This window comes from Bradyrhizobium sp. CB2312 (assembly GCF_029714425.1).
Lineage (GTDB): Bacteria > Pseudomonadota > Alphaproteobacteria > Rhizobiales > Xanthobacteraceae > Bradyrhizobium.
In genome coordinates, this window is sequence record NZ_CP121668.1 from 1,137,501 (window position 1) to 1,192,099 (window position 54,599).

Annotated in this window: 58 protein-coding genes (1 of these 58 only partly in view); 34 read left to right on the forward strand and 24 right to left on the reverse strand. The window is 64.9% G+C overall.

What is annotated here, in order from left to right:
• Positions 1-691: the 3' portion of a phosphotransferase gene (locus QA642_RS05380; protein WP_283083727.1), read on the forward strand. Its footprint begins 206 nt before the window's first position; 691 of the gene's 897 nt are visible here — the last part of the coding sequence; its start codon lies off the left edge, out of view; the stop codon is at positions 689-691.
• Positions 692-1,029: 338 nt separating this feature from the next.
• On the opposite strand, the gene QA642_RS05385 is transcribed toward QA642_RS05380, so the two are convergent.
• The 6 genes from QA642_RS05385 to QA642_RS05410 all read right to left on the reverse strand — a co-directional run bounded on the left by QA642_RS05385 (position 1,030) and on the right by QA642_RS05410 (position 7,782).
• The gene (locus QA642_RS05385) at positions 1,030-2,118 is read right to left on the reverse strand and encodes an ABC transporter substrate-binding protein (RefSeq protein ID WP_283083728.1); all 1,089 of its coding nucleotides are present in this window, start codon (positions 2,116-2,118) and stop codon (positions 1,030-1,032) included.
• A 189-nt stretch (positions 2,119-2,307) separates the two neighbouring features.
• Positions 2,308-3,621: a Gfo/Idh/MocA family oxidoreductase gene (locus QA642_RS05390; RefSeq protein WP_283083729.1), complete on the reverse strand. Its 1,314-nt coding sequence runs from the start codon at positions 3,619-3,621 to the stop codon at positions 2,308-2,310.
• 168 nt (positions 3,622-3,789) lie between these two features.
• Positions 3,790-4,590, reverse strand: a complete 801-nt coding sequence (locus QA642_RS05395) for a phytanoyl-CoA dioxygenase family protein (RefSeq protein WP_283083730.1) — start codon at positions 4,588-4,590, stop codon at positions 3,790-3,792.
• A 138-nt stretch (positions 4,591-4,728) separates the two neighbouring features.
• Complete coding sequence (locus QA642_RS05400; RefSeq protein ID WP_283083731.1) at positions 4,729-5,406, reverse strand: GntR family transcriptional regulator; 678 nt, start codon at positions 5,404-5,406, stop codon at positions 4,729-4,731.
• Between the two features lie 172 nt (positions 5,407-5,578).
• Positions 5,579-6,829: a M20/M25/M40 family metallo-hydrolase gene (locus QA642_RS05405; protein ID WP_283083732.1), complete on the reverse strand. Its 1,251-nt coding sequence runs from the start codon at positions 6,827-6,829 to the stop codon at positions 5,579-5,581.
• Between the two features lie 83 nt (positions 6,830-6,912).
• The gene (locus tag QA642_RS05410) at positions 6,913-7,782 is read right to left on the reverse strand and encodes a sigma-70 family RNA polymerase sigma factor (protein ID WP_283083733.1); all 870 of its coding nucleotides are present in this window, start codon (positions 7,780-7,782) and stop codon (positions 6,913-6,915) included.
• A 100-nt stretch (positions 7,783-7,882) separates the two neighbouring features.
• Here QA642_RS05410 and QA642_RS05415 point away from each other — a divergent pair, with 100 nt between their 5' ends.
• Positions 7,883-8,338 carry a carboxymuconolactone decarboxylase family protein gene (locus QA642_RS05415; RefSeq protein ID WP_283086808.1) on the forward strand — a complete coding sequence of 152 codons (456 nt, stop codon included), beginning with the start codon at positions 7,883-7,885 and terminating at the stop codon, positions 8,336-8,338.
• Positions 8,339-8,374: 36 nt separating this feature from the next.
• Here QA642_RS05415 and QA642_RS05420 read toward each other — a convergent pair whose 3' ends face one another.
• Complete coding sequence (locus QA642_RS05420; protein WP_283083734.1) at positions 8,375-9,187, reverse strand: alpha/beta hydrolase; 813 nt, start codon at positions 9,185-9,187, stop codon at positions 8,375-8,377.
• A 2-nt stretch (positions 9,188-9,189) separates the two neighbouring features.
• Positions 9,190-10,008, reverse strand: a complete 819-nt coding sequence (locus tag QA642_RS05425; protein ID WP_283083735.1) for an alpha/beta hydrolase — start codon at positions 10,006-10,008, stop codon at positions 9,190-9,192.
• Positions 10,009-10,150: 142 nt separating this feature from the next.
• On the opposite strand from QA642_RS05425, the gene QA642_RS05430 reads away from it, so the two are divergent.
• A complete protein-coding gene (locus QA642_RS05430) occupies positions 10,151-10,693 on the forward strand; it encodes a methylated-DNA--[protein]-cysteine S-methyltransferase (RefSeq protein ID WP_283083736.1) in 543 nt (180 codons plus the stop codon).
• A gap of 127 nt (positions 10,694-10,820) precedes the next feature.
• On the opposite strand, the gene QA642_RS05435 is transcribed toward QA642_RS05430, so the two are convergent.
• The gene (locus QA642_RS05435; protein ID WP_283083737.1) at positions 10,821-12,365 is read right to left on the reverse strand and encodes an acyl-CoA synthetase; all 1,545 of its coding nucleotides are present in this window, start codon (positions 12,363-12,365) and stop codon (positions 10,821-10,823) included.
• 117 nt (positions 12,366-12,482) lie between these two features.
• The gene (locus QA642_RS05440) at positions 12,483-13,655 is read right to left on the reverse strand and encodes an acetyl-CoA C-acetyltransferase (RefSeq protein ID WP_283083738.1); all 1,173 of its coding nucleotides are present in this window, start codon (positions 13,653-13,655) and stop codon (positions 12,483-12,485) included.
• A 238-nt stretch (positions 13,656-13,893) separates the two neighbouring features.
• Between QA642_RS05440 and QA642_RS05445 the strand changes: the two genes are divergently transcribed.
• The 8 genes from QA642_RS05445 to QA642_RS05480 all read left to right on the forward strand — a co-directional run bounded on the left by QA642_RS05445 (position 13,894) and on the right by QA642_RS05480 (position 22,984).
• Positions 13,894-14,472, forward strand: coding sequence for a TetR family transcriptional regulator (locus tag QA642_RS05445; protein ID WP_283083739.1), 579 nt, complete (start codon positions 13,894-13,896; stop codon positions 14,470-14,472).
• A gap of 56 nt (positions 14,473-14,528) precedes the next feature.
• Positions 14,529-15,287: an SDR family NAD(P)-dependent oxidoreductase gene (locus QA642_RS05450; RefSeq protein WP_128954145.1), complete on the forward strand. Its 759-nt coding sequence runs from the start codon at positions 14,529-14,531 to the stop codon at positions 15,285-15,287.
• Positions 15,288-15,468: 181 nt separating this feature from the next.
• Entirely contained in the window at positions 15,469-16,275 is an 807-nt protein-coding gene (locus tag QA642_RS05455) for an enoyl-CoA hydratase/isomerase family protein (RefSeq protein WP_283083740.1), read from the forward strand.
• A 43-nt stretch (positions 16,276-16,318) separates the two neighbouring features.
• The gene (locus QA642_RS05460) at positions 16,319-18,190 is read left to right on the forward strand and encodes an AMP-binding protein (protein ID WP_283083741.1); all 1,872 of its coding nucleotides are present in this window, start codon (positions 16,319-16,321) and stop codon (positions 18,188-18,190) included.
• Positions 18,191-18,317: 127 nt separating this feature from the next.
• On the forward strand, positions 18,318-19,445 hold the full coding sequence (locus QA642_RS05465; protein WP_283083742.1) for an acyl-CoA dehydrogenase family protein: 1,128 nt from the start codon (positions 18,318-18,320) through the stop codon (positions 19,443-19,445).
• A gap of 123 nt (positions 19,446-19,568) precedes the next feature.
• Entirely contained in the window at positions 19,569-20,810 is a 1,242-nt protein-coding gene (locus QA642_RS05470) for an acyl-CoA dehydrogenase (RefSeq protein ID WP_211414575.1), read from the forward strand.
• A 93-nt stretch (positions 20,811-20,903) separates the two neighbouring features.
• On the forward strand, positions 20,904-22,148 hold the full coding sequence (locus QA642_RS05475; RefSeq protein ID WP_283083743.1) for an acyl-CoA dehydrogenase: 1,245 nt from the start codon (positions 20,904-20,906) through the stop codon (positions 22,146-22,148).
• Between the two features lie 137 nt (positions 22,149-22,285).
• A complete protein-coding gene (locus tag QA642_RS05480) occupies positions 22,286-22,984 on the forward strand; it encodes a nitroreductase (RefSeq protein ID WP_283083744.1) in 699 nt (232 codons plus the stop codon).
• Positions 22,985-23,086: 102 nt separating this feature from the next.
• Here QA642_RS05480 and QA642_RS05485 read toward each other — a convergent pair whose 3' ends face one another.
• Together QA642_RS05485 and QA642_RS05490 are read right to left on the reverse strand one after the other, a co-directional pair.
• A complete protein-coding gene (locus QA642_RS05485) occupies positions 23,087-23,635 on the reverse strand; it encodes a sigma-70 family RNA polymerase sigma factor (protein ID WP_018316216.1) in 549 nt (182 codons plus the stop codon).
• Complete coding sequence (locus tag QA642_RS05490) at positions 23,635-23,871, reverse strand: NepR family anti-sigma factor (RefSeq protein WP_283083745.1); 237 nt, start codon at positions 23,869-23,871, stop codon at positions 23,635-23,637. Before QA642_RS05490 ends, QA642_RS05485 begins: the two co-directional genes overlap by 1 nt.
• Positions 23,872-24,102: 231 nt before the next feature.
• Between QA642_RS05490 and QA642_RS05495 the strand changes: the two genes are divergently transcribed.
• Positions 24,103-24,909, forward strand: coding sequence for a response regulator (locus QA642_RS05495; RefSeq protein ID WP_027562863.1), 807 nt, complete (start codon positions 24,103-24,105; stop codon positions 24,907-24,909).
• Between the two features lie 68 nt (positions 24,910-24,977).
• Here QA642_RS05495 and QA642_RS05500 read toward each other — a convergent pair whose 3' ends face one another.
• A complete protein-coding gene (locus QA642_RS05500; protein WP_283083746.1) occupies positions 24,978-25,766 on the reverse strand; it encodes an energy transducer TonB in 789 nt (262 codons plus the stop codon).
• Between the two features lie 193 nt (positions 25,767-25,959).
• Between QA642_RS05500 and QA642_RS05505 the strand changes: the two genes are divergently transcribed.
• The 5 genes from QA642_RS05505 to QA642_RS05525 all read left to right on the forward strand — a co-directional run bounded on the left by QA642_RS05505 (position 25,960) and on the right by QA642_RS05525 (position 30,042).
• A complete protein-coding gene (locus QA642_RS05505; RefSeq protein WP_283083747.1) occupies positions 25,960-26,559 on the forward strand; it encodes a nuclear transport factor 2 family protein in 600 nt (199 codons plus the stop codon).
• 251 nt (positions 26,560-26,810) lie between these two features.
• The gene (locus QA642_RS05510) at positions 26,811-27,233 is read left to right on the forward strand and encodes a hypothetical protein (RefSeq protein ID WP_283083748.1); all 423 of its coding nucleotides are present in this window, start codon (positions 26,811-26,813) and stop codon (positions 27,231-27,233) included.
• Positions 27,234-27,340: 107 nt separating this feature from the next.
• Complete coding sequence (htpG, locus tag QA642_RS05515) at positions 27,341-29,215, forward strand: molecular chaperone HtpG (protein ID WP_283083749.1); 1,875 nt, start codon at positions 27,341-27,343, stop codon at positions 29,213-29,215.
• Positions 29,216-29,457: 242 nt separating this feature from the next.
• Positions 29,458-29,739, forward strand: coding sequence for a DUF3551 domain-containing protein (locus QA642_RS05520; RefSeq protein ID WP_283083750.1), 282 nt, complete (start codon positions 29,458-29,460; stop codon positions 29,737-29,739).
• Positions 29,740-29,772: 33 nt separating this feature from the next.
• Positions 29,773-30,042, forward strand: coding sequence for a DUF3551 domain-containing protein (locus tag QA642_RS05525; RefSeq protein WP_283083751.1), 270 nt, complete (start codon positions 29,773-29,775; stop codon positions 30,040-30,042).
• A gap of 10 nt (positions 30,043-30,052) precedes the next feature.
• Here QA642_RS05525 and QA642_RS05530 read toward each other — a convergent pair whose 3' ends face one another.
• Complete coding sequence (locus QA642_RS05530) at positions 30,053-30,466, reverse strand: hypothetical protein (RefSeq protein WP_283083752.1); 414 nt, start codon at positions 30,464-30,466, stop codon at positions 30,053-30,055.
• 92 nt (positions 30,467-30,558) lie between these two features.
• On the reverse strand, positions 30,559-31,539 hold the full coding sequence (locus QA642_RS05535; RefSeq protein ID WP_283083753.1) for a tripartite tricarboxylate transporter substrate binding protein: 981 nt from the start codon (positions 31,537-31,539) through the stop codon (positions 30,559-30,561).
• A gap of 365 nt (positions 31,540-31,904) precedes the next feature.
• On the opposite strand from QA642_RS05535, the gene QA642_RS05540 reads away from it, so the two are divergent.
• The 5 genes from QA642_RS05540 (at position 31,905) to QA642_RS05560 (ending at position 36,751) form a co-directional block, all read left to right on the forward strand.
• Positions 31,905-33,719, forward strand: coding sequence for a long-chain-acyl-CoA synthetase (locus QA642_RS05540; protein WP_283083754.1), 1,815 nt, complete (start codon positions 31,905-31,907; stop codon positions 33,717-33,719).
• A gap of 366 nt (positions 33,720-34,085) precedes the next feature.
• Positions 34,086-34,331, forward strand: a complete 246-nt coding sequence (locus tag QA642_RS05545; RefSeq protein WP_015688794.1) for an acyl carrier protein — start codon at positions 34,086-34,088, stop codon at positions 34,329-34,331.
• Entirely contained in the window at positions 34,318-35,700 is a 1,383-nt protein-coding gene (locus QA642_RS05550; protein ID WP_283083755.1) for a fatty acid--CoA ligase family protein, read from the forward strand. Before QA642_RS05545 ends, QA642_RS05550 begins: the two co-directional genes overlap by 14 nt.
• Complete coding sequence (locus QA642_RS05555; RefSeq protein WP_283083756.1) at positions 35,693-36,415, forward strand: SDR family NAD(P)-dependent oxidoreductase; 723 nt, start codon at positions 35,693-35,695, stop codon at positions 36,413-36,415. The genes QA642_RS05550 and QA642_RS05555 overlap by 8 nt, the downstream gene beginning before the upstream one ends.
• A 126-nt stretch (positions 36,416-36,541) precedes the next feature.
• Positions 36,542-36,751: a hypothetical protein gene (locus QA642_RS05560; protein ID WP_283083757.1), complete on the forward strand. Its 210-nt coding sequence runs from the start codon at positions 36,542-36,544 to the stop codon at positions 36,749-36,751.
• A 13-nt stretch (positions 36,752-36,764) separates the two neighbouring features.
• Here QA642_RS05560 and QA642_RS05565 read toward each other — a convergent pair whose 3' ends face one another.
• Positions 36,765-37,151, reverse strand: coding sequence for a hypothetical protein (locus QA642_RS05565; protein WP_283083758.1), 387 nt, complete (start codon positions 37,149-37,151; stop codon positions 36,765-36,767).
• Between the two features lie 210 nt (positions 37,152-37,361).
• On the opposite strand from QA642_RS05565, the gene QA642_RS05570 reads away from it, so the two are divergent.
• The gene (locus QA642_RS05570; protein ID WP_283083759.1) at positions 37,362-38,513 is read left to right on the forward strand and encodes a DUF3095 domain-containing protein; all 1,152 of its coding nucleotides are present in this window, start codon (positions 37,362-37,364) and stop codon (positions 38,511-38,513) included.
• 96 nt (positions 38,514-38,609) lie between these two features.
• Here QA642_RS05570 and QA642_RS05575 read toward each other — a convergent pair whose 3' ends face one another.
• The 3 genes from QA642_RS05575 to QA642_RS05585 form a co-directional block, all read right to left on the reverse strand.
• Positions 38,610-39,038, reverse strand: a complete 429-nt coding sequence (locus tag QA642_RS05575) for a DUF2147 domain-containing protein (protein ID WP_283083762.1) — start codon at positions 39,036-39,038, stop codon at positions 38,610-38,612.
• Positions 39,039-39,148: 110 nt separating this feature from the next.
• Positions 39,149-40,534, reverse strand: coding sequence for an MATE family efflux transporter (locus tag QA642_RS05580; RefSeq protein ID WP_283083763.1), 1,386 nt, complete (start codon positions 40,532-40,534; stop codon positions 39,149-39,151).
• Between the two features lie 82 nt (positions 40,535-40,616).
• A complete protein-coding gene (locus tag QA642_RS05585; RefSeq protein ID WP_283083764.1) occupies positions 40,617-41,144 on the reverse strand; it encodes a GNAT family N-acetyltransferase in 528 nt (175 codons plus the stop codon).
• A gap of 242 nt (positions 41,145-41,386) precedes the next feature.
• On the opposite strand from QA642_RS05585, the gene QA642_RS05590 reads away from it, so the two are divergent.
• From QA642_RS05590 to QA642_RS05640, 11 genes are all read left to right on the forward strand, one after another.
• Positions 41,387-41,983, forward strand: a complete 597-nt coding sequence (locus QA642_RS05590; protein ID WP_026312923.1) for a superoxide dismutase — start codon at positions 41,387-41,389, stop codon at positions 41,981-41,983.
• A 274-nt stretch (positions 41,984-42,257) separates the two neighbouring features.
• Complete coding sequence (locus tag QA642_RS05595; protein WP_283083765.1) at positions 42,258-42,869, forward strand: permease; 612 nt, start codon at positions 42,258-42,260, stop codon at positions 42,867-42,869.
• The gene (locus QA642_RS05600) at positions 42,866-43,366 is read left to right on the forward strand and encodes a hypothetical protein (RefSeq protein WP_008138982.1); all 501 of its coding nucleotides are present in this window, start codon (positions 42,866-42,868) and stop codon (positions 43,364-43,366) included. The genes QA642_RS05595 and QA642_RS05600 overlap by 4 nt, the downstream gene beginning before the upstream one ends.
• 43 nt (positions 43,367-43,409) lie before the next feature.
• Positions 43,410-43,652 carry a hypothetical protein gene (locus QA642_RS05605; protein ID WP_283083766.1) on the forward strand — a complete coding sequence of 81 codons (243 nt, stop codon included), beginning with the start codon at positions 43,410-43,412 and terminating at the stop codon, positions 43,650-43,652.
• A gap of 2 nt (positions 43,653-43,654) precedes the next feature.
• Entirely contained in the window at positions 43,655-44,407 is a 753-nt protein-coding gene (locus tag QA642_RS05610; RefSeq protein ID WP_283083767.1) for an ABC transporter ATP-binding protein, read from the forward strand.
• A gap of 6 nt (positions 44,408-44,413) precedes the next feature.
• Positions 44,414-45,283, forward strand: a complete 870-nt coding sequence (locus tag QA642_RS05615; RefSeq protein ID WP_283083768.1) for a metal ABC transporter permease — start codon at positions 44,414-44,416, stop codon at positions 45,281-45,283.
• 2 nt (positions 45,284-45,285) lie between these two features.
• On the forward strand, positions 45,286-46,149 hold the full coding sequence (locus QA642_RS05620; protein WP_283083769.1) for a zinc ABC transporter substrate-binding protein: 864 nt from the start codon (positions 45,286-45,288) through the stop codon (positions 46,147-46,149).
• Between the two features lie 54 nt (positions 46,150-46,203).
• Positions 46,204-47,253, forward strand: coding sequence for a GTP-binding protein (locus QA642_RS05625; RefSeq protein WP_283083770.1), 1,050 nt, complete (start codon positions 46,204-46,206; stop codon positions 47,251-47,253).
• Positions 47,253-48,272: a WD40 repeat domain-containing protein gene (locus QA642_RS05630; protein ID WP_283083771.1), complete on the forward strand. Its 1,020-nt coding sequence runs from the start codon at positions 47,253-47,255 to the stop codon at positions 48,270-48,272. Before QA642_RS05625 ends, QA642_RS05630 begins: the two co-directional genes overlap by 1 nt.
• Positions 48,273-48,399: 127 nt before the next feature.
• The gene (locus tag QA642_RS05635) at positions 48,400-49,116 is read left to right on the forward strand and encodes an MgtC/SapB family protein (RefSeq protein ID WP_283083772.1); all 717 of its coding nucleotides are present in this window, start codon (positions 48,400-48,402) and stop codon (positions 49,114-49,116) included.
• Positions 49,117-49,217: 101 nt separating this feature from the next.
• The gene (locus tag QA642_RS05640; protein WP_283083773.1) at positions 49,218-49,550 is read left to right on the forward strand and encodes a hypothetical protein; all 333 of its coding nucleotides are present in this window, start codon (positions 49,218-49,220) and stop codon (positions 49,548-49,550) included.
• 131 nt (positions 49,551-49,681) lie between these two features.
• Here the strand turns inward: QA642_RS05640 and QA642_RS05645 are convergent, their stop codons facing one another.
• From QA642_RS05645 to QA642_RS05665, 5 genes are all read right to left on the reverse strand, one after another.
• The gene (locus QA642_RS05645) at positions 49,682-51,124 is read right to left on the reverse strand and encodes a homospermidine synthase (RefSeq protein WP_283083774.1); all 1,443 of its coding nucleotides are present in this window, start codon (positions 51,122-51,124) and stop codon (positions 49,682-49,684) included.
• 68 nt (positions 51,125-51,192) lie between these two features.
• A complete protein-coding gene (locus tag QA642_RS05650; protein WP_283083775.1) occupies positions 51,193-51,582 on the reverse strand; it encodes a RidA family protein in 390 nt (129 codons plus the stop codon).
• A gap of 150 nt (positions 51,583-51,732) precedes the next feature.
• Positions 51,733-52,320, reverse strand: coding sequence for an N-acetyltransferase (locus QA642_RS05655; protein ID WP_283083776.1), 588 nt, complete (start codon positions 52,318-52,320; stop codon positions 51,733-51,735).
• Positions 52,321-52,451: 131 nt separating this feature from the next.
• Entirely contained in the window at positions 52,452-53,594 is a 1,143-nt protein-coding gene (locus QA642_RS05660) for a type III PLP-dependent enzyme (protein WP_283083777.1), read from the reverse strand.
• Positions 53,595-54,265: 671 nt separating this feature from the next.
• Positions 54,266-54,520 carry a hypothetical protein gene (locus tag QA642_RS05665; protein WP_283083778.1) on the reverse strand — a complete coding sequence of 85 codons (255 nt, stop codon included), beginning with the start codon at positions 54,518-54,520 and terminating at the stop codon, positions 54,266-54,268.
• Positions 54,521-54,599: the final 79 nt, after the last annotated feature.

Genomic DNA, 54,599 nt, shown 5'->3' on the forward strand with positions numbered 1-54,599 from the left:
GAAGATCGATGTCGCCCGTCCCGTCCCGGTTCAAGGCGGGGCCGCTTTGGTCGAACTCTGTTTCGAAAACCGGCCGCGCCTAGCCTGCCTCTTTCGAGAAATTGAAGGAGTGGACATCGAGATGACAGGTCCCCGAATGAGAGAGTTCGGGGAAGCTCTCGCGTGGCTACACGTATTGATGCCGATGACCGTCGATGGATCGGTTCGACAAATTGACCCTATGGCGATCGGCAGGGTCGCTCAGCAAGCAATCAGGCCGATACCTGGCAGCACCGCTCTTTCGCAAGCGATAGAGCAACGATATTTCAGCGCATTCGAGGCTTCCTCGTACAGGGTTTGTCCACAAGGCTTGTGTCATGGTGACGCGTGGACTGGAAATGCGCGTGTCTCTGACGGCAGGATCGGCTTCTTCGACTTCGATGATTTCGGGCATGGTGCTTTCATGCTCGATCTCGGTACCGCCGCCTGGCATCTTCGAGAGCAGGGGGATCAATCCGACCCGCTCATTGACGCAATGCTTTCCGGCTACGAGGTCGTCAGGACGCTGTCGAGGGAGGAGCGAGCGACGCTCCCGCTGTTCGTGCAACTGGCAGAACTTCGCTCTCTGACATTCCTCGCTGAACATTGCGTTCTCAGCGCTGACATGTGGCTCGACGTTTTCCGCCGAGCGGAGAAGACACTTCGCTTCTAACAAGTCCGAGTCGGGCCGACAGAAGCCTTTGCGCACGCATGATCTGCCGGGTCGTTCCTCAGCACCGCTGCGAAACTCCACCAGGTCCTTGGGTGCGGGCAGAACCAGCTTGCCCTGCCAGTTGTGGTGATAGCGAGCTCTCGAACGTGGATGGACGAAAGCCGTAGCAAAACCGTAGGGTGGGCAAAGGCGCAACGCGCCGTGCCCACCGTCTTTCGACTCGGGCACGTGGTGGGCACGCTTCGCTTTGCCCACCCTACGATAGCTGCTTCAAACGCAAAAAGCCCCGGAGACAACCCCGGGGCTTTCGTCGTTTCGCCGCTTGCAGCGGGGCGCAACTACGTCCTCGTCCGCATCCGCATCATGAAGCTGTCGAAGCTGAGCTCCGCGACCTGCATCCAGGCCAGCGACTCGTTGCGGTAGGCGGCGAGGCTCGCATGCATCTTGCCGAAATGCGGGTTGCTCTTGGAGAGATCGGCGTAGATCTCGTTCGCAGCGCTGTAGCAGCCCTCCAGCACTTCCTGCGGGAAGGGTTTGAGGATCGCGCCGGCGACCAGCAGCCGCTTCAGCGCCGGCGGGTTGACCGCATCATACTTGCCCGTCACCCAGGTGAAGGTGTCGCGCGAGGCGCAGTCGATCGCGGCCTGGTAGTGCTTCGGCAACGCGTTCCACTTGTCCAGGTTCATGATGTTGTGGCCCTGGCCGGTGCCTTCCCACCAGCCCGGATAATAGTAGAACTTCGCCACCTTCACGAAGCCGAGCTTCTCGTCGTCATAGGGGCCGACCCATTCGGCGGCATCGATGGTGCCCTTCTCCAGCGCCGGATAGATGTCGCCGCCCGCGATCTGCTGCGGCACGCCGCCGACCTTGGCGATGATCGTGCCGGCGAAGCCGCCGACGCGGAATTTCAGGCCTTGCAGATCGGCCATCGACTTGATCTCCTTGCGGAACCAGCCGCCCATCTGAGCGCCGGTCGAGCCGGTCGGAATGCCGATCGCGTTGTGCTCCTTCAAGAGGGCGTTGAGCAGATCCTGTCCGCCGCCCCATTGCAGCCAGGAGATGTGCTGGCGCGTGTTGAGACCGAACGGCAGCGCCGTGCCGAAGGTGAAGGCGGGATTCTTGCCCCAGTAGTAATACAGCGCGGTGTTGCCCATCTCGACGGTGCCGTTGGACACCGCATCCAGCACCTGCAGGCCTGGGACGATCTCTCCGGACGCGAACGGCTGGATCTGGAATCTGTTGTCCGTGATCTCGGCGACGCGCTTGCAGAAATATTCGCAGCCGCCGTAGAGCGTATCGAGCGCCTTCGGCCAGCTCGCGGCGAGTCGCCATCTGACCTCCGGCATCGATTGTGCAACGGCTGGTGCGGCAACGGCACTCGCGGCAAGGCCCAATCCGCCCGCCGTCAGGAATTTACGACGTTCCATGCGCTTCCCCTCTCTCTCTCTGATGTCGAGTCCTCGACGAGGGATCGCGATCTTGGTGCCGCTTTGGTCTTCGCCGGGCAACCGACGTTTCGTTGTGTCCGAAATCTTGGTTTTTCCGGATCGCGATCAGGATGACCAAAGGGGGTGCGCAAAGCAAGCGCTCTTTGGTCGTGTCCCCGGCACGGCCGTTCAATGTTGCGCTGCGAACGCCGCTTCCATCGCCTTTCGAACCTTCACCGTCTCGTTGTTCGCGTCGAACTCCACGTCGCTCCAGCGCACCACCGCGCCATGCGCGACGTCACGCTTCAGCTTCACGCGATGCGCCAGGCCGATCGGCAGCGCGCCGGCCTTCAGGCTCGCCGCCGCAGGCACCAGCTTGCCCCACACTGTGTAGCCGCCTTCGCCGTCCAGCATCTCGCCGGCGCGCAAGGCACGCTTGGCGACCGCCGCGACGTCGCCGCGGAAGCCGTAGGGCTGCCCGGTCGGCTCATTGCGCAGCGCGGCCGACAGGATCGAGATGTTCAGCTCGAGCCCGATCAGGTGATAGGGCTTGTACATTGCAGCGTACCGCCCACTGGCATCGGTCTTCAGGCCGTATTGCCTGAAACAATCCGCTGCGTAGTCGTTCGGCGCCTCCAGCACGACATAGACGCCCCAGCGCAAATCGCGAAACACCGGCCGGCCATCGCGCTCGAGCGACGACACCACCTCCACCACGCCGGAGCGCTCCAGCACGCCGCCCTTGTCGCTGGGCCGCATGACATGCGGCAAATCGTCGACGCCGCAGGGCGGAAACAGCAGGCCGCCCGCGGGCACATCGAGCCCGCAGGCGTTGGCGATCGCGGCCATTTCGATCGCCGATTTGGTGCCGTCGAGGAAGGAGTTGAACATCTGCGGATTCATGCCCGCCGACTGCGCTTCGCCGGCGGTGAGGCCGTAATGCTGCCAGACGCCGTCAGGCGTCACGTCGTGATAGGCCGGCAGATATTTTGTCCCTTTGCCCGCGGCAACGACGCGAAAGCCGGTGGCGCGGGCCCAGTCGACCATCTCCGCTGTCAGCGCCGGCTGGTCGCCATAGGCGAGCGAATAGACGACGCCGGCTTTCCGCGCTTCCTCGGCGAGCAGGGGGCCTGCCAGCACGTCGGCCTCGACATTGACCATCACGATATGCTTGCCCGCCGCGATCGCGGCGCGCGCATGTTGGATGCCGACGGCGGGATTGCCGGTCGCCTCCACCACCACATCCATCGCGCCGCCGGCAATGGCGCGGGCACCGTCATCGGTGAAGACGGTCCTGGCGATGCGCTCGGCATCCCAGCCCACGGTGCGGCATGACTCGCGCGCGCGCTCGCGATCGATGTCGACGATGATGGGCACCTCCAGCCCTGGCGTGTGCGGCACCTGGGCCAGAAACATCGAGCCGAACTTGCCGGCGCCGATCAGTGCGACACGAACGGGCTTGCCGGCGGACGTGCGGGCCTGGAGGAGACGGAAGAGGTTCATGGGGGAATATTTCCAGTGCTACAGAATTTCGTGAGACGCGTGTTTCTATCAGCTCGTCATGGCCGGGCTTGACCCGGCCATCCACGTCTTACTGCAAGTGATCGTGTCGAGACGTGGATGCCCGGGTCAAGCCCGGGCATGACGACTGAGGATGTTGCGCGCGCGAACCTACTCCGCCGCCTGGCGCGGCGCCCGGGCGAGCCGCAGCAGCGCATCGTCCTCCACCGTCTTGATCGGCGCAAAATCGCGATGCGCGATGTACTCCGGCCGTGTTGGTGTGCGGATGTAGTTCGAGACCGCGTTCAGCGTCAGGTACACGATCTTGCGCGGATAGGGCGTGATGTTGCCGCTCGAACCATGCACGAGATTGCCGTGGAACATCAGCATGCCGCCGGGCTTGCCGGTGGGCGCAACGATGCCGCCCTGCTTGACGAGACGCGTCACGGTGTCCTCGTCCAGCGTCCATAGCGGGTAGGACGTGGTGGCGAGGTCGTGCGCGGCTTCGAGATCGCCGGCATTCTGGCTGCGGGGCACCAGCATCAGCGGGCCGTTGATCGGCATCACCTCGTCGAGGAAGATCGCAATGTTCATGGCACGCGGCTCCGGCATGCCGTCGTCGCGCTTCCAGGTGCCGTAATCCTGGTGCCACTGCCAGACATCGCCGGTGAAGGCCGATTTCGCGTTGATCTTGAACTGGTGCATGTAAACAGGCTCGCCGAACACCTGCTCGACCGGATCAATCATGCGCGGATGCGCGCCGAGGAGTCGGAATGCCTCGTTGTAGAGATGCGCGGCGAAGGCCGTGCGCGGCGCGCCGCTCTTCTCGCGCCAGACCTCCGGCCTGTTGGCGTCATAGATGCCGACCGCCTCGCGCGCGAGCAGGTCGACCTCCTCCTGGCTGAACAGCTCGGGGAGGAACAGCCAGCCCTCGCGGTGGAAGAACTCCAATTGCTCCTGAGACAGTTTCATGGATCGTCCTCCTGTTTGATTATTTGTTTTTTCTCTCGTCATGGCCGGGCTTGACCCGGCCATCCGCGACTTTGCTCCACGTACCGAAGAACGTGGATGCCGGGACAAGCCCGGGCATGACGGCGCGTGCTTTTGTCGCTACGCCGCCGCCTCGTCCGTCACCCTCAATCTCTCCTCAGTCATCCGTCCCGCCGTCTGCGCATGCGCCAGCGCCGCGCGCTCGGCGGCCTTCGCATCGCCTGCGAGAATGTGCTTGGCGATGTCGGCATGCTCGGCCCAGGCGCTGCCGCGATAGTCGAGCTCCGACAGCACCGCCGCCATCGAGCGGCGCATATGCGGCCATTGCGGCGCGATGGTCTCCTCGATCACGGGATTGCCGGCGAGCTGATAGATGGCGCGGTGAAAATCGACATCGAGCGTGATGAGCTCGGCGAGCGAGGTGTTGCGATCGATGCTCCGTCCGGCGGCTAGCGCTGCGTCCAGCCGTGCGCGTCCCGCCGCGTCGGCGCCCGCGCGCATCGCCGCGAGCCGCGCGGCCAGCGCATCGATGGCGCCGCGCACCTCGTAGAGCTGGCGGATGCGGGAGGGATCGAGCTGGGTGACTTCAAAGCCGCGCTTGCCGCTCTCGGCGACGAGCCCCTGCCGGTGTAGCAGATGCAGCGCATGCGACACCGGCTGGCGCGAGACGCCGAGCTTGTCGGCAAGCTCGTTCTGCCGGATGCGCTGCCCGGGTTGAAGCGTGCGGTCGGAGATCGCCTCCAGGATTCGGGCATAGACCTGGTCGATCAGGTTCGGAAGCGGGTCGAGAGGGATCACGCCGGCAACTCCGAAATTTAGCACGGAATACGGAATTCCGTATTCGAAAGTATAGCGGGAGGGGGAGGGCGTCAAGTCGGCGTCTAGGGCTTCTCTAACCCATTGATATTGCTAGCCCCGTCTACTGTGCATGGGGTTGTTTTCGCCGTTATGGCCTGGCGAGGTCGGGGTCCTATTTCTTCTTGCCCTGCTCGATCAGCAGCCGGCTCATCAGGTACAGCCGCGGCACGATCGAGTTGGTGTCGATGAACTCGTCGCGGGCGTGATAGCCGAAGCCGGCGAGGCCAAAGCTCTCGACCACGACCGCCTTGCCGCTGCGGCTGGCATAGCCGGCATCGGTGCCGCCGCCGGTCATCTCGGCGATGTCGAGCTTGCGGTCGATCTCGGCATAGATCGCCTGTCCCTCCTGCGCCAGCGCGCGGCCGCGCTCGCTGGCGACGAAGGGCGGGCGCCCCGGCGTGATGGTCACCGTCGTCTCGGTGTCGGGCACGAGCTTGTTCTTCAGCTTCTCGTCGAGCGCCGCCTGCAACTTGGCGACGCCGTCGGGACTGGTGAGGCGGACGTCGGCGCCGGCCTCGGCCTTCTCCGGGATCTGGTTGCGCACGGTACCCGCCTGCGCCGTGGTCCAGTTCAGCTGCGTGCCCGGGATCGACTTCGCGACGTCCTTCGCCTGCAGCAATTGATGCGCCAGCTCGATCAGTGCGTTGCGGCCGAGATCGGGCGCGGCACCGGCATGCGAGGCGCGGCCCTTCACCTCCATCTTCGCGGTCGCCGTGCCGCTGGCGCCTAGCAGCAGGCTCTCATTCTTCGCAACTGGCGCGGCCACCGTCGGCTCGCAGGACAGCACGACATCATGCTGGTCGGCAAGCTCCGCGATGATCTCGCCCGACCCGATCGAGCCGACTTCCTCGTCCGGATTGAACGACACTGTGAGCGTCGCGTAGTCCTGCCAGCCGGTGTCCTTCAGCATCTTGAGCGCATGCAGCACCACGGCGATGCCGCCCTTGTCGTCGGCGATGCCGGGACCGTAGATGCGGTTGCCGTCGACATGGTACGGCTCGCTTGCGAGGATGCCGCGCTGATAGACCGTGTCCATATGCGCGATCAGCATCAGCTTCCGCGTGCCTGATCCCTTGAACGTCGCGATCACCATGTCGGCGCGCGTGCCCGCAGTGGTCTTGCGCCGCTCGGTGCTGGCGCCCAGCGCCTTCAGGCGGGCTTCGGTGAAGTCGGCCATCGTCTTCAGGCCTTCGGCGTCGCCGCTGCCGCTCTCGATCATCACCATGTCGCGCAGGGTCTCGATCAGCAGCGCCTTCTCCTGCTCGGCGGCGGCCTTCAGTTTCTCGTCGGCAGCGGCGAGCGCGGTGCCGCTGCCGGCGAGGAGGCCGAGCACGGCGAACATGGAGACGTGGCGGGGTTTCATGAAAGCATCCTTTCGCGTATCGAGCGCCTGCAATCGCGCGATTGGACGGAAACGTAGCATCCGCACCGTCCGGATGCCACGCTCTAGGGCTCCAGCACCTCCACATCGAGCGCCGCAATCCGCTCCGCATCGGCCAGCGCCTCGATCCCGGCAATACGGTCGCCGCCGAACGTGACGCGCAGCGCGATGCGCAGCTGGCCACTGAGGATGACCGCAACGCCCATCTCGCCATCGACCAGCGCGGTCCGTGCCGCCTGGGCACGGCCCTTGTAGATCTGAGCGACGGCATCGGCGCCGCGGACCTCCGGCAGCGCGCCGAGCCGCACCGCGGCGTCGTCGGCACGGAAGACGACGCCGGGATCGAGCACGGCCAATAGCCCCTCGAAATTGCCCTCGCGCGACGCCTTGAGGAAAGCATCGACGATCTTGCGCTGATGCGACAGGTCCGCCTCGGGCACTGGCGCGCCCTGCACGCGCCGCCGCGCGCGGCTCGCCAACTGCCGCGAGGCGTCAACCGAGCGGCCGACGATCGGCGCGATCTCCTCGAACGGGACTGCGAACATGTCGTGCAGCACGAAGGCGAGCCGCTCCGCCGGCTGCAAAGTCTCGAGCACGACCAGCAGCGCCGCGCCGACGGAATCGGCCATCTCCGCCTCGCGCTCCCTGGTCTCGTCGACCGGCTCCGGCACATGCGGGCCCATCGGATCTTCCTTGCGCGACTTCCGCGCGCGCAGCATGTCGAGGCAGATGCGCGCGACCACGGTGGTCAGCCAGCCCCGGAGGTTCGCGATGTCGGATGTGTCGTAGCGGCTGACACGCAGCCAGGCCTCCTGCACGACGTCGTCGACCTCGCCGCGCGACCCCAACATGCGGTAGGCGACGGCACGCAGATGGTCCCTGTTGGCCTCGAACTGCCGCACCAGAAAATTTTCCTCGAAGCTTTCTTGGCTCATCGGTCACATCCCCTCATCGCGATCCGTCATGCCCATGACGAAGCCAATCCGGCCGATGTGACCGGAACCTTCGAAATTCGTGAAACGGAGACTCGATATGATGCACGCCCGCATGAATCACCCCGTCATGGTCCTGCCCGAAGCCATGAATGTCTTGCAGTCCCTCGGCAATTTGACCAAGCAGGGCCTGTCGGAAAAGCTCCTGGAACTGGTGCACCTGCGCGCCAGCCAGATCAATGGCTGCAGCGTCTGTGTCGACATGCATCCCAAGATGGCCCGCAAGCTGGGGGAGACCGACGAACGCCTGTTCGCCGTGTCCGCCTGGCGCGATGCGCCTTATTTCAGCGAGGCCGAGCGCGCCGCGCTGGCGCTGACCGAAGCCGTCACGCGGCTTGCCGATCGCGAGGACCCGGTGCCGGATGCAACCTGGAACGAGGCCGCCAAGCATTTCGACGAGCGCGAGCTGGCCACGCTGATCCTCTCGATCGCGGTCATCAACGTCTGGAACCGGCTGAATGCGACGATCAAGATGCCGGTGGGTGTGTGGAAGGTGTGAGCTTCTTCGCCTCTCCCCGCTTGCGGGGAGCGGCGCCTACTCAGCCAAGAACCTGCTCACCACCTCGCCGAATTCCATCGGCGCCTGCTCGAACATCCAGTGGCCGGCATTGGCGATCACCGCCGTCCGCGCGCCTGCAATATGCTCTGCCAGTACGCGCCACATCACCGACAGGCTTCCCGTGGTCGCGCCGCCGCCGATCAGCAGGGTCGGCGTCTTGATCGCCTGCGCATCGCTGAGCGTGTAGGGCCGGCGCTGCTCGTTGATCTGGCCGAGGAAGGTGAGCGTGTTGTCGCGCAATTGCTGTTTTGCGGCCCCCGGCACGCGCCGCCAGGAGCCGTCGCCCTCGATACCCTCGTAGAAATTCCGCAGCGCGCCCTCGATGTCGCCGGCGCGGATCATCTCGACCGAGCGCACCGTCTTTGCGGCGAGCGGCGGATGCGCAGGCGTGCCCTCTGGCAGCGGCAGGCTGGCGTCGAGATCGCCGCCGGGCTCGGCGAGCACCAGCTTGCGCAGCAGATCAGGCCGCGTCTGCGCGACACGAAACGCGATGTGGCCGCCGCGCGAATGGCCCATCAGATCGACGGGTCCGGGCTTCACCTGCTCGATGAAGGCGATCGTGTCTGCAACATGCTGCGCCATCTTGTAATCGTCGCCGACGGCGTCCCAATGCTCGGGAAAGAAATGTCGCAGGCTGACCGCGATCACCCGATGATTCCTAGACAGCGGGCCGAGTACCGAATACCAGGTGCGGAAATCGCCGAGCGTGCCGTGCACGCAGACCAGCGGACGGCCTTCGCCGACTTCGAGATAGGCCATGTCGTAACCGTTGACGCGGAATGTCTGCATGATCAGCTCGCCAGAAAATCCAGGACCACTTCGGAGTATTTTTGCGGCGCCTGCTCGAACATCGGATGCGTCGCGTTCGGGATGATCGCCGTCCTGGAGTAGGGCACATGCGCGGCGAGCGCATGCAGCACTTTTGGCAGCAGGCCCTTGGTCCGCGCGCCCAGGATGAACAGCGTCGGCATTTTGATGGATTCCGCATCCGCCTTCGAGAAGGGCGGGCGATCGTCGCGGACCTGACCGATCAAGGTGTAAGCGTTGTCGCGCAGGTTTTGCTTCACTATGGCTGGCAGCCGCGGCCAGGTGTTGGCACCCTCCAGCGTATCCACGAAGACGGCGAGCCCGCCATCGACATCGCCCGCCGCGATCTTGTCGGCCGAGGCCGTGAAGCGCGCAAGCAGCGGCGAGGGCCCGCCGACATAGTCAGGGTCGAGGCTCGCATCGAGTTCGCCGCCGGGCTCGGCGAGGATCAGCCGCCGTAGCAGATCCGGCCGCTGCTGCGCCACGCGGAAGCAGATGTGTCCGCCGCGGGAATGACCCATCAGATCGACCGGGCCGAGATCAAGGTTCTCGATGAAGGCGATGACGTCTTGGACATGCTGGGCAATCGAATAGGTGTCGCCGACGCCGTCCCAGCGTTCCGGGAAGAAGTGCCGCAGGCTGACAGCGATCACCCGGTGTCGCTGCGTCAGTGGCCCGAGCACGCAGCCCCAGACGCGGAAGTCGTTGAGCGATCCATGCACGCAGACCAGCGGCGCGCGGCCCTTGTCTTCGCCCACGTCGAGATAGGGCATGTCGTAACCGTTGACGTGGAGGCTTTGCATTCTGGGGGGCTCGTGAGAAGAGTGCGGAACTCCTGTGCAAGATTCCCGGAAACCGGGTGGATCGCAACTATTTCCAAGCCTAGATTTGAGCACAGATCACAGTGGGGGCATGCGAGAAGGACGCAAGCTCAGGAACCAAGCCATGACCGACCAGCATTTTGCCCTGTTCGACACGAAGATAGGCCTCTGCGCCATCGCCTGGGGCCCGCGCGGCATCAACGGCACGCAGCTCCCGATGGGCGGCGAGCAGAAGATCCGGACCCGCATCAGCCAGCGCCATCCTGACGCCAGCGAAGCCGAGCCGACGGCCGAGGTGCAGCAGGCGATCGACCGCATCGTCAACTTGCTCGCCGGTGAGCCCGACGATCTCACCGACATCCCGCTCGATCTCGATGGCGTGCCCGAGTTCAACCGCGGCGTCTACGAGATCGCCCGCGCCATTCCGCCCGGCAAGACCATCACCTATGGCGACATCGCAAAACAGCTCGGCGGCGTCCAGCTGTCGCGCGACGTCGGCCAGGCGCTCGGCCGCAACCCGTGCCCGATCGTCGTGCCCTGCCATCGCGTGTTGGCGGCGGGCAACAAGCCCGGCGGCTTCTCGGCGAATGGCGGCGTGGTGACCAAGCTGAAGATGCTGGAGATCGAAGGCGCGCTCGTGAACCACACGCCGAGCCTGTTTGATTGAGGGTGCGAAAGCTCGCTCGGCGTCATGGCCGGGCTTGACCCGGCCATCCACGTCTTCCTCCTCGGTAGAAGAACGTGGATGCCCGGGACAAGCCCGGGCATGACGGTGTTCGGTGCGGCCGCCTGCCCTAAATCTTCGTCGCCGTCTTCGGCCAATATCTGTCGCGCAGATGCCGCTTCACCAGCTTGCCCGTGGGCGTGCGCGGCAGCTCGGCTTCGAAGTCGATCGAGCGCGGGCATTTGATCGCGGAGAGGCGGCTCTTGCAGTAGGCGATCAGGTCGGCCTCGAGCGCCTTGCCGACGCGCTTCATGTCGTGCGGCTGCATCACTGCCTTGACCTCCTCGCCCATCTCCTCGTTCGGCACGCCGAACACGGCGACGTCGGCCACTTCGGGGTGAGTGATGAGCACGTCTTCCGTCTCCTGCGGGTAGATGTTCACCCCGCCCGAGATGATCATGTAGGATTTGCGGTCGGTCAGGAACAGAAAACCGTCCTTGTCGAGATAGCCGACGTCGCCGAGCGTCGACCATCCCTTGGCGTTGTAGGCCTTCTTCGTCTTCTCGGGGTCGTTGTGATAGGTGAAGGCGGGTGCGTCGGCGAAATAGACCGTGCCGATCTCGCCGACCGGCCGCTCCTCGTCGTTCTCGTCCAGAATCTTGATCTTGCCGACCACGGCGCGGCCGACGCTGCCGCGATGCTCCAGCCATTGCTGCGAGTTGCAGACGGTGACGCCGTTGCCCTCCGAGCCCGCGTAGTACTCGATCAGGATCGGGCCCCACCATTCGATCATCTTCGCCTTGACGTCGACCGGGCAGGGCGCGGCGGCGTGGATCGCGCCCTTCAGCGTCGAGACATTGTACTTGGCGCGGACATCGTCCGGCAGCTTCAGCATGCGCACGAACATGGTCGGCACCAGCTGGGATTGTGTGACCTTGTATATCTCGACCAGCTTCAAAAACTCCTCGGCATCGAAATGCTCCATGATGATGGAGGTGCCGCCGAGCACGGTCGCCATCATGTTGAAGCGCAGGGGAGCGGCGTGATAGAGCGGCGCCGGCGACAGATAAGTGCTCTCGGCGTTCATGCCGCACATGTCGGCGCAGAGCACGCGCAGGAACGCGTTCGGCTCGTCGATCTTGTTGCCCTCGAACGCCTTCTTGATGCCTTTCGGGCGGCCGGTGGTGCCCGATGAATACAGCATGTCGTAACCGGCGACTTCGTCCGCGATCGGCGTGGTCGGCTGCGCCGCGGCTTCCTTGTCGTAGGAGCGGAAGCCGGGTAGCGGCTCGTCCATCATGTAGAAGATCGGCTCGCCGGCAGCACCCTTGACCAGGTCCTTGATCTGCTCGGCGCATTTCGGTGTGGTGATGACGACCTTGGCGCCGCAATCGCCGATGATATAGTCGATCTCGTCCTGTTTCAGATAGCGGCTGATCGCGGTGTAATAGAGCCCGCTCCGCTGCGCCGCCCAGCAGATCTCCATGAAGGCGAGGCGGTTTTCCATCAGCAGCGCGATGTGGTCGCCGGCCTTCAGACCCAGAGAGCGGAAAAGTTGCGCGCCCTGGTTCGAAAGCTCGTCGAGCTCGCGATAGGTGATCGCCTTGCCGGTGCCGGCCATCTGGTAGGCGATCTTGTCGGGCGTCGTGCGGGCGTAGATGGAGGGGTGAGTCATGGCGTTTCCTCAAAACGCGAATGGCGAGTAGCGAGTGGCGAATAGGGAAGAAGGGTAAACCGTTCTTCGCCTACTCACCATTCGCTACGCGCCACTCACTACTCGCTTTTGCTTTTTTTACAGCCGTTCCACGATCGTCACGTTGGCCATGCCGCCGCCTTCGCACATGGTCTGGAGGCCATAGCGCTTGCCGCGCTGATGCAGGGCGTGGACCAGCGTCGTCATCAGCTTGGTGCCGGAGCCGCCGAGCGGGTGGCCGAGCGCGATGGCGCCGCCGTTGACGTTGAGCCTGCTAGGATCGGCGCCAGTGGTCTTGAGCCAGCCGGTCGGTACCGAGGCGAAGGCTTCGTTGACCTCGAACAGGTCGATGTCGTCGACCTTCATGCCGGCCTTCTCCAGCGCCTTCTTGGTGGCGTGCAGGGGAGCGTCGAGCATGATGACGGGATCGCCGCCGGTCATGGTCATGTGATGGATGCGCGCGAGCGGCTTGACGCCGAGCTGCTTGAGGCCGCGCTCGTTGACCACCATGACGCCGGAGGCGCCGTCGCAGATCTGGCTGGCGCTGGCCGCGGTGAGCTTGCCGTTCTCGGCGATCAGCTTGACGCCCTTGATGCTGTCGAGCGTGGCATCGAAGCGGATGCCCTCGTCGATGTGATGGGTGTCCTTGGAGCCGTCGGCGCGGGTGATCTCGAGCGGCACGATCTCCTTCTTGAAATGGCCGGCTTGCGTGGCCGCGATCGCGCGCTGGTGGCTCTGGAAGGAATATTCGTCGAGATCATCCTTCGACAGCCCGTACTTCTCGGCCATCATCTCGGCGCCGGTGAACTGGCTGAACACGATGTTCGGATATCTCGCCTCGATGCCCGGGCTCTTGTAGTGGCCAAAGCCGTTCTTGGCGGCGAGCTGCGAGGACAGGCCCATCGGCACGCGCGTCATCGATTCCACGCCAGCCGCGATCACCACGTCCATCGTGCCGGACATCACGGCCTGGGCCGCAAAATGCAGCGCCTGCTGCGAGGAGCCGCACTGGCGGTCGATCGAAGTGCCCGGCACGCTCTCCGGCAGTTTCGAGGCCATGATCGCGTTGCGCGCGACGTTGTTGGACTGCTCGCCGACCTGCATCACGCAGCCCATGATCACGTCCTCGACCAGCGCGGGATCGACCTTGGTGCGGTCGACCAGCTCGTCCAGCACCTTGGCGGCGAGATCGGCCGGATGCCAGCCGGCGAGGCGGCCCCCCTTGCGCCCGCCCGCGGTCCGCGCAGCGGCGACGATGTAAGCCTCGGCCATGTCGGTCTCTCCCTGGATTCTTCTGGATTGGTTTGGTTGTCGGGGGCGGATTTAAGGGGCGGGATATGGTTTAGTCAATCGATCAATTAACACTTGTGATGAGGCGCTGCATCGGCTTATCTGCGGCCCGCCTCAAGCGCCGAGAACAGGGATTTCCGTGACTACCAGCGTACCGAACAGGCTCCCCAGCGGAAAAAATTCCACGGCAGAGAAATTGCTCGTGGCCGCGAGCGAGCTGATGATCGAACGCTCCTCGATCGAGATCTCGCTCTCCGACATCGCCCAGAAGTCAGGCGCCAACGCCGCGCTGGTGAAATATCATTTCGGCAACAAGGACGGCCTCTTGCTGGCGCTGCTCGCGCGGGATGCCGCGACCGAGATGTCCAATCTCGAATATCTGCTGGCGCAGCCGATCACGGCGACGGCGAAGCTGAAGCTGCACATCGCCGGCATCATTCGCGCCTATTACCGGTTCCCATACATGAACCGGCTGATCCATTATCTTCTGCACGAAAGCGAGGCGGGCTCTGCCGACGAAGTCTCGAAATTCTTCGTCGCACCGCTATTGGATTTTCATCGTCGTCTGCTCGCCGAAGGCGTCAGCCGCGGCGAGTTCCGCCAAACCGATCCGGTGCTGTTCTACACCAGCCTGATCGGCGCCTGCGATCACCTGTTCTTCGGCCGGCACGCGATGTCTCGCGCGACCGGCGTCGGCCCGGTCACCGACGAAGTCTGCCGGCAATACATCAAGCACATGGAAACGCTGATCTGCGGCGGCATCCTCACGCAAGCCGGGGAAGCTGCTGCGGCCGGATAATCCGGCCAGAACTCTTCAAGTCTAGAGAAGAAACGCCCAAGGAAAGGTAGCCTGTCATGGAATTAAAAGACGTAGCCGTTCTCATCACCGGCGGTGGTTCGGGTCTCGGCGAGGCGACCGCCCGCGCCATGGCGGCCAAGGGCGCCAAGATCGGCGTGATCGACCAGAACAAGGAGAACGCCGAGAAGGTCGCAGCCGAGGTGAAGGGCGTCGCGCTCCACGCCGACGTCACCAGCGAGGAGCAGATCAAGGCCGCGATCGCGAAGGCGGAAGCCGCGCACGGCGTCGCCCGCGTGCTGATGAACTGCGCCGGCATCGGCGGCTCGCAGCGTATCGTCGGCCGCGACGGCGTCTATCCGCTCGAAAAGTTCGCGCGCATCATCAACGTCAACCTGATCGGCACCTTCAACTGCCTGCGCCTGTTCGCCGAGCGTCTCGTCACCATCGAGCCTGTTGGTGAGGAGCGCGGCGTCATTATCAACACCGCGTCGGTTGCCGCTTACGAAGGCCAGATCGGCCAGATCGCCTATTCGGCGTCGAAGGGCGGCGTCGTCGGCCTGACGCTTCCGGCCGCGCGCGACCTCGCCAGCCAGAAGATCCGCGTCAACACCATCGCGCCCGGCCTGTTCTTCACGCCGCTGCTGATGGGATTGAACGAGGAGGCCCGCAAGAGCCTGGGCGCCCAGGTGCCGCATCCCTCGCGCCTTGGCGATGCCAAGGAATATGGCGCGCTCGCCGTGCACATCGTCGAGAACGCGATGCTGAACGGCGAGACCATCCGTCTCGACGGCGCCATCCGCATGGCGCCGCGGTAGCTCTCTTCCCTTCTCCCCTTGTGGGAGAAGGTGGCGCGCGTAGCGCGCCGGATGAGGGGTTCTCTCCGCGGAGACAGACCCCTCACCCAAGGGAGTATGTGGTCAGCGACGTACATGCCCTCTCCCACAAGGGGAGAGGGCGCAATAACCGCCACTCAAAGAGCGGATGCAGGAGCGCCCCATGTCCCAACCGCTGCTGATCGAGCATGACGATGGCGTTGACCGGGTGACGCTCAATCGTCCCGAGAGTCTCAACGCACTCGATCCCGCGCTGATCGATGCACTCAACGTCTATTTCCAGGGTCTGCAGCGCAACCGGGAAACGCGCGTTGTCGTGCTGCGCGGCGCCGGCAAGAACTTTTGCGCGGGCCTCGATCTCAAGGCCGCGATGGCGCGCCGCGCCGGGCAGCAGAAGCCGCCGGGCGTTACGGAGTCGCTGGATTCGCAGCGGCGCATCGCCGACATCGTCATGCTGATGCGGCGCTGTCCGCAGCCGATCATCTCGCTGGTGCAGGGCGCGGCCGCCGGCGGCGGATTTGCGCTGGCGCTGGCCTCCGACATCCGCATCGCGACGAAGTCGGCACGGATGAACTGCGCCTTCATCAAGCTCGGCCTTGGCGGCTGCGACATCGGCACTAGCTATTTTTTGCCGCGGCTCGTCGGCGTCTCTGTGGCTTCGGAACTTATCCTCACCGGACGCTTCATCGGCGCCGAGCGTGCGCTTGCGGTCGGACTCGTCTCTGAGGTCGTCGACGAAGACAAGCTTGATGCCGCGGCTGAGCCCTACATCGATGCGATGATGACGGCCTCGCCCGTCGGGCTGCGGCTGTCAAAGGAATGTCTCGACATGAGCGTCGATGCAGGATCGCTGGAAGCCGTGATCGCGATGGAGGATCGCAACCAGGTCCTGTGCAGCCGCTCCGAGGAATTTTCGGAAGGCATCAGGGCCTTCCTTGAGAAGCGAAAGCCTGTCTATATCAAGCGCTGAACGACAAAGATCCGCAAAGGACAATAATTCCGGGAGACGCAAAATGAGTGGAAGCGCGGCGGCGGTCATGTCAAAGCCCGCCTTTCGCAAGGTCGAGTGGCTCGCGCGCGACATCGATGTCGAGCGCCGCGCCGACGGCACGGTGGTGCTCAAGTCGCGCATTCCGTTGCAACCTCACGAGACGCACATTCCGGCTTCGCTGGCGAAATGGGCCAGGGAAGCGCCCGAGCGCATCTGGCTCGCGCAGCGCGGCGGTCCGAACCGCGAATGGCGCAAGGTTTCCTACGGCGAGGCCAAGCGCACCGTCGATGCGCTGACGCAGGCGCTGCTCGATCTCAGGCTCGACGGACGCCCGGTCGCAATCCTCTCGGGCAATTCGATCGAGCACGCGCTGATGACGCAGGCCGCGATGCAGGCGCGCGTCCCCGCGGCTCCGGTGTCGCCGGCCTACTCCTTGATGAGCCACGATCACGTCAAGCTGAAGTATCTGTTCGACCTGATCAAACCGGCCGTGGTGATGGTGCAGGACGGCCCGACCTTCGAGAAGGCACTGAAGGCACTCGATCTCACCGGCGTCGCCGTCGTTCACGTCGCGCGGCCCTGCGATGGCGTCAAGAGCGTCAGCTTCGCTGAGCTCGCCGCAACGTCGGTGACCGCTGATGTCGAGGGCTCGATCGCAGAGATCACGCCCGACACAGTCGGCAAGCTGCTGTTCACCTCGGGTTCGACCGGCATGCCCAAGGCGGTCATCAACACGCAACGCATGATGTGCGCCAATGCGGCGATGATGATGCAGGTGCGGCCGCGTATCCCGGGCGGCCCGCTGCCGGTCGTGCTCGACTGGATGCCGTGGAATCACACCATGGGCGGCAACGCGGCATTCCATCCCGTTCTGGTCGACGGCGGCACGCTCTACATCGATGACGGCCGGCCGCTGCCCGGCCAGCTTGAAGAGACCATCAGGAATCTCCGCGAGATCTCTCCGACCTATTACGCCAACGTGCCGGCGGGCTACGCCGCGCTCGCGGCGGCGATGGAAAAGGACGATGCGCTGTGCCGCTCGTTCTTCAAGAACCTGTCGATCATGGCCTATGGCGGCGCGCGGCTGCCCGACGATCTCTACGATCGCATGCAGGCCCTCGCCGTGAAGGCCACCGGCGAGCGCATCGTGTTCTACACCGGCTGGGGTTCGACCGAGACCGCGCCGACCTCGACCGGCACCTATTGGGACACCGAGCGCGTCGGCCTGATCGGCCTGCCATTCCCGGGCGTGGAACTGAAAATGGTGCCGTGTGGCTCGAAATACGAGCTGCGCCTGCGCGGTGTTAACGTCACGCCCGGCTACTTCGGTCAGCCGGACCTGACGAGGAAGATGTTCGACGAGGAAGGCTTCTACTGCATCGGCGATGCCGGCATCTTCGTTGACGATGCCGATCCGGTAAAGGGCATCATCTTCGCGGGGCGGGTGGTCGAGGACTTCAAGCTCACCACCGGCACGTTCGTGCATGTCGGCTCGCTTCGCACCGATGCGATTGCTGCGGCGACGCCCGTCGTGCATGACGCGCTGGTGGCTGGGCAGGATCAATGCTCCATTGGCTTGCTCGCCTGGCCCAATCTGCATGCGTGCCGTCAGCTTGTCGGCAATCCCGAGCTGACATTCGAACAAGCGGTGAAGCATCCGGAGGTGATCGCCTGCTTCAAGCGAGGTCTCGAAGCGCACAACACCGAATGCGGGGGCGCCAGCAGCCGCGTCATCGCGCGCGCGATGCTGATGGTCGAGCCGCCGTCGATCGACGGCAATGAGCTGACCGACAAGGGCTACATCAACCAGAGCGCCGGCCTCGAACGCCGCGCCGCACTGGTCGAGCGGCTCTATGCGGAGCAGCCGGATCAGGATGTGATCGTGCTGCGATGAGAACGAGTGAATTCGTCATTCCGGGGCGCGCGTAGCGCGAACCCGGAATCCAGAGATGACCAGATCGAGATTCCGGGTTCGGCGCTCCGCGCCGCCCCGGAATGACAGCAAGTGAAAGGTAGCCGCCATGAACTTCGACTTCTCCGACGACCAAAAGCAGCTCCGCGATCAGGCGCGCAAATTCCTCGCCGAAAAATGCTCGCCCAAGGCGGTGCGTGTCGTGCTCGACGGCAAGGCGCCTTACGACAAGGAGCTGTGGAAGGGCCTCGCCGAGATGGGTTTTCTCGGCGTCGCGATCCCGGAAGAGTTTGGTGGCGCGGGCGCCGGTCATCTCGAACTCTGCGTGATCGCGGAAGAGATGGGCCGGGCCAATGCGCCGGTGCCGTTCTCCTCGACCGTCTATCTTGCCGCCGAAGCGCTGCTCATCGCCGGCAGCGACGCGCAGAAGAAGAAATGGCTGCCCGCGATCGCATCGGGCGATGCGATCGGCACGCTGGCGCTGTTCGAGGGCAAGGGCAATCCGGCGCCGAAGAACGTCGAGCTCACGGCGGCGAATGGCGTGCTCAACGGCGTCAAGAAGCCGGTGGCCGATGGCGCGATCGCCGACTTCGCGGTCGTTGCGGCGCGCACGGGATCGAGTGGGCGCGAAGGCGACATCTCGCTGTTCCTGGTCGACCTCAGGGACGGCGGCGTCGAGGTGAAGAGTCTCACCAATCTCGATCCAACCCGCGGGCAGGCTGAGCTCACTTTCAGGGATTGCAAGGCCGAGCCGCTGGGTGCAGCCGGCGAAGGCTGGAGCATCTTGACCCAAGTGCTCGACCGCGCGGCGGTGCTGTGTGCCTTCGAGCAGGTCGGTGGCTCCGACCGCGCGCTGGAGATGGGCCGTGACTACGCGCTCGACCGCATCGCGTTCGGCCGTCAGATCGGATCGTTCCAGGCGGTCAAGCACATGCTCGCCGACATGTATGTCTCGGCGACGCTGGCGCGTTCCAACAGCTATTACGGCGCCTGGGCGCTCTCGACCAACGCAGCCGAGTTGCCGGAAGCGGCAGCCGCCGCGCGCATCAGCGCGACGCAGGCGTTCCAGCATTGCGCCAAGAACAACATCCAGGTTCACGGCGGCATGGGTTTCACCTGGGAGTTCGACTGCCACATGTACTACCGCCGCGCCAACGCCATGGCGCTGGGCTTGGGCAGCCTCTCCTATTGGGAAGACCAGCTGATCGACCGCATGCGGAAGAAGAACGCGGCGTAACGACAGTGCGTAGGATGGGTAGAGCGAAGCGAAACCCATCGCCACGCAAGGATTGGAAGAGATGGGTTTCGCTGCGCTCTACCCATCCTACGAGATGAACGGCGCGGCCGAGGACTGAGAACCATGAACTTCGACGACACCCCGCAGGAAGCCGAGTTCCGCGCAACTGCTCGCGCCTGGATCGGCGCCAATGCGCCCAAGCAATACGAGGAAGAGCTGCGCAAATCCTCGCTCGGCCGCACCGTGCTCAAGAACGCCAACATTCTGGAGGTCGCAAAAGCCTGGCAGAAGAAAAAGGCTGATGCCGGCTGGGCCTGCCTGCACTGGCCGAAGGAATATGGCGGCCGCGGCTCATCGCCGATCGAGCGCGTGATCTGGCAGCAGGAAGAAGGGCCGTTCGGCCAGCTGTCCCGCATGTTCATCATCGGCCACGGCATGTGCGGACCGACCATGATGGCGTTCGCGCGCGAGGAGCATAAGCGCACCTACCTGCCGCCGCTCGCTTCGGGCGAGAAGGTGTGGTGCCAGCTGTTCTCCGAGCCCGCTGGCGGCTCCGACGTGGCCGGCCTGCGCACGCGTGCGGAAAAGGACGGCGACGACTGGATCATCAACGGCCAGAAGATCTGGACCTCGGGCGCGCATTATTCCGACTATGGCATCTTGCTCACCCGCACGGATCCGACCGTGCCCAAGCACAAGGGCCTCACCATGTTCTTCCTGGACATGAAGAGCCCTGGTGTCGAGGTGCGGCCGATCAAGCAGGCGAGCGGCGCTTCCGACTTCAACGAGGTCTATTTCACCAATGTCCGCATCCCCGATCATCAGCGCCTCGGCGAGGTCGGTGATGGCTGGAACGTTTCGCTGACCACGCTGATGAACGAGCGCAGCGCGATCGGCGCGGCCGTCTCGACCGGTTTCCCTGAATTGTTCGAATATTGCTCCAGCCTGATGCTCGACGACGGTCCGGCGATCGAGGACCGCGCGGTGCGCTCGAAGCTCGCGAACTGGGCGGTGAAGGCGAGCGGGCTGAAATACACCAGCATGCGCGCGATCTCGGCGCTGTCGAAAGGCGAGCGTCCGGGTCCGGAAAATTCCATCGGCAAGCTGGTTGCGGGCTCGATGATCCAGGACGTCGCGACCTACGCGCTGGATCTGCAGGGCGCGGCGGGCGTGGTTAGCGGCGAGGATGCCGAGCTCGCCGGCCGTTTCCAGGCGATGCTGCTGCGCGCGCCGGGCACGCGTGTCGAAGGCGGCACCGACGAGATCATGCGCAACATCATCGCCGAGCGGGTCTTGGGCCTGCCCGGCGATATCCGTGTCGACAAGGACGTGCCGTTCAACAAGATCCCGACGAAGGGCAGATGAAATCGTAGGGTGGGCAAAGCGAAGCGTGCCCACCTCTAGAAGGCGGTGGGCACGCTTCGCTTTGCCCACCCTACGAAGAAAAGGGAAGCGCCAATGAATTTCGACGACACCCCGCAGGAAGCCGCGTTCCGCGAGACCGCACGCAAATGGGTCGAGGCCAATGCGCCGAAGGAGCTGCATGCCGAGCTGTCGAAGTCCTCGCTCGGCCGCATCCGGCTTGCCAAGCATGACATCGTCGATGTCGGCAAGGCCTGGCAGAAGAAGAAGTTCGAAGGCAATTGGGCCTGCCTGCATTGGCCGAAGGAATATGGCGGCCGCGGCGCGACGCCGATCGAGCGCGTGATCTGGCAGCAGGAGGAGGGCGTCTACGGCAAGCTGACGCAGCCGTTCCAGATCGGCGAGGGCATGTGCGGTCCGACCGTGATGGCCTTCGGCAGCGAAGATGCAAAACGCCGGTACCTGCCAAAGCTCGCCTCGGGCGAGGAGATCTGGTGCCAGTTGTTCTCCGAGCCCTCAGCCGGCTCGGACGTCGCGGGGCTTCGCACCCGCGCGGAGAAGAAGGGCGACAATTGGGTCGTCAACGGCCAGAAGATCTGGACTTCCGGCGCGCATTATTCCGACTATGGCCTCCTGATCGCGCGCACCGATCCGAATGTGCCCAAGCACAAGGGACTCACCATGTTCTTCCTGGACATGAAGAGCCCGGGCGTCGAGGTGCGACCGATCAAGCAGGCCAACGGCATGCAGGAGTTCAACGAGGTCTATTTCACCGACGTCATCATCCCCGACAGCCAGCGTCTCGGCGCGGTCGGCGAGGGCTGGAGCGTGTCGCTGACGACGCTGATGAACGAGCGCATGTCGATCGGCGCGCGGCTCGCGACCGGCGTGCCTGAGATGTTCGAGTTCTGCGCGAACCTGATGCTGGAGGACGGGCTCGCCATCGACGATCCCGCCGTGCGCTCGAAGCTAGCAAGCTGGGCGGCGAAGTCGAGCGGGCTGAAATATACCAGCTATCGTACGATCTCGGCGCTGTCGAAGGGCGACCGGCCGGGGCCGGAGAATTCGATCGGCAAGCTGGTCTCGGGCATGATGCTGCAGGACATCGCGACCTATGCGATGGACCTGCAGGGCGCGGCCGGTGTTCTCACCGGCAGCGACGAGGAGACGGTGCAGGGCCAGTTCCAGCAGATGCTGCTGTCCTCGCCCTCGATGCGCATCGCCGGCGGCACCGACGAGATCCTGCGCAACATCATCGCCGAGCGCGTGCTGGGCCTGCCCGGCGACATCCGTGTCGACAAGGACGTGCCGTATAACAAGATCCCGACCAAGGGGCGGTGATCTCCCCTCTCGCTGCATCTCGTAGGGTGGGCAAAGCGAAGCGTGCCCACCATATGCAGATGCGCCGGGGAAAGTCTGTCCGTGGGTACGGCGCGATGCGCCTTTGCCCACCCTACGAGAAGAGCGCGAGCTGATCCATGGACGCACACGTGAAACAAAACGACCGCATCGGCGTGCTCGAAGAGCTCCTCAACGAGCGCTACTCCGTCCGCGCCTTCCTGCCCAAGCAGGTCGACCGCGCCACCATCGAGCATGTCTTGACTACCGCGCAGCGCACCGCGTCCTGGTGCAACAGCCAGCCCTGGCAGGTCATCATCGCCAGCGGCGAAGCCAAGGAGCGTTTTCGTCAGCTGATCTACAAGGAAGCGTCAGGCGGCCTCGGCGACGACTATGATTTCATCCCGCCGCGCGAATATGTCGGGGTCTATCTGGAACGCCGCCGCGAGAGCGGCTTCCAGCTCTACAACACGCTCGGCATCGCCCGCGGCGACAAGACGGCTTACGCGAAACAGGCGCTGGAGAACTACAATTTCTTCGGCGCGCCGCATGTCGCCATCATCCACACCAACGAGCCACTCGGCATCTACGGTGCGATCGATTGCGGAGCCTATGTCTCGAACTTCATGCTGGCCGCGCAGGCGCTCGGGCTCGGCACCATTCCGCAGGCGGCGCTGGCGCGTCACTCCGGCCTGATCCGCCGCCATTTCAATCTGCCCGACGACCGCCGCGTCGTCTGCGGCATCTCGTTCGGCTATGCCGACAACGCCCACAAGGTCAACAGCTACCGCACCTCGCGCGCCAGCGTGGCCGACACCGTGACCTTCGTCGAGGAGTGATCGAACGCCAGGCTTCGCCGCGCTGAGTGCCGAGATCCACGCAAGCAAAGGCGGCCGCAGAAACGGCCGCCTTCACGTCTCGTCTCGATCCGATGACTGCCGCTAGCCGCCGCTGCCGCCGATCACGGCCCGCACGGTCTCGTCGGGCCCGAAATCTTCGGCACCGTCGACATAGAGCAGCGCGGCGAGCTTGGAGCGCGCGCGATTGACGCGGCTCTTGATGGTGCCGACCGCGCAGCCGCAGATCGAAGCCGCGTCCTCGTAGGAGAAGCCCGAGGCACCGACCAGGATCAAGGCTTCGCGCTGGTCCTGCGGAAGCTTGTCGAGCGCGGTGCGGAATTCCTCGAACTCGAGATGCGCGTTCTGCGACGGCTGCGTCTTCAGCGTCTTGGCGTAATTGCCCTCGGCATCCTCGACCTCCCGCCGCCGCTTGCGATAGTCGGAGCGGAAAAGGTTGCGCAGGATCGTGAACAGCCACGCCGGCAGATTGGAGCCGGGCTGAAACGAGTCGATGTTGGCGAGCGCGCGCAGCAGCGTCTCCTGCACCAAATCATCGGCGCGGTCCGCATTGCCGCTGAGCGAGATGGCGAACGCGCGCAGACTCGGCACGGCCGCCAGGATGTCGTTACGCAGGGAGTCCGTGAGAGGCATTAATCCCTCCCATTGTTGTTGTCGTTGGAGCCCCCAGCAACATTCTCTTCGTGAGATCCGCCTCCCGGCGCGTCAAGCTTCTTGATGAGCTCCGCGAACCGGTCGGGAACCCCCTGCCGCACGACGTCGTCGTACATGGCGCGGAGCTGATGCCCGATCCGGGACTGGATCTCCGGAGTGAGCCCTCCCTTGCCGGGGGTCGTGCTTTTGCTGGCTTGAGATTTGAGATCTTTCATGACCTGTTCCACGTTTCCCCGAGTTAAGTGACTGTAAAATAGAGAAGTTTTCTCAACCGGGAGCCGTTCCCTGGATAGGCACAATGCGACGTGAGATAAAAAGTTCCGCGCCTTGCGGAACTTTTATTGGCCTGATGCGTAAACAGCCCAGCAGGGGAACCCGGGCCCCCCGCGTATCGCCTGACCTCAGGGTTGGATCTCAAGGCTGGCCCGAAGATGAATGGAGTGGGGATGTCCCGTTCACAGCTTGTTGCTGAACACTTGCCGCTGTTGCGCCGCTACGCCCGCGCCCTGACGGGCAGCCAGGCCTCCGGTGACGCCTATGTCGCAGCCATGTTGGAAGCCATGCTGGGAGATCCGTCGGTGCTCGACGAGAGCCATGGGCCGCGTGCCGGCCTGTTCCGGCTGTTCACCCAGATCTGGAATTCCGTCTCCGTCAACGATGATGCCGAGGTGACGACGCTGCCGATGCCGCCGGAGCGGCGGCTGTCGAACATCACGCCGCTGCCGCGGCAGGCCTTCCTGCTGCTCTCGCTCGAGGGATTTTCGGAAGAGGAAGTCGCCTACATCCTCGGCACCGACGTCGGCGAGACGCGCCGGCTAGCCGATGCCGCCGGACGCGAGATGGCGGCCGAGATCGCCACCGACGTGCTGATCATCGAGGACGAGACTTTCATCGCCATGGACCTCGAGAGCCTGGTGAAGAATCTCGGCCACAACGTCGTCGGCGTCGCGCGCACCCATGCCGATGCGGTGGCGCTGGCCAAGAACAAGCGGCCCGGCCTGATCCTCGCCGACATCCAGCTCGCCGACGGCTCGTCGGGCCTCGACGCCGTCAACGAGCTGCTGCGCACCTTCGAGGTGCCGGTGGTGTTCATCACCGCCTACCCCGAGCGCTTCCTCACCGGCGAGCGCCCCGAGCCGGCGTTCCTGATCTCGAAGCCGTTCCAGCCCGCGATGGTCTCCGCGGTGGCGAGCCAGGCGCTGTTCTTCCAGCGCAACTCGCGCAACCGCACGCCCAAGGCGCCTGCGGCGTAAGAAGACTCGATCTAACAAGAAAACGGCGCGCCGCAAGACGCGCCGTTTTTGTTTTGCCGGCACTTCTTTCAGCAGCCTCGGCAGACGCTGTTGACCTTGGCCTTTACCTTGGCCTCGTCCGCCCATGGTCCGCCCATCGGCTGCGTCCCGTCGAAAGTGATGAGGATGGTCACCCTCTGCAAATCGTCCTTCGTCTCGGCGGGCGGTTTCGGGAACGGCACGGATCGCTCGACCATAGCGAGCGTCTCTGCATCGAGAGGTGGGATTCCGGCACTTTCGACCAGCGTGTTCGAGATCAGTTTGCCTGACCGATCAACGACGAACGTGACGCCGGTATCGCCCCTCTGACCGATCGCCTCCGGCGGAAACCTCCTGTGGTGCCCTACATGTTCGGTAACCGCCTTGCGCCACGCGTCCATGGCGTCGGACGCCGCGAAGGCAGGCGTCGGCACGCTCGCCGCCAACCCGTAGGGTACCAGGTCGAAATGACGGCCGCTGAAGACCAGCGGCGCTATGAACGAGAATGTCTCCTCCTTCAGCTCTGATGGCGGTTCGGGAAACGGTTGGGCACGATCGAAGATTGTCAGCAAAGCAACATCGACCTGCCGAGAGCCGGAGCTCGCATCCAATGCCCGCGATATCAGCCTGCCGGACCGGTCGATGACGAACGTGATCTTGGCGCGGCCAGCTTGCCCCCGCCCATCGATCGTTTGTCCTCGCCCTTCAATTGGAAGCAGCTTGTTGCCGGCAATGTGTTTCGCCAGCGTTGCCTTCCAGGCGGTCGCGCGTTCGACCTGCAAATCCGACTGTGCATGTGCGGGGAACGCCGCCAACAATCCGAGAAACGCGGTCAGCAAGGGGAATTTCATCTGCATCGGGGCGGATAGTAGTCGCCATCAGGTTGATTGCAAGGCTCGCCACTCGTATCGCGTTCGCGATGTGGGTAGCTCGATGGGCTGGGAGCCCGCTTGACGGCGAGCAAATTGCCTCGTTGATACGTCGGACCGATGACACCCATAGCGACCTCAAGCCGCCAGGAGATTTCGCATCATGGACCAGCAACTGCTCGATCGCCTCGCCATCCGCGACCTCGTCGAAAACTGGGCGGTGTGGCGCGATGCCGGGGACTGGGAGCGTTTTGCAACGGTCTGGCACGAAGAGGGCTGGATGTCCGCGACCTGGTTTCAGGGACCGGCGCGGGATTTCATGCGCGTCAGCCAGGAGGGATTTGCCAAGGGCGTGCGCATCCTGCATTTCCTCGGCGGCACCAGTATCGATCTCGCGGGTGAGCGGGCCATTGCCCAAACCAAGATGACGATCTCGCAGCGGGCCCTGGTGCACGACGTGCTCTGCGACGTCGTCTGCACCGGCCGCTTCTACGATTTCCTGGAGAAGCGGCAGGGAAAATGGGGCATCGTCCGCCGCCAGCCGATCTATGAGAAGGACCGTATCGACCCGGTCGATCCCGCAGCATCCCTCCGCCTCAACCAGCAGGCGCTGGCCGCGTTGCCCGAAGGCTACCGCCATCTCGCCTACATGCAGGAGCTGATCGGCTACAAGGTCAAGCGCGACATGCCCGGCCTGATCGGGCCCGAGGTCGAGAAGCTCTATGCCGAAGGGCGGGAGTGGCTGGCGGGGAAGGCAAAGTGAGCCCCAGAAAAAAGTAAGGCGCGACTGGCATCACCACAGTCGCGCCCTACGTCGCCGGCTTATGGGGCAGGGGGGAATAGCCGGCTGTTGAGACGACTCTCGGGCGCGAAAGTCGTTCCAGGCGGTTGCAAAATTTTTTGTGCCGCCTGCGGTGATCTGCGCACACGGTTAAGTGATCTCAACGGCTGAGAACTCCCGGTCCTCTCGTCGCGTTGTTCCCGCGATCGCCATGGGGCGAGGGATATTTAGCCATGTCACAGATTCAAAAGATATTTTTGGGCGCCGTCGCAATTGCCGCGACGCTCGCTGCGGTGCAGGTCGGCGCGGTTCAGCTGGCCTCCGGCCACGATCTGGCCGACCGCTGGCAGGCGGTTGCCGACAAGCCGGACCACAACGTCAATCGCGCCAGCAAGGCCGACCGCCTCGCCGGGATCAAGCCGGCCCCGGTTCCCACCCGCACCGTGTCGATGCGGCTGAACGACCTTGCCGACACCTCGGTGCTGCTGCGGGTCCCCGCGGTGATTGAGACCGGCAACGCCAAGCCGCCGCCGATGCTGCTCAGGGACAAGGACCAGAAGCAGGGCCGCCACAAGCCGACGGTCGCCTGCGAGCCGATGGTCAGCTCGCTGACCGAGGTCGCAAGGCTGCTCCAGCCCGGTCGCTGCGTGACCTGATCGCCTCCGGCGGACGGACCGGCGTCATAGGGGCGCTCACATCCTCTTGATCCGTTGTCCAGTCGCGTTATATCCCGGCTTTCCCTTTTGATTGACCGGGTAAACGCATGACGACGTCAGATACGGCTGTGCATACGCAGCCCTTCCAGGCCGAGGTTTCCGAGCTGCTGCACCTCATGGTGCACTCCGTCTATTCGGAGACCGACATTTTCCTGCGCGAGCTCGTCTCCAACGCGTCGGACGCCTGCGACAAGCTGCGCTATGAGGCGATCGCAAGTCCCGCGTTGCTGGGCGAAGGCGACGCGCTCAAGATCCGCATCATCCCGCACAAGGCGGATGGAACGCTCACCATTGCCGACAACGGCATCGGTATGGAGCGGCAGGAGCTGATCGACCATCTCGGCACCATCGCCCGCTCCGGCACCAAGGCCTTCGTGTCGAAGCTGAAGGAGGCCAAGGACGGCCTCGGGCTGATCGGCCAGTTCGGCGTCGGCTTCTATTCGGCCTTCATGGTCGCCGACAGGATCGTCGTCATCAGCCGTCGCGCCGGCGAGAGCGACGTCTGGACCTGGACGTCCTCCGGCGGCTCCGGCTTCGAGATCGCGCGGGCGAGCGAGGCGGACGCGGCGCGTGTGGCGCGGGGCACCGAGATCGTCCTGCACCTCAAGGACGACGCCAAGAAATATCTCGAGACCTACGAGATCGAGCGCATCGTCAGCGCCTATTCCGACAACATCCTGTTCCCCATCGAGCTCGTGCCCGAAGAGGGTGAGCCGCGCCAGATCAACTCGGCGAGCGCGCTGTGGCAGCGCTCCAAATCCGAGCTGACGGCGGAAGACTACAAGAAGGCCTATCAGCAGATCGCCTCCGCCTTCGACGATCCCGCGATGACGCTGCACTACCGCGCCGAGGGCCGCTACTCCTACGCCGTGCTGCTGTTCGCGCCTTCGACCAAGCCGTTCGACCTGTTCGAGCCGAACCGCAAGGGCCGCGTCAAGCTCTATGTTCGCCGGGTCTTCATCACCGACGACGCCGACCTGCTGCCGGGCTATCTGCGCTTCATTCGCGGCGTGGTCGACAGCGAGGATCTGCCGCTCAACATCTCGCGCGAGATGCTCCAGAACAATCCTCAGCTGGCGCAGATCCGCAAGGCGGTCGCGACCCGTGTCGTGTCCGAGCTGGAAGGCCTTGCCGACAAGGACCCGGACAACTTTGCAAAGATCTGGGACGCCTTCGGCGCGGTGCTGAAGGAAGGCATCTACGAGGATTTCGAGCGGCGCGAAAAGCTGCTGGCGCTGTCCCGCTTCACCACGACCTCGGGCGAAAAGCGCTCGCTGAAGCAGATCATCGCCGATTTCAAGCCGAACCAGACCGAGATCTACTATCTCGTCGGCGACAGCATCGAGCGGCTGAAGTCCAATCCACGGCTGGAGGCGGCCACCGCGCGCGGCATCGAGGTGCTGCTGCTGTCCGATCCGGTTGACGCGTTCTGGACCTCGATGCCGTCGGAGTTCGACGGCAAGCCGCTGAAGTCGCTGAGCCAGGGCGATCTCAATCTCGACCTGATCCCGCGCGTCGACGCGGCGGACGAGGCGAAGAAGGACGAGCCTGAAGCGGACGAGGCCGCCACCATCGCGGTGATCAAGGCAGCGCTCGGCGAGCGCGTCAGCGACGTCAAGGCCTCGACGCGTCTCACCAGCTCCGCCTCCTGCCTCGTCGCCGACAGCCAGGGCCCGAGCCGCGAGCTCGAGCGCATCCTGTCGCAGCAGAACCGCGGCATGCGCACCAAGCCGATCCTCGAGATCAACCTGCGTCATCCCATGGTGAGCGCGATCACCAAGGCGCAGGCGGGCTCCAACACGGTCGATGATCTCAGCCTGCTCCTGCTCGAGCAGGCGCAGATCCTGGACGGTGAGCTGCCGGAGGATCCGGCCGCGTTTGCAGCGAGGCTGAACCGGCTGGTGCTGCAGGGGCTGGGCTGACGCCACGCACACAGACCGCGTAGGGTGGGCAAGGCGACTTGTCCGCCTAGCTCGAAGAGCGAAGGCGGAAGCGTGCCCACCGCATGCGCACCGTGATGCTGTCGCGGCGCCATGTCTCATCCGTTTCGCCGCGCGTCACAAGCGGGAGAGGTATGAACGAGAGCAATCGCTTCTTGCACGCCGTTGTGCCATATCGAAATGACATACCGCGTGCTGTTGTTACCGATTCGAGGAAATGTCCGATGCGCCTGCCGATTTTGACCCTGACCGCGATTGCCTCGCTGTTTGTCGCGGCGGACGCCAGCGCACAGACCTACGATCCACGCTACCCGGTATGCATGCACGTCTACTCGCCGGGCGGCTTCGGTGGCGGTGGCGGCGACTATTACGACTGCTCCTTCACCTCGCTGCCGCAGTGCCGCGCTACGGCCTCGGGCCGATCGGCCAGCTGCGACCTCAATCCCTATTACGCCTTCGACGAACCGCCGCCGCCTCCGCGCAAGCGTCACAGGAAGCAGCACTAGCGATCGGCGATGCGGCTCTGCGGGAGGCTTGTCATGCGCAGCTCATTCGCTCTGATGGTGATCGCCGGTGCGCTGATTGCGGCTGCGCCGGCGCAGGCGCAGACGTTCGATCCGCGCTATCCCGTCTGCATGCACGTCTATTCCGGCGCGAATGGCGGCGGTGGAGAATGGTACGACTGTTCCTTCATCTCGGTGCCGCAGTGCCGCGCCACGGCGTCAGGCCGCCCCGCGACCTGCGATCTCAACCCGTATTATCCGGTCAACGCGCCGTTGCCCCGCGCGCGCTACAGGCGCGGCGGCTAGCTCTGCGCGATCACCGCTCGCCGGGCCACCAGTTCGAGCGCGGATCTTTTGCGGAGATCTTTGTCGTGCGTAGCGCCACCAGATGGCTGCGCTTGTAGGGACGGCCCCCAAGCTCCGAGCACTGGCGGCAGCGCATGGCCCGCTCGAGCTCGTGGATCGGCGTCGACTTCCTCCGCCTGACGATGTCGAGTGCTACCGTCTGATGCGTCTCGCAGCCCAGGCACTTGACCTCAAGATAACAGTAGCTCGCGTTGAGTGCGTCGCCGAGCGTCGGTGAGGGCTGTGCGGGGCCCTGAAACCCCAGCATGCGCTGGTTCCAGGCCTCGCAGGCGAGACGATCGGCCTCCTTGCGGACCTCGGCAGCGCGTTCTGCCGCCGCCCGGACGGACGCACCATAAATTCGCTCGCGGGATTTGGTCGTCATGACGCGGCAAGATGCCCGCGCTCGGGATATTTCGGCAAGCCGCTAGGAATGGTGGGTGTGGATGGCCTGGACGCAATCCGCGTTCCGCGCCGCTACTCCTTCTTGATCCCCGACAATTCCACAACCTTGCGCCAGCGGTCGGTCTCCGCGCTCAGCATGCTGCCGAACTCGCCGGCGTTGCCGTGCAGCGGGATTGCGCCGAGCTCGGCGATGCGGGCCTTGATCTCGGCATCTGACAGCGCGGTGTCGATCTCGCGATTGAGCAGATCGACGATCTCGCGCGGCGTGTCGTGCGGCGCGCCGACGCCGTAGAAAGAGCTCGTCTCGTAGCCGGGCAGGGTGTCCGCGATCGGCGGCACGTCGGGCAGGATCTCCGAGCGCTCGCGCATGGTGACGCCGAGCGCGCGCAGCTTGCCGGCGCGCACCAGCTCGAACGACGAGGTGACGTTGTCGAACATGCCCTGGATCTGGCCGCTCATCACGTCGGTCAGGCCCGGCGCCGAGCCGCGATAGGGCACATGGGTGAACTGCACGCTGGCGAGGGACTTGAACAGCTCGCCGGACAGATGCAGCGAGGTGCCGATGCCGGACGAGGCGATCGACATCTTGCCCGGGTTGGCTTTGGCATAGGCGATGAAGTCGGCAATATTCTTCACCGGCAGGTCGTTGTTGACGACCAGCACCAGCGGAATGCGTGCGAGCCCGGCGACCGGCGCGATCGCCTTGGCGAAATCATACGGCAGCGAGCGATCGAACGAGGCGTTGATCGCATTCGCGGTCGAGGTCAGCAGCAGCGTGTAGCCGTCGGGCGCCGAGGTGATCACGGCCTGCGTCCCGATATTGCTGCCGGCGCCCGGCTTGTTCTCGACGACAAAGGTCTGGCCGAGCCGGTCGGACAGCCGCTGGCACAGCAGCCGCGACAGCACATCGGTCGCGCCGCCCGGCGCATAAGGCACGACCCATTTCACGCTGCGCGAGGGATAGGAGGGGTTGCCGATCGCAAAGGCGCGCGGCGTTGCGAGCGTGGCGACGGTGCAGGCAGCGGCCTGAAGGAAATGTCGTCTGGTGATCATGGAAGCCTCCACGAAGAAACAGAAGTTGCCGCACGCTCCTCTTCCTTCTCCCCGTGTGGGAGAAGGTGGCCGAAGCGCCGGATGAGGGGTTCTCTCCACTCGCAAGATTGTCTGTGTGGAGAGAGACCCCTCACCCGTCGCCTTGCGCGCGCCACCCTCTCCCACAAGGGGAGAGGGTAAGGATGCTCGCGCGGCTTCGTTACTTGGCTATCGCAAGAATTGCGCCAAGCCGCACGCCGATCCCGTCGGCTTGGTAAAGGATGACTGGAGTTAATCGCGCACTAACCGGCTTTTACCTTGTCTCTTAACACCTGGGCAGGGCGCGCGGGCTAAGCTGCCGCTACCTGCAGACACGTTCCGAAAGAATGAACGGCATGACCACCGGCGTCATTGAGCAACCAAAGGCCGCGCGTGCGCCTTCGGCTTCAAAGATCTGGCTGAAAGCCATCGAGCTCACGGCACGGATCGAGACGCTGCCGGGCCGCCTGTTCGCCGATGTCATCGACGATTGGGCGCAGCGCCAGCCGGACCGCATCGCACTGGTCGCGGAAGATACAACGCTCGACTACGACGGCCTGTCGAAGCGGATCAACCGCTATGCGCGCTGGGCACGCTCGGTCGGCGTCGCCAAGGGCGATACGGTTGCCCTGATCATGCCGAACGGCATCGACTATGTCGCGGCCTGGCTCGGCATCAGCCGGGTCGGCGGCGTGGCAGCGCTGATCAACACCAAGCTGGTCGGACAGTCGCTCGCGCATTGCATCGACGTCGCAAAACCCTCGCATATCATCGTTGCACATCAGCTCGCCGAGATGCTGGCGAGCGCAACGCCGCATCTGACGACGCAAGCCATGATCTGGACCCACGGCGATGCCCGCAGCGAGCGCGCCATCGACGTTGCGCTTGCCGCGCTCGACGGTGCGCCGCTGTCGCCGGACGAGCATGGCGACGTCATCATCGACGACCGCGCGCTGCTGATCTACACCTCCGGCACGACAGGCCTGCCGAAGGCCGCCAGCATCAGCCATCGTCGCATCCTCAACTGGGGTTTCTGGTTCGCAGGCCTCACCGGCGCCACGCCGCAGGACCGGCTCTATGACTGCCTGCCGCTGTTCCACTCGGTCGGCGGCATCGTCGCGCCGTGCAGCATGCTCGCCGCTGGCGGCTCGGTGGTGATCGCGGACAAATTCTCCGCCTCGAATTTCTGGCCCGACATCGTCCGTCACGACTGCACGCTGTTCCAGTATATCGGCGAGCTCTGCCGTTATCTGCTGAAAGCTCCGCCGTCGGAATACGAGAACCGGCATCGCCTGCGGCTCGCTTGCGGCAACGGCCTGCGCGGCGACATCTGGGAAGATTTCCAGGCGCGCTTCGCCATTCCGCGTATCCTCGAATTCTATGCGGCCACGGAAGGCAATTTCTCGCTGTTCAACGTCGAGGGCCAGCCGGGCGCGATCGGCCGTATCCCGCCGCTGCTCGCGCATCGGTTTCCGGCGAGCCTGGTCAAGCTCGATCCTGATAGCGCAGCGCCGCTGCGCAATGAAGATGGCTTTTGCATCGCCTGCGCCCGCGGCGAGGCCGGCGAAGCGATCGGCCGCATCGGCACGGCCGATGAAGGCGGTGGCCGCTTCGAAGGCTATACCGACGCCGGCGAGACCGAGAAGAAGATTCTCCGCGACGTGTTCGCCAAGGGCGATGCCTGGTTCCGGACCGGCGATCTGATGCGGCTCGACGACAAGGGCTTTTTCCATTTCGTCGATCGCATCGGCGATACCTTCCGCTGGAAGGGCGAGAATGTCGCGACCTCGGAGGTCAACGACGCCGTGCGCGATTTCACCGGCGTCATCGACGCCACCACCTACGGCGTTAGCATCCCCGATACCGATGGCCGCGCCGGCATGAGCGCCATCGTGGTGAACGAGGGTTTTGACATCGAAGCGCTGCCGGCGCATCTGACGCAGCGCCTGCCGGCCTATGCCCGGCCGGTCTTCATCCGCATCTCGCGCGAGCTCGATGCGACCGAGACCTTCAAGCAGAAGAAGGGCGAGCTGGCGCGGGAGGGATTTGATCCGGCTGCGATTTCCGATCCGCTGTTCATGCTCGACCCGCAATCCGGCGCCTATGCCGCGCTCGATTCAGAGGTGTACGCCAAGATCATCGAGGGCATGATCAGGCGGTAGAGGACTATGAGGCAACGCACCCACCACAAGACAGGTGCGCTCCCTCCCCCCTTGCGGGGGAGGGCGGGGAGAGGGGTAGCCCAGGAAAAGGTCTGTCGATCATCTCAGCAAAGTTCGTTCACCACGGAGAGAGTGCGTCGTGTGGCACCCCTCTCCCTGCCCCTCCCCCGCAAGGGGGGAGGGAATGCGGGCAACGTGCTCACCTCACGTATTCATCGCAAACCCGCGGAAATCGCCAGATAGGTCCAATTTTATCTGAATTGTCCAAGAAGCCATTTACTTCTGTCGGGTAAACAGAAGGCCATGGGGAGGCGGTCATCAAGAGCCGCCACAACACGAAATATCGATAACAAGAGCGAGCCAGCCATGTCGGTACGTTCCAAGGTCATTGAAGCGATCCAGCAGATCGCCAAAGAGCAGCACGTCACGCTTCCCGCCCTCTCCGACGATCTGTCCCTGCACGAGACGGGCTTCGACTCGCTCGCCTTCGCCATCCTGGTGGCGCGCCTCGAGGACGAGACCGGCGTCGACCCCTTCACCATTTCCGAGGACGCAGCGTTCCCCGCCACCGTGGGTGATTTCGTGCGGGCCTACGAAAATGTCCCCGCGTGAGATCTTTGCGCTCCGCGACCATCTCGGCGCGGAGCTGACCGGCCGCACGCTGTCGGACGCGCACCATGTCGTGTCGCTGACGGATATCCTGTCGCAGACGGTCCTCGGCGGCCGCCTGCGCGAATTGTCCGGCCGTGCCGTCTTGCTGAAATTGTCCGACCAGCTCCGGTCGGGCCTCGCCATGATCGAGCTCGACGGCATCGCCCGTCGCATGCTGCTGTGTCCGCCCGATCTCAACCCGGCGCATCTCGACGCGTTGATCGCCGATGCCGGGATCGACGCCGTCGTCACCGACGAGCCCGATCGCTGGACTGATGCCGGCGTGCCGCTGGTCGTCACCGCGCAATCGCCGCTTCAAGCCACCACGCCTGCCAGGACCGAGCGCGCCACCGAATGGCTGATGCTGACGTCGGGCACCTCGGGCGTGCCGAAAATCGCCGGCCATACGCTGGAAGCACTGACCGGCGCCATCGTCGCCGAAGGTCCCGCGAAGGGGCTCGCTCCGGTATGGGCGACGTTCTACGACATCCGCCGCTATGGCGGACTGCAGATATTCCTCCGCGCCATCCTCTCCGGCGGCTCCATGGTGCTGTCCGATCCGCATGAGGCGCTCGGTGATCACGTCGCGCGGCTGAATGCGTGCGGCGTCTCGCATATCTCCGGCACGCCCTCGCACTGGCGCAAGCTCTTGATGAGCGGCGCGGCCGCTCAGTTCGCCCCGCGCTATGTCCGCCTCTCCGGCGAGATCGCCGACCAGGCGGTGCTCGACGGCCTCAAGGCCGCGTTCCCGAATTCCTCCGTCGGCCATGCCTATGCCTCGACCGAGGCCGGCGTCGGCTTCGCGGTCAATGACGGGCTCGAAGGCTTTCCGGCCGACTATCTCGGCAACCGCAATGGCGTCGAGATGAAGGTCGTGGATGGCTCCTTGCGCATCCGCTCGACGCGCACGGCGCATGCCTATGTCGGGCGCAACGCCGCCGCGCTCACCGATGCCGACGGCTTCGTCGACAGCGGCGACATCGTTGAATTGCGCGGCGACCGCTATTATTTCGTCGGCCGCCGCGGCGGCATCATCAATATCGGTGGCCTGAAGGTCCATCCCGAGGAGATCGAGGCGGTGATCAATCGCCACCCTGATGTCAGGATGTCGCGGGCCAAATCGCGCAAGAGTCCGATTACCGGCGGCATCGTCGTCGCCGACGTGATCCTCACCGAAGGCACCGACCAGGCGCGCGTGAAGGAGATCCGCGACCAGATCCTGGAGCAGTGCCGCGCCCAGCTCGCGTCCCACAAGGTGCCGGCGGTGATCCGCTTCGTCGAGGCGCTCGACGTCACGCCGGCCGGCAAACTGGCGCGCACCGATGCATAATGTCCTCGTCACAGGCGGCAGCCGCGGCATTGGCCTTGCGATCGGCAAGCGCCTCGCCCGTGCCGGCTTCAACGTGATTGCGGCGGCGCGGCGCGAGAGCGACGAGCTCAAGGCGGCGATCGCCGAGTCCGAGGGACGCCTGCATTTCCGGGCCTGCGATCTCGCCGTGATCGACGCGATTCCCGCTTTCGCAAAGCTCGTGCGCGACGAGTTCGGCCCGATCTTTGGCCTCGTGAACAATGCCGGTCTCGGCACCGAGGGCCTGCTCGCGACCATGCACAATTCGGAGATCGAGGCGCTGGTGCAGCTCAACGTGCTGTCGCCGATCATCCTCACCAAATATGTCGCGCGCCAGATGATGGCCGATGGCACCGGCCGCATCATCAACATCTCCTCGATCATCGCGACGACAGGATATAACGGCCTCTCCGTCTACGGCGCGACCAAGGCGGCCGCGACCGGCTTCACCCGCTCGCTCGCGCGCGAGGTCGGCAAGCTCGGCATCACCGTGAATGCGATCGCGCCGGGCTTCATCGACACCGAGCTCACCCACAATCTTTCCGACGAAGGCCGCAAGCGTATCGCCGGCCGCAGCGCATTGCGCCGGTTGCCGGAGACGGACGACGTCGCGCGCATGGTGGAATATCTGCTCGGCGAGGGCGGCCGCAACGTGACCGGCACCGTGTTCACGATCGACGCGGGCAACACAGCGTAAACGGAACCCGTCTGCCGCAATTGCGTTGATCCGGCGCAATGACATTCAGCCGGATTTGGTCGTAAGATGCCCCGCAATCGATTGGGTTACGTCAATCGATCTGCCCTAATCGACAGGGAGCAGTCCATGACCGTGCGAGACATGACCGCTTCAACCCAGGACCGGACCGAGCAATCCGGCGCGAAGCCGGGCGACATTCATTGCCCGCCGATGACGAATCAGAATTCCGGCAGTCACGGCCATGAAATGTATCCGCAGCAATTCGTGCGGCTCGTCGGCTGCCATGACGCCTCGCTCGAGGCCCTGCGCAAGCGCGAGGACGAGAAGCTGCACTAGCGCCTACGGGCGCTCAAGCCCGATGCTTCGGCAGGTCAATCCGTTCGTGTGAGAATTCCGGCGGCCCCTCGATGAGGCGACGGATGCGGCGCTCGCGTTCGTCGGCCGCCAAGGCGGGATCGAGCAGCGCTTTGATCTCGTGCACCGCGATCTCCTCGATCCGCGTGGCGTCGGATGCGACCGAGTGCGCCGATGCCGGCGCAGCAGGCGCGATCTTCAGTCCGAGCTCCACCAGCTTGCAGATCGCAGCCGAGCGCGACAAATGATGGGCTTCGGCCCAGGCATCGACAGTTGCCGTCAGCCCTTCCGGCATTTTCACCGCGCTGATCGGGTCAAGCCCCGTGCGTCGCCGCACCGGCGCGTTGGGGTGGCTGTTGCTGAAGTCGGACACCTCGATCATCCCGCGTAGCCCCTGGAGATCCCGCCATCGTAAAGGTTGCCCGGGCCGGCTGTTTGACGTCGATCAATGATCGGCTGCGGCATTGCGGCGCGCTGCGATCTTGTTGTCCGGGCCGGTTTCGGCCAATGATCGAAAGCGGCGCCCGGCGAACCCGGATCGCTTCTGCCTCGTATCTCTCTCGGACGCTTCCCAACCATCCGGCATCACCCGATGACATCAGGCGACTCCTTCTACGGCGGCATTCCTGTCTTCCGCGGCTTCACCAGCCTGATGGACCCCGCGCTCTATGCGCCGCTGCCGGATGATTGGAGCATCGGCGTGGCTGACATCGTGGATTCGACCAAAGCGATCGCGGCGCAGCGCTACAAGGCGGTCAACATGGCCGGTGCCGCCGTGATCGCGGCGGTGACCAATGCGCTTGAGGGACGCGAATTTCCCTTCGTGTTCGGCGGCGACGGCGCGAGCTTTGCGGTCGCGCCTTCGGATCTCGGTGCTGCGCGCGAGGCACTGGCCGCTACCGCGACCTGGGTGCGCGAGGATCTCGACCTCAAGATGCGCGTCGCGCTGGTGCCGGTGAGCGCCATCCGCGCGCAGGGCCTCGACGTGCGCGTCGCGCGTTTCGGTCCGTCGGCGAATTTGTCCTATGCGATGTTCTCCGGCGGCGGGCTCGCCTTCGCCGATGCCGCGATGAAGCGCGGCGAGTTCGCGGTCGCGGAGGCACCGACGGGCACGCAGCCCGATCTCTCCGGCCTGTCCTGCCGCTTCGAGGTGATGCCGGCCGCGCGCGGCCTGATCCTGTCGGTGCTGGTGATGCCGGTGCGCGGCGCCGAGCCGGCGGCTTTCCGCAAGGTGATCGAGGATATCATCCACCTCGTCGAGCGCAGCCCGGATGGCGGCCGTCCCGTGCCGCCGCAGGGACCGCCGCTGAAATGGCCGCCGCAGGGGCTGGAATTCGAGGCCCGCACCAAGCGCGGCGGTCCGCTGCTGGCGCGCAGGGTCAGCGTGCTGGCCTATACGCTGTTCGTCTATCTGATCATGCGTTTCGACCTCGAGGTCGGCGGCTTCGTGCCCAAGGTCTACAAGCGCCAGGTGGTCGAGAACTCGGACTTCCGCAAATACGACGATGGCCTGCGCATGATCCTCGACTGCACGCCGCAGCTCGAGCGCGCCTTGAGCGAGCGTCTCGCAACCGCCGCCCGCGACGGCATCGTGCGCTACGGCCTCTACCAGCAGGACGCGGCGATGATGACCTGCTTCACGCCGTCGGCGCTACGCAGCGACCATGTCCACTTCATCGACGGCGCGCGAGGCGGCTACGCCTCGGCGGCGACGGCGCTGAAGGCGATGGTGGCGGCGGGTTAAGGCATGATCCTGAAAAGTGCGAAGCGGTTTTCCGAAAAGATCATGCTCAAACAACAACCTAAAGCGCGATGCGATTCATCCCAATCTCATCGCGCTTTAGCGGCGGGTCCAGGTCTCGCCGCCGCAGAGCGCGCCGACGCAGCCCTCGACCCGCAGCGAATCCGCGCCAGTGACCGTGACGCTGCTCGCATAGGTGCTGCCGTCGTCGGCATTGTAGATCTGGCCCGACCATTTGTTCGGTCCTGACGGCTGCATGCCGTTGAACAGCGGCAGGCCGATCATCGGGCGCCTCGCGAGCGCGGGATTGGGGTTCTTGCTGTCGGTGGCGGGCTGGCCGGTCGCGGTGTCCATGGGCTCGCGCAGCCAGACGATGCGGCCGCAGATGCCGCCGCCGCACTTGCTGATCTTCACGCGCGCATCACCCGCCTGGGTGAGCCAGGTCCCGTCGGCGCTCTGCGCGTGGGCGGAAGGCGTGCCGAACAGTGCAGCCAAAATGATGGAAGGAATCGCGAATCTGGTGAGCATGGAGAGAGCCCCGAAAAATGGAGGCGCTTCCATAGCAGCCCGGCAGGATAGCGCAACGCTGGATGGAATCACATTCCCGCGTTTCCCTGCCTGCGCTTAGTCGCCTGCGCTCATTTGCCCCAGCGCGCGAAGGCGACCGAGGCCGCGGTCGAAATCCCGAACACGACCATGGCGCCGCCGACCAGCGCGAACAGGGTCCAGGCCGGTGCCTGCGCCGTCATCAGGCCGACGCCCCCGATCGCGACGATCAAAAGGCGCGCGGTGGAAGCCAGCACGGGGCCGCCGACGCGCGCCGCGCCCTGCGAGGAGAAATACAGCGACACGCCCATGCCGAAGAACACGAACGCCGGTCCGGCCCAGTGGAAATAGCTGTGGGCGGCGGCGGTGACGCCGGGATCACGCGTGAAAAGTGATACCCACAAGGCGGGATCGAGCGCGACGACGAGGCCGATCAGCCCGACCGTGAGTCCGGAAGCAGCAGCCGCGGTCCAGGCCACCCGCCGCGCGCGCTTGATATGTCCGGCGCCCATCGCCATGCCGACCATCGGCACCGAGGCGATGCCGAAGGCGAAGGTGATCGGGATCAGCAAGAATTCCAGCCGCGAGCCGATGCCGTAACCGGCCAGCATCTCGGTGCCGAAGGTCGCCAGGATTTTTGTGAAGATCAAAATGGTGAGCACGGTCTGGAGCGGCGACAGGCAGGCCACCGCGCCGACTTTGAGAATGTCCAGGAACATCGCGCGCTCGAACTGGAAGGCGCGAAAATTCAGCGGCAGCCGGCTGCGACCAGACAGGAGATACCAGAGAAAGAAGACCGCGGCGCAGCTGAACGCGAGCAGCTGGCCGCTCGCAACGCCGGGCATGCCGAATTGCGGCACGCCGAACAGGCCGAGGCCCAGCGTGCCGCCGACCGCAATCTGGAGCACGCTCGCGCCGATCAGCGTCATCGAGGGCAGGCGCATGTCGCCGGTGCCGCGGATCACCGAGGCCAGCGTGTTGACGAGCCAGATCGCGATCGCGCCCGAGAACAGCACCTGCGAATAGCCGCAGGCTTCCTCGAGCACGCGCTCGCGCCCGCCGAGCAGGGTGAAGAACGAGCGGCCGAAGGCGAGCATCATCGCCGTGAAGAACAGTCCGCCGCAGAGGCCGATGATGGCGGCATGCAGCGCCAGCGTCGCGGCGCGGTCGCGATTCCCGGCGCCGAGCGCGCGGCTGATCGCGGAGGAGACCCCGCCGCCCATCGCGCCCGCGCTCATCATCTGCGTCAGCATCGCGAACGGAAAAACGAGGGCGATGGCGGCGAGCGGGATGATGCCGAGCCGGCCGATATAGGAGGTCTCGGCGATCGCAACCAGCGTGCTGCCGACCATCGCGATCATGTTGGGGATCGCAAGCCGGAGCAGCGTCGGCAGGATCGGCGCCGTCAGCAGGCTCGCGATGGGGGAGGCGACCGGAGCATGCGGCGGCGCGGCGTCTATCGGGGCGTCGATCGTCATGTCTCACCGGACGGAATATTGGATGACGAGCGACATATTATAGGGCGCCCGCGCCGGTGCCAGCCCTCCGTTCACGCAGGGCTCACCACGGCAGGCCGCATAGGTCGATGGTGCCGAGCGTCGGCGCGCGGACGATGTCGAAGACGTAGGGCGCCATGTACTCGAAGCGGATCCGCCCCTCCGGCTGCTCGCAATAGACCTCGCCCTTGAAGGGCTGCCATCTGCGGGCCTCGTAGAACGCGAAATTGTGCGGCTCGCAGAACAGGAGCCCGAAGCGGACCGCCTCGTTGGCGCGCATGGTATGGACGGCTGCGTCGATGGCCATGGTGGCATAGCCGCGGCCGCGCCGGTCCTCGCGTGTGCAGACGCCGCCGATGCCGCCGACATGGAGCTTCTGTCCGTTCCAGGTGACGGTGCGGAAGTAGACACCGACGTGGCAGACGAGACCGTCCTCGGGCGTCTCGAGCAGCACGCGAAGATGGGCATTGTCCCATTTGACGTGAGCCCAGGGCTTGCCCGCGATCATCTGCGGTCCCCAGACCGCCTGATGCAGCGGCGCGGCGATCGGCCATGAGGCGTCGCCGTTCAAAATGTCGATCTCGATGCTCATGGCGTCCCTTCAAAGCTCCGCTTCGTGGCGCGCTTGTTCTGTCTTAAGCGCCTCAAAGGCAATGATATTTTATGGCGAACCGCAGGCTTGATCGACCGCGGCCCGTTGCGACGAATTGGTGCATTCGGGCGAAGTCACCCCATCACGCGTTTTCGCAAATTCTGAGGTATTTAATGCTGGCGGAACCTTCTATAAGGGGTGACCGTTAGAACTCGTTCCCCACCAGTTGCGGACAAGAAGCCATGACCTTTACGCTGCCCCCACTCCCCTACGCCTATGACGCCCTCGGCCAGTACATGTCGAAGGAGACGCTGGAATATCATCACGACAAGCATCATCAGGCCTACGTCACCAACGGCAATAACGCGCTCAAGGGGACCGAATGGGAAGGCAAGTCCCTTGAGGAGATCGTCAAGGGCTCGTTCGGCAAGAACCCCGCGGTGTTCAACAACGCCGGCCAGCACTACAACCACATCCACTTCTGGAGCTGGATGAAGCCCAATGGCGGCGGCACCAAGCTGCCGGGCAAGCTCGAGAAGAAGATCAACGAAGACCTCGGCGGCTTCGAGAAGTTCAAGACCGACTTCCAGGCGGCCGGCGTCGGCCAGTTCGGCTCCGGCTGGTGCTGGCTCCAGGTCAAGAACGGCAAGCTCGAGATCTCCAAGACCCCGAACGGCGAGAATCCGCTGGTGCACGGCGCCACGCCGATCCTCGGCTGCGACGTCTGGGAGCACTCCTACTACATCGACTATCGCAATCGCCGCCCCGACTATCTCAAGGCGTTCGTCGAGAACCTCGTGAACTGGGAATACGTCGAGTCCCTGTTCGACAAGGCGTAAGCCTTCCTCGTCATTCCGGGGCGGCGCGTCAGCGCCGAGCCCGGAATCCATCGGGCGTCAGTCCGTGTGGATGAATGGATTCCGGGCTCGCACTTCGTGCGCCCCGGAATGACAACAAAGGCGGTCGCATAAGCGGCCGCCTTTTTGCCGTGCGGAATTGACTGATTGAACGAGTCCTGCGCCGTGCGCGCACGGGTCTGTCATCACGCCGTTTGCATCGGGGGAACACCGCCCTTAATCAGGACGGGCATCACCTTCGATCCGACCGAGCCCGTTGTCAGACCCTTCCCCGAAAGACCCGGCGCCTGCCGAGGACGCGGAGTCCGAGCCGCGGCCGGGACGCGTGCGCAAGCCGATCGGCTGGTCGACCATCATCATCGCCGCGCTGGTGGCGGTGAGCGCAGGCCTGGTCTGGCGGCGCGACGGGACGGCCGGCGTTCTCGACATCCTCACCCATGACCTGTCGCTGTTCGGCGGCATCCTGCCTCGGGTGCTGGCGGGCTGCCTGTTAGGGGCCTTCATCTCGGAGATCCTGCCGCACGAGAAGGTCTCGCGCGCGCTCGGGCCGAAATCCGGCCTGATGGGGCTTCTGATCGGCACCGCCTTCGGCGCGATCCTGCCCGGCGGACCCTTCACCGCCTATCCCGTGGCGAGCGCGCTGCTTGCGGTCGGCGCCGATTTCGGCGCCACCATCGCCATGGTCGTGAGCTGGACCCTGATCGGCTACGGCCGGGCGGTCGCCTGGGAGATCCCGATCATGGGCACCGATTTCACGCTGTGGCGGATTTTGATCTCGCTGCCGTTGCCGGTGCTCGCCGGTGCGCTCGGCCGTTTCGTTTATGTCCGGGTCTATCCGAAGCGCGAAAGCGACGAGGACGCGGCATGAGCGCGGCGCTCCTGATCGACATCCTGCTCTGGGGCTCGGTTTTCGGCGTCGGCCTGATCGCCTTCCGCCGCGGCCCTCCGGTGTTCAAGGCCTCGCTGCGCGAGGGCTCGATGGACTTCATCAACATCGTGCCTCGGATCGCGCTCGGCGTGATCGGCTCCGGCTACATCGCCGCCATCATCCCGCAGGAGGTGATCACCGGCTGGCTCGGCCCGGACTCTGGCTGGCTCGGGGTTGCGACCGCGGTGGTCGCCGGCGCCGCCACCCCCGGCGGCCCGGTGATCGGCTTCTCCATCGGCACGGTGGCGCTGAAATCCGGCGGCGGGGTGCCGCAGGTGGTCGCCTATGTCGTCGCCTGGGCCCTGTTCGCCTTCCAGCGGGTGATTTTGTGGGAAATCCCGTTCATGCCGGCCCGTTTCGTCTGGTTCCGCTGCGCGGTGTCGGTGCCGTTTCCCTTCGTGGCGGCCGCCATCGCCATGGTGATCGGCAAGCCCTGAGTGGGCCGTGGACAGCCGTAATGTTATAATATAACGTCCTCGAATGGTTCCCGCCGCGTCCCACGCCCACCATCACGACCATGCTCATGGGCATTCCCAAGGTCATTCTCATGACCATTCGCATGGGCACGACCACACCCATGCTCATGTCCACGATGCGACCTCGCCGCATCCGGCCCAGGACGCACCCTGGTCGATTCTGCGGATGACCATGGCCGGGCGCCTTGCGGCCGCATTGGCGGTCTGCGCCGTGCTCTGGGCCATTGTCTTCCTGGCGATGAGGTGATCATGGCGGCGCTGCACTTCCACAACGTCACGCTCGGCTACGACCGCCACCCCGCCGTGCACCATCTCAATGGCGAGGTCGCGCCAGGGGCGCTGGTCGCCGTGATCGGGCCGAACGGCGCCGGCAAGTCGACGCTGCTGCGCGGCATCGTCGGCATCCTGAGGCCGCTCGATGGCAGCATCCATCTCGGCGGGCTCGACGCTCGCGATATCGCCTATCTGCCGCAGAGTGCAGAGATCGACCGCAGCTTCCCGATCTCGGTGTTCGATTTCGTCGGCACCGGACTGTGGCGCGATGCCGGCCTGTTCGGCGGCATCGGCAAGGCCGCGCGCGCAAAGATCCTGCGCGCGATCGGCGCCGTCGGCCTCAGCGGTTTCGAGAATCGGCCGATCGGCACGCTCTCCGGCGGGCAAATGCAGCGCGTGCTGTTCGCGCGCGTGCTGCTCCAGGATGCGCGTCTGATCGTGCTCGACGAGCCCTTCAACGCCATCGACAGCAAGACCACGGCCGATCTGCTCGCGCTGGTGAAGCACTGGCACGGCGAGGGCCGCACCGTGCTCGCCGCGCTGCACGACATGGAGATGGTGCGCACCCATTTCACCGAGACGCTGGTGCTGGCGCGCGGCCCCGTGGCCTGGGGCGCGACGGCGGAGGTGCTGACGCCGGAAAACCTGATGGTCGCGATGCGGATGTGCGAGGCCTTCGATGACAGCGCCGCGGCCTGTGGCGAAGATGGGCGCTCGCAGGCGGCGTGATTCCAGATGGTCTATGACGCGCTGATTGGCCCGTTCACCGAATTCGAGTTCATGCGGCGGGCGCTTGCCGCCGTGATCGCGCTGGCGCTGGCAGGCGCGCCGATCGGCGTGTTCCTGATGCTGCGGCGGATGAGCCTCGTCGGCGATGCCATGGCGCATGCGATCCTGCCTGGCGCCGCCGTCGGCTTCCTGCTCTCGGGCCTCAATCTCTTTGCGATGACGGCCGGCGGCCTAATTGCCGGTTTTGCGGTCGCGATCCTTGCCGGCGTCGTCGCCCGCTCGACCGGGCTGAAGGAAGACGCTTCGCTCGCGACCTTTTATCTCGCCTCGCTCGCGCTCGGCGTCACCATCGTCTCGATCAAGGGCACCAATATCGACCTGCTGCACGTGCTGTTTGGCAACATCCTCGCAATGGACGACCAGACCCTGCTGGTGGTCGCCTTCAACGCCACGGTCACGCTGCTGGTGCTCGCTGTGATCTACCGCCCGCTGGTGATCGAGAGCGTCGATCCACTCTTTCTGCGCACCGTGAGCCGCGCCGGCGGGCCTGCGCATCTCGCCTTCCTCGCGCTCGTCGTGATCAACCTCGTCAACGGCTTTCAGGCGCTCGGCACCTTGCTGGCGGTGGGGCTGATGATCCTCCCCGCAGGCATCGCGCGGTTCTGGTCGCGCGATCTGACGGCGATGATGTGCATTGCCGTGATCGCCGCTGCCGTCTCGGGCTATGCCGGCCTCGTGCTGTCGTTCCAGACCCGCGTGCCGTCGGGGCCCGCGATCATCCTGGTGGCGACGGTGTTCTACATCGTCTCCGTGCTGTTCGGCCGCGTCGGCGGCATCGTCAGGCAGATGTTTCCCGGCCGGCATCTGGAGGCGTGACGATGCGGCGTCTCCTGCTTTGTGCGCTCCTACTGATCGCTTCGCCGCTGCACGCCGCGGAGCGGCTCAATGTCGTCGCAAGCTTCTCGATCCTTGCCGACTTCGTCCGCAATGTCGGCGGCGACCGGATCGATCTGACCACGCTGGTCGGCCCCGACAGCGACGTGCACGTCTACACGCCAGCGCCGGGCGATGCGAAACGGATCGCGGCTGCAAAGCTCGTCATCGTCAACGGGCTTGGCCTCGAGGGTTGGCTGCCGCGGCTGGTGCAGTCCGCAGGCAGCAAGGCCCAGGTGGTCACCGCGAGCGCCGGCATCGCGCCGCTGAAACTGGGCTCGGCCGCCGATCCGCATGCCTGGCAGTCCGTGCCGAATGCCAAGGTCTACGTGACCGACATCGCCAATGCTTTGGCTGCGGCCGATCCCGATGATGCAGACTTCTTCCATGCCCAGGCCAAGGCCTATCTGGAAAAGCTCGAAGCCCTCGACCGCGAGGTCCGCGAGACCGTCGCCAAAATCCCGCCGGAACGGCGCAAGGTGATCTCCACCCACGACGCCTTCGGCTATTTCGCCGCCGAATACGGCGTCCAGTTCGTGGCTCCCTTGGGCGTCTCCACGGAAACCGAGCCCAGCGCGCGGGACATCGCGGCCATCATCGGCCAGATCAAGGCCGCGAAGATCCCGGCGGTATTTCTGGAAAATATTAGCGATGATCGCCTGATCCGGCGGATCGCGGCCGAGACCGGGGCGAAGGTCGGCGGGACCCTGATTTCGGACGGTTTGACCGGCGAAAAGGGGCCTGCACCCACTTACATTGACATGGTCAGGCACAATATAAAGGCCCTGACCAGCGCGCTTGACCATTAGGGCAGGGGCCACCCCGCCTCGCGTCGCGCGAAAAAGCCCGAAGCCGGAGTTGTTATGTCTGAAGCGACCTCCCAGAAAATTCCCGTGACCGTCCTGACCGGCTATCTCGGTGCGGGCAAGACCACGTTGCTTAACCGTATCCTGTCGGAGAACCATGGCAAGAAATACGCCGTCATCGTCAACGAATTCGGCGAGATCGGCATCGACAACGACCTCATCATCGGCGCCGATGAGGAAGTGTTCGAAATGAACAACGGCTGCATCTGCTGCACCGTGCGCGGCGACCTCGTACGCATCATGGACGGCCTGATGAAGCGCAAGGGCAAGTTCGACGCCATCATCGTCGAGACCACCGGCCTTGCCGATCCGGCGCCGGTCGCGCAGACCTTCTTCGTCGACGAGGACGTGCAGAAGAACGCCCGTCTCGACGCGGTCGTCACCGTCGCCGACGCCAAATGGCTGTCCGATCGCCTGAAGGACGCGCCCGAGGCCAAGAACCAGATCGCGTTCGCCGACGTCATCGTGCTGAACAAGACCGATCTCGTCAACAAGGGCGAGCTCGCCGAGGTCGAGGCCCGCATCCGCGGCATCAACCCCTATGCGAAGCTGCATCGTACCGAGCGCTGCTCGGTGGCGCTGGCCGACGTGCTCGATCGCGGCGCGTTCGATCTCGACCGCATTCTCGACATCGAGCCTGATTTCCTGGAGGCCGACGATCATGACCACGACCATGATCATCACCACCATCACGGCCACGATCATCACCACCATGATCACGGCCACGGCCTGAAGCATTATCACGACGAGGACATGCAGTCGCTCTCGCTGAAGACCGACAAGCCGCTCGATCCGAATGTGTTCATGCCCTGGCTGCAGAACCTGGTGCAGGTCGAGGGCGGCAAGATCCTGCGCTCGAAGGGCATCCTCGCCTTCCACGACGATGACGACCGCTACGTCTTCCAGGGCGTCCACATGATGCTGGAGGGCAACCACCAGCGGAAGTGGAAGGAGGGCGAGCCGCGCGAGAGCCGCCTCGTCTTCATCGGCCGCGAATTGCCTGAAGAGGCGATCCGCAAGGGTTTCGAGAGCTGCATCGTCTCGTGATGAAAGAGTTTTCACCGGCCCCCGATTCCGCTTCGATCGTCTCCGTCACCGACCGCGTCAAGCAGGTCGCGCTCGGGATTGCCGTGACCTCGGTGCATTTCCTCGGGCCCCGCGCTGCCTTCGTTGGCGGTGAGGAGAATGTCGCGTTCGTCGACGCCAAGGGCGAGGTCACCACCGTTGCCGTGCACAGCGGCGGCATTCTTTCGACCGCCTCCGACGGCAAGCGCCTCGTGATGGGGGGCGACGACGGCAAGGTCGTCGCGCTCGACGCCAAGGGCGAGGTGACGCTGCTCGCGACCGATCCGAAGCGTCGCTGGATCGATGCGGTGGCAGTGCATCCCGACGGCGCCTTCGCCTGGTCGGCCGGCAAGACGGCCACCGTCAAGAGCGGCAAGGCCGAGGAGAAGTCGCTCGAGGTGCCCTCGACCGTCGGCGGTCTGGCGTTTGCGCCAAAAGGCCTGCGGCTCGCGATCGCGCATTACAATGGCGCGACGCTGTGGTTTCCCAACATGGAAGGATCGGCCGAATTCCTGCCCTGGGCCGGCTCGCATCTCGGCGTCATCTTCAGCCCGGACAACAAGTTCCTGGTCACCAGCATGCACGAGGCGGCACTGCATGGCTGGCGGCTCGCCGACAACAGGCACATGCGCATGACCGGCTATCCCGGGCGCGTCCGCTCGATGTCCTGGAGCGCGGGCGGCAAGGGGCTCGCGACCTCCGGCGCCGACACCGTCATCATCTGGCCATTCGCCAGCAAGGACGGCCCGATGGGCAAGGAGCCCGCGATGCTGGCGCCGCTCCAGGCCCGCGTCTCGGTTGTCGCCTGTCATCCGAAGAACGACATCCTCGCCGCCGGCTACAGCGACGGCACCGTGCTGATGGTGCGTCTGGAAGACGGCGCCGAGATCTTGGTCCGCCGCAACGGCACGCCGCCCGTGTCCGCCCTCGCCTGGAATGCCAAGGGCACCCTGCTGGCGTTTGCGGATGAAAGTGGGGATGGCGGTCTGCTGGAGCTTTAATCTGTCATGGTTCCCGCCGTATAGCGGTAGGGTGGGCAAAGGCGCTCTTGCGCCGTGCCCACGATCTTTTTCCTTTGACGGGAGCCGTGGGCACGCTTCGCTTGCCCACCTACTGCAGCTGACATTCATGCGGTTTCTGACGACCTTCCAGCTTGCCGACTTCGCCGACACGCTGGTCAGCCTGACCACGGCCTTCGTGCTGGGCACGCTGATCGGCGCCGAGCGGCAGTATCGCCAACGCACCGCGGGCCTGCGCACCAACGTGCTGGTCGCGGTGGGCGCGGCCGCCTTCGTCGATCTCGCCATGCACCTGGACGGCGCGGACGGCGGAGTGCGGGTGATCGCCTATGTCGTCTCCGGCATCGGCTTTCTCGGTGCCGGCGTCATCATGAAACAGGGCATGGACGTGCGCGGGCTCAATACCGCCGCGACGCTGTGGGCCTCGGCCGCCGTCGGCTCCTGCGCGGGCGCCGACATGGTCGCGCAGGCCGCCGCCCTGACCGTGTTCGTCATCGCCGGCAACACGCTGCTGCGCCCGCTGGTCAACGCCATCAACCGCATCCCGCTGAACGAGAAGGCGCTGGAGGCGACCTATTACTTCAAGCTCGCGGTCGCGACCGACGCGCTGCCCGACATGCGCGACCGCCTCGTCGACAAGCTCGAATCCGCGAAATATCCGGTGGCCGATGTCGAGGTGGCCGAGATCGGCGAGGACAATCTGGAGATCGTCGCAAAGCTGGTGGCCACCGCGGTCGACCCGAACGAGCTGAATGCGGTGGCGACCGATCTCCAGCACTTGCCGGGCGTGCGTCACGCCACCTGGGAAGTCAGCACGACGGAGTGAACGCGGCGCTTTGGCGCACAGGAGATAGGTTCCCGCTCATTCGGTCCCGGAACCGGCGCGCCCCAGTTTCGTTGATCCCGCGGACAAACGCGGTGATCGATATGGCCGGCCCAAACGATAAGCGCAGACTGAAACTCGACCTGACAATCGCCGGTTCGCTGTTCGCAGCAGGCGTCGTGGTGTCGGTCATGTCACTGGCGCAAATCCGCGCCGAAAGCCGGATGCAGACGGCGCAGGCGACTCAGCCGCTCCAGGGCACGCCATCCGACGAACAGAGCAAGACGCCCGCGGAGGCGAAGCCTGGCGGCGACCGGCCGACCACGCCGGCCCCCGAGCCGGCGCGCCCCGATCCGCAGACGCAGGGCGCGGCGACCAAGCCGGCCTTGCCGCCGGCACCGGCCGAGAAGATCGCCCCGCCGATTGAGAAGAAGTAGGTCTCTCTGTCATTCCGGGGCGCGCGAAGCGCGAGCCCGGAATCCATTCATCCGCACACTCTGTCGCCCGATGGATTCCGGGCTCGACGCTGCGCGTCGCCCCGGAATGACGGGCGGAGAGAGGTCGCGCGTCACCGCACCAGGATGTTCCTAAACTGCCAGGGATCGCTGGTGTCGATGTCCTCCGGGAACAGTCCCGGGCGATCCGTCAGCGGCGTCCAGTCGGTGTAAAAACCCTTCACCGGGCCAAGATACGGCAGCTGGATTTCGAGCAGGCGGTCGAAATCCATCTCGTCGGCCTCGACGATGCCTTCGTTCGGGTTCTCCAGCGCCCACACCATGCCGCCGAGCACGGCGGAGGTCACCTGCAGGCCGGTGGCGTTCTGATAGGGCGCAAGGGCGCGGGTCTCTTCGATCGAGAGCTGCGAGCCGTACCAATAGGCATTGTTGTCATGGCCGAACAGCAGCACACCGAGCTCGTCGATGCCGTCGACGATCTCGTTCTCGTCTAGGATGTGGTGCTTCTCCTGCATCTTGGCGGCGCGGCCGAACATCTCGTGCAGCGACAGCACGGCATCGTCGGCCGGGTGATAGGCATAGTGGCAGGTCGGCCGGTAGATCGCCTTGCCCGAGGCGTCGCGCACCGTGAAGTAATCAGAGATCGAGATCGACTCGTTGTGGGTGACGAGGAAGCCATACTGGGCGCCGCGGGTCGGACACCAGGTGCGCACGCGCGTGTTGGCGCCGGGCTGCATCAGGTAGATGGCAGCGCCGCAGCCGGCCTCGTGGGTCCTCGCATTCTCCGGCATCCATTTCTCGTGGGTGCCCCAGCCGAGCTCGGACGGCTGCACGCCCTCCGACAGGAAGCCCTCAACCGACCAGGTGTTGACGAACACATCGGGCTCCTTCGGCTTCTTGGAGCGCTGGGTGTCGCGTTCGGCGATGTGGATGCCCTTGATGCCGGCCTGCCGCATCAAATCCGCCCATTCGGCCTTGGTCTTGGGCCGGGGCGCATTGAGCTTCAGGTCGGCGGCGACGTTGAGCAGCGCCTGCTTGACGAAGAAGGAGACCATGCCGGGATTGGCGCCGCAGCAGGAGACGGCGGTGGTCGAGCCCGCGGGGCGCGCCCGCTTGGCGGCCAGCGTCACCTCGCGCAGGGCGTAGTTGGAGCGTGCTTCCGGGCCCTTCGAGGCATCGAAATAGAAGCCGAGCCAGGGCTCGTTGACGGTGTCGATGTAGAGCGCGCCGAGCTCGTTGCAGAGCTCCATGATGTCGGTCGAGCCGGTGTCGACCGAGAGGTTGACGCAAAAGCCCTGGCCGCCGCCTTCGGTCAGCAGCGGGGTCAGCAGCTCGCGATAATTGTCCTTCGTCACGGCCTTCTGGATGAAGCGCACGTTCTGCTTCTCGCAATGCGCCTTGCGGCCCTCGTCCTTGGGATCAATCACGGTGACGCGCGACTTGTCATAGTCGAGATGCCGCTCGATCATCGGCAACGTGCCTTTGCCAATGGAGCCGAAGCCGACCATGACGATGGGACCGGTGATCTTCGCGTAGATCTGCGAGGGGTGGCTCATGGGATGGTTTCTCCGGAACGTGCTAGCGGACAAAAGGTGAGGGGGTGGATCAGGCGCTGCGGCGCTTGTCAGATGCTGCGGCGCTTGGCGGTGACTTCGATTTCGACCTTCATCTCGGGCTTGGCGAGGGCGGTGACGACCAGCAACGTCGCCGCCGGCCTGATGTCGCCGAGGACCTCGCCGCAGACGGCGAAGTGGGCGTCGATGTAGCTCGCGTCGGTGACGTAGTAGGTCGCACGGACGATATCGGCCATCTCGAATCCGCCCTCCTTCAGGGCGGCTTCGATGGTCTTGAAGCAGTTGCGTGACTGGCTCGTGACATCGGCCGGCATCGTCATCGTCGTGTAATCGTAGCCGGTGGTTCCCGCGACGAAGGCGAAATCGCCGTCGATCACGGCGCGGCTGTAGCCGACGGTCTTCTCGAGCGGGGAGCCGGTGGAGATCAGGCGACGGGACATGTTTTGGACCTCGACTGAAAGGGGTGTTTCGCGGGGTTAAAAGGCGTTTCCGGCGCCTGCGCAACCCCAAAGGGCTTAGGATCGGCGCAGGCGCGGCCGGGCGTTGCCGCAGGATGCTGCGGCTTCGGTCTTCGCTATGAAAGCGATCCCTTAGGCCGCGTGGGCGTGGAGGGCGCGAACCGCCCTCCGTTTGGGCAGGGCCGCGCCGGTCGGGACGATCATCCCTTCGGCGCCATCGAGCGCGCCGCCGGCGAACTCGATCGCCAGCAGGCGGTCGCGCTCGAACGGGCCGGGCAGCGCCAGCGCGCCGATCTTCTCCGCCGAGAAGCCGAAGCGGGCGTAATAGGGGGCATCGCCGAGCAGGATCACGGCTTCATGCCCGCGCGCCCGGGCGGCGGCCAGCGCTTGATGCATCAGCGCGGCGCCGATCCCGAGCTCGCGGAAGGCAGGGTCCACCGCCAGCGGTCCAAGGACCAGGGCGGGCCTGCCTCCGGCGCTGACGTGCCACAACCGCACGGTTCCCACGAGCGTCCCCTCGCGCACGGCCGACAGGGCAAGGCCTGCGGCAGGTGCGCGCCCGTCGCGGAGGCGCTGGCAGGTGCGGCCATGGCGGTTCTCGCCAAAGCACGCATCGAGCAACGCTTCACGCATCGCGACGTCGGCAGCACGTTCCGCACGGATCGCGAACGGAGCGGCTTTCGAAGTGAGGGCGACTTGTGGCTTCCGAGGAGCAGTCATGGCGCGTCAGTCCCCGCTTGAGCCGACGCGCGTGCAGCACGCCGGTCCAAGACGTCGTCAGAAATCGAAGATGTCAGGGAGGAGCCGGCAAGCCGGCTCCCGGGTTCGTCAGGCCTCAGAAGAGAGGCTGCTTAGATATGGTACGTCTTGAGCGGCGGGATGCCGTTGAACGCCACCGCCGAGTAGGTCGACGTATAGGCCCCGGTGCCTTCGATCAGCAGCTTGTCGCCGATCTCGAGCGTGACCGGAAGCGGATACGGGTTCTTCTCGTACAGCACGTCGGCGCTGTCGCAGGTGGGACCTGCGAGCACGCACGGGGTCATGTCCGCGCCGTCATGCGGGGTGCGGATGGCGTAACGGATCGACTCGTCCATGGTCTCGGCGAGACCGCCGAACTTGCCGATGTCCAGGTACACCCAGCGCACCTCGTCCTCGTCGCTCTTCTTCGAGATGAGCACGACCTCGGACTCGATGATGCCGGCGTTGCCCACCATGCCGCGGCCCGGCTCGATGATGGTCTCCGGAATCTGGTTGCCGAAGTGCTTGCGCAGCGCGCGGAAGATCGAGCGGCCGTAGGTCACGACCGGAGGCACGTCCTTCAGGTACTTGGTCGGGAAGCCGCCGCCCATGTTGACCATGGACAGGTTGATGCCGCGCTCGGCGCAGTCTCGGAACACCTGCGAGGCCATCGCCAGCGCGCGGTCCCACGCCTTCACCTTGCGCTGCTGCGAGCCGACATGGAAGGAGATGCCGCACGGCTCCAGACCGAGGCGCTTGGCGACGTCGAGCACGTCCACGGCCATCTCCGGGTCGCAGCCGAACTTGCGCGACAGCGGCCACTCGGCGCCGGCGCAGTCATAGAGGATGCGGCAGAACACCTTCGCGCCGGGAGCGGCACGGGCGACCTTCTCGACTTCGGCGGCGCAGTCCACCGCGAACAGGCGAATGCCGAGCGCGAAGGCGCGCGCGATGTCGCGCTCCTTCTTGATCGTGTTGCCGAAGGAGATGCGGTCGGGCGTCGCACCAGCGGCCAGCGCCATCTCGATCTCGGCGACCGTCGCGGTGTCGAAGCAGGAGCCCATGGAGGCGAGCAGCGACAGCACTTCCGGCGCCGGGTTCGCCTTGACGGCGTAGAACACGCGGCTGTCGGGCAGCGCCTTGGCGAAGCTCTGGTAATTGTCGCGCACGACCTCGAGGTCGACGACGAGGCACGGCTCGGTGTCGAGACCTTCCTTGCGGCGGTTGCGCAGGAATTCCTGGATACGTTCGGTCATGGCACTCTCCAACGGTCCCAGCGACGGGATCCGCATCAACGTGACGTCGGATAAGAGTGCTTCGGCCACATCGCGCGATGGAGGCGCGTCGAGGCCAAAAAACTCAAACCAGACTGTGCTGCCGTGGATTGGTTGGGAGAGTTTCCCGCCCGCTCACCTGGCAATGAAGGACAAGCCTTTTCAGTAGCCCGCGCCGGCGTTGGACTGCCGGTAGAGACCAAAAAAGCCCGATCCGTCGTTGCTTTAAGTCGCGTCCCCCGTTGAGAGCGGGGTGCGCCGGTTCGCCTCCGGCTGCCAGTCACGGTTGCAAAAAGTGAAGTCACCTTCGACAAGGCATCTCTTGAGAGAGATGCTGGGCTCCGGGTTTGCTTTGGTCGTTCGACTTCTCAGTCTTCGACTTCCGCACTTCCGAAGAGCCCCTCGGCTTCTTCACCCCTTGGCGGCTGTCCGGCCTCTTGTCCGGATACCTACCGACTGACACACGACCACAGGCACGTGCGAAATTGGGCAAGTCCGCACATAAGCGTTTTGACTCTGGTTCGCAAGAATTTTTTTAGGCTGCGGACAGAATTGCCTAACATCTGCTTGCGCAGTGTTGCGCGAGCGACGCGGAAGATGAACGTGCGTTAAGTTTTTGTGTCGCGCGCGTGTTGCTCACGCGCGTGTGCGCGTCAGCCGCGCTTGGTGAAGGGCTCGACGCGCTGAGCTGCGCGGATGAACGCGGTCATCACGAGCACGCCGAGTGCGAACAGCACGGCCTGAAGGATGTGCGTACCCTGGTCGCCGAGACCGAACAGGATCGCGAGCGCCCAGCCACCGGCAAAGGCCGCGCCGAACACCTCCGCGCCGATCAGGATCGCGGCGCTGACGACGGTGATGACGCTCGGCCAGACGATCTGGCGGGAGGACGAGGAAGGCGCGTTCATGAACTCTGGGATCCCAAGGCTTCGAGGGCCGCAATCTCCCCGAAAAGCCGGCCGGGAGCAAGGGCAAATGGCCCAAAAA

What these genes read in the sequence shown, in the direction of transcription:
- QA642_RS05600 (WP_008138982.1), top strand. Translation starts at nt 42,866, where the DNA reads ATGAGCGCGGCGCTCCTGATCGACATCCTGCTCTGGGGCTCGGTTTTC.
- QA642_RS05540 (WP_283083754.1), top strand. Translation starts at nt 31,905, where the DNA reads ATGAACGGCATGACCACCGGCGTCATTGAGCAACCAAAGGCCGCGCGT.
- QA642_RS05445 (WP_283083739.1), top strand. Translation starts at nt 13,894, where the DNA reads ATGATCGAACGCTCCTCGATCGAGATCTCGCTCTCCGACATCGCCCAG.
- QA642_RS05510 (WP_283083748.1), top strand. Translation starts at nt 26,811, where the DNA reads ATGTCACAGATTCAAAAGATATTTTTGGGCGCCGTCGCAATTGCCGCG.
- QA642_RS05475 (WP_283083743.1), top strand. Translation starts at nt 20,904, where the DNA reads ATGAATTTCGACGACACCCCGCAGGAAGCCGCGTTCCGCGAGACCGCA.
- QA642_RS05575 (WP_283083762.1), bottom strand. Translation starts at nt 39,038, where the DNA reads ATGCTCACCAGATTCGCGATTCCTTCCATCATTTTGGCTGCACTGTTC.
- QA642_RS05660 (WP_283083777.1), bottom strand. Translation starts at nt 53,594, where the DNA reads ATGACCGAACGTATCCAGGAATTCCTGCGCAACCGCCGCAAGGAAGGT.
- QA642_RS05495 (WP_027562863.1), top strand. Translation starts at nt 24,103, where the DNA reads ATGTCCCGTTCACAGCTTGTTGCTGAACACTTGCCGCTGTTGCGCCGC.
- QA642_RS05535 (WP_283083753.1), bottom strand. Translation starts at nt 31,539, where the DNA reads ATGATCACCAGACGACATTTCCTTCAGGCCGCTGCCTGCACCGTCGCC.
- QA642_RS05655 (WP_283083776.1), bottom strand. Translation starts at nt 52,320, where the DNA reads ATGACTGCTCCTCGGAAGCCACAAGTCGCCCTCACTTCGAAAGCCGCT.
- QA642_RS05605 (WP_283083766.1), top strand. Translation starts at nt 43,410, where the DNA reads ATGGTTCCCGCCGCGTCCCACGCCCACCATCACGACCATGCTCATGGG.
- QA642_RS05570 (WP_283083759.1), top strand. Translation starts at nt 37,362, where the DNA reads ATGACATCAGGCGACTCCTTCTACGGCGGCATTCCTGTCTTCCGCGGC.
- QA642_RS05640 (WP_283083773.1), top strand. Translation starts at nt 49,218, where the DNA reads ATGGCCGGCCCAAACGATAAGCGCAGACTGAAACTCGACCTGACAATC.
- QA642_RS05520 (WP_283083750.1), top strand. Translation starts at nt 29,458, where the DNA reads ATGCGCCTGCCGATTTTGACCCTGACCGCGATTGCCTCGCTGTTTGTC.
- QA642_RS05585 (WP_283083764.1), bottom strand. Translation starts at nt 41,144, where the DNA reads ATGAGCATCGAGATCGACATTTTGAACGGCGACGCCTCATGGCCGATC.
- QA642_RS05665 (WP_283083778.1), bottom strand. Translation starts at nt 54,520, where the DNA reads ATGAACGCGCCTTCCTCGTCCTCCCGCCAGATCGTCTGGCCGAGCGTC.
- QA642_RS05385 (WP_283083728.1), bottom strand. Translation starts at nt 2,118, where the DNA reads ATGGAACGTCGTAAATTCCTGACGGCGGGCGGATTGGGCCTTGCCGCG.
- QA642_RS05650 (WP_283083775.1), bottom strand. Translation starts at nt 51,582, where the DNA reads ATGTCCCGTCGCCTGATCTCCACCGGCTCCCCGCTCGAGAAGACCGTC.
- QA642_RS05580 (WP_283083763.1), bottom strand. Translation starts at nt 40,534, where the DNA reads ATGACGATCGACGCCCCGATAGACGCCGCGCCGCCGCATGCTCCGGTC.
- QA642_RS05460 (WP_283083741.1), top strand. Translation starts at nt 16,319, where the DNA reads ATGAGTGGAAGCGCGGCGGCGGTCATGTCAAAGCCCGCCTTTCGCAAG.
- QA642_RS05455 (WP_283083740.1), top strand. Translation starts at nt 15,469, where the DNA reads ATGTCCCAACCGCTGCTGATCGAGCATGACGATGGCGTTGACCGGGTG.
- QA642_RS05550 (WP_283083755.1), top strand. Translation starts at nt 34,318, where the DNA reads ATGTCCCCGCGTGAGATCTTTGCGCTCCGCGACCATCTCGGCGCGGAG.
- htpG (WP_283083749.1), top strand. Translation starts at nt 27,341, where the DNA reads ATGACGACGTCAGATACGGCTGTGCATACGCAGCCCTTCCAGGCCGAG.
- QA642_RS05405 (WP_283083732.1), bottom strand. Translation starts at nt 6,829, where the DNA reads ATGAAACCCCGCCACGTCTCCATGTTCGCCGTGCTCGGCCTCCTCGCC.
- QA642_RS05620 (WP_283083769.1), top strand. Translation starts at nt 45,286, where the DNA reads ATGCGGCGTCTCCTGCTTTGTGCGCTCCTACTGATCGCTTCGCCGCTG.
- QA642_RS05435 (WP_283083737.1), bottom strand. Translation starts at nt 12,365, where the DNA reads ATGACTCACCCCTCCATCTACGCCCGCACGACGCCCGACAAGATCGCC.
- QA642_RS05415 (WP_283086808.1), top strand. Translation starts at nt 7,883, where the DNA reads ATGCACGCCCGCATGAATCACCCCGTCATGGTCCTGCCCGAAGCCATG.
- QA642_RS05505 (WP_283083747.1), top strand. Translation starts at nt 25,960, where the DNA reads ATGGACCAGCAACTGCTCGATCGCCTCGCCATCCGCGACCTCGTCGAA.
- QA642_RS05430 (WP_283083736.1), top strand. Translation starts at nt 10,151, where the DNA reads ATGACCGACCAGCATTTTGCCCTGTTCGACACGAAGATAGGCCTCTGC.
- QA642_RS05390 (WP_283083729.1), bottom strand. Translation starts at nt 3,621, where the DNA reads ATGAACCTCTTCCGTCTCCTCCAGGCCCGCACGTCCGCCGGCAAGCCC.
- QA642_RS05395 (WP_283083730.1), bottom strand. Translation starts at nt 4,590, where the DNA reads ATGAAACTGTCTCAGGAGCAATTGGAGTTCTTCCACCGCGAGGGCTGG.
- QA642_RS05480 (WP_283083744.1), top strand. Translation starts at nt 22,286, where the DNA reads ATGGACGCACACGTGAAACAAAACGACCGCATCGGCGTGCTCGAAGAG.
- QA642_RS05615 (WP_283083768.1), top strand. Translation starts at nt 44,414, where the DNA reads ATGGTCTATGACGCGCTGATTGGCCCGTTCACCGAATTCGAGTTCATG.
- QA642_RS05410 (WP_283083733.1), bottom strand. Translation starts at nt 7,782, where the DNA reads ATGAGCCAAGAAAGCTTCGAGGAAAATTTTCTGGTGCGGCAGTTCGAG.
- QA642_RS05470 (WP_211414575.1), top strand. Translation starts at nt 19,569, where the DNA reads ATGAACTTCGACGACACCCCGCAGGAAGCCGAGTTCCGCGCAACTGCT.
- QA642_RS05635 (WP_283083772.1), top strand. Translation starts at nt 48,400, where the DNA reads ATGCGGTTTCTGACGACCTTCCAGCTTGCCGACTTCGCCGACACGCTG.
- QA642_RS05420 (WP_283083734.1), bottom strand. Translation starts at nt 9,187, where the DNA reads ATGCAGACATTCCGCGTCAACGGTTACGACATGGCCTATCTCGAAGTC.
- QA642_RS05645 (WP_283083774.1), bottom strand. Translation starts at nt 51,124, where the DNA reads ATGAGCCACCCCTCGCAGATCTACGCGAAGATCACCGGTCCCATCGTC.
- QA642_RS05425 (WP_283083735.1), bottom strand. Translation starts at nt 10,008, where the DNA reads ATGCAAAGCCTCCACGTCAACGGTTACGACATGCCCTATCTCGACGTG.
- QA642_RS05590 (WP_026312923.1), top strand. Translation starts at nt 41,387, where the DNA reads ATGACCTTTACGCTGCCCCCACTCCCCTACGCCTATGACGCCCTCGGC.
- QA642_RS05555 (WP_283083756.1), top strand. Translation starts at nt 35,693, where the DNA reads ATGCATAATGTCCTCGTCACAGGCGGCAGCCGCGGCATTGGCCTTGCG.
- QA642_RS05440 (WP_283083738.1), bottom strand. Translation starts at nt 13,655, where the DNA reads ATGGCCGAGGCTTACATCGTCGCCGCTGCGCGGACCGCGGGCGGGCGC.
- QA642_RS05625 (WP_283083770.1), top strand. Translation starts at nt 46,204, where the DNA reads ATGTCTGAAGCGACCTCCCAGAAAATTCCCGTGACCGTCCTGACCGGC.
- QA642_RS05490 (WP_283083745.1), bottom strand. Translation starts at nt 23,871, where the DNA reads ATGAAAGATCTCAAATCTCAAGCCAGCAAAAGCACGACCCCCGGCAAG.
- QA642_RS05545 (WP_015688794.1), top strand. Translation starts at nt 34,086, where the DNA reads ATGTCGGTACGTTCCAAGGTCATTGAAGCGATCCAGCAGATCGCCAAA.
- QA642_RS05465 (WP_283083742.1), top strand. Translation starts at nt 18,318, where the DNA reads ATGAACTTCGACTTCTCCGACGACCAAAAGCAGCTCCGCGATCAGGCG.
- QA642_RS05450 (WP_128954145.1), top strand. Translation starts at nt 14,529, where the DNA reads ATGGAATTAAAAGACGTAGCCGTTCTCATCACCGGCGGTGGTTCGGGT.
- QA642_RS05610 (WP_283083767.1), top strand. Translation starts at nt 43,655, where the DNA reads ATGGCGGCGCTGCACTTCCACAACGTCACGCTCGGCTACGACCGCCAC.
- QA642_RS05630 (WP_283083771.1), top strand. Translation starts at nt 47,253, where the DNA reads ATGAAAGAGTTTTCACCGGCCCCCGATTCCGCTTCGATCGTCTCCGTC.
- QA642_RS05530 (WP_283083752.1), bottom strand. Translation starts at nt 30,466, where the DNA reads ATGACGACCAAATCCCGCGAGCGAATTTATGGTGCGTCCGTCCGGGCG.
- QA642_RS05560 (WP_283083757.1), top strand. Translation starts at nt 36,542, where the DNA reads ATGACCGTGCGAGACATGACCGCTTCAACCCAGGACCGGACCGAGCAA.
- QA642_RS05525 (WP_283083751.1), top strand. Translation starts at nt 29,773, where the DNA reads ATGCGCAGCTCATTCGCTCTGATGGTGATCGCCGGTGCGCTGATTGCG.
- QA642_RS05565 (WP_283083758.1), bottom strand. Translation starts at nt 37,151, where the DNA reads ATGATCGAGGTGTCCGACTTCAGCAACAGCCACCCCAACGCGCCGGTG.
- QA642_RS05485 (WP_018316216.1), bottom strand. Translation starts at nt 23,635, where the DNA reads ATGCCTCTCACGGACTCCCTGCGTAACGACATCCTGGCGGCCGTGCCG.